The organism is Wolbachia endosymbiont (group B) of Horisme vitalbata (assembly GCF_964028625.1).
Lineage (GTDB): Bacteria > Pseudomonadota > Alphaproteobacteria > Rickettsiales > Anaplasmataceae > Wolbachia.
Map to the genome: position 1 here is coordinate 807,399 of NZ_OZ034797.1, position 57,671 is coordinate 865,069.

The 57,671-nt window shown below is 34.5% G+C and carries 41 protein-coding genes, 2 tRNA genes and 6 pseudogenes (1 of these 49 only partly in view); 28 read left to right on the forward strand and 21 right to left on the reverse strand.

Annotated features, from left to right (window positions below; all coding sequences use genetic code 11):
* From ABWU56_RS03950 to ABWU56_RS03965, 4 genes and pseudogenes are all read left to right on the forward strand, one after another.
* Positions 1–397, forward strand: partial view of a hypothetical protein gene (locus ABWU56_RS03950; RefSeq protein ID WP_353281089.1) — the 3' end only. It extends 1,802 nt beyond the left edge of the window; the window shows 397 of its 2,199 coding nt (coding positions 1,803–2,199); the start codon falls outside the window, past its left edge; the stop codon is at positions 395–397.
* A 649-nt stretch (positions 398–1,046) separates the two neighbouring features.
* Positions 1,047–2,990: an ankyrin repeat domain-containing protein gene (locus tag ABWU56_RS03955; RefSeq protein WP_264336127.1), complete on the forward strand. Its 1,944-nt coding sequence runs from the start codon at positions 1,047–1,049 to the stop codon at positions 2,988–2,990.
* A 356-nt stretch (positions 2,991–3,346) separates the two neighbouring features.
* On the forward strand, positions 3,347–4,654 hold the full coding sequence (locus tag ABWU56_RS03960; protein WP_019236482.1) for a hypothetical protein: 1,308 nt from the start codon (positions 3,347–3,349) through the stop codon (positions 4,652–4,654).
* A gap of 355 nt (positions 4,655–5,009) precedes the next feature.
* A pseudogene (locus tag ABWU56_RS03965) lies at positions 5,010–5,684 on the forward strand (IS982 family transposase); the annotation flags it as partial.
* A gap of 17 nt (positions 5,685–5,701) precedes the next feature.
* On the opposite strand, the gene ABWU56_RS03970 reads toward ABWU56_RS03965, so the two are convergent.
* From ABWU56_RS03970 to ABWU56_RS03980, 3 genes are all read right to left on the reverse strand, one after another.
* The gene (locus ABWU56_RS03970) at positions 5,702–6,157 is read right to left on the reverse strand and encodes a transposase (protein WP_353281959.1); all 456 of its coding nucleotides are present in this window, start codon (positions 6,155–6,157) and stop codon (positions 5,702–5,704) included.
* The gene (locus ABWU56_RS03975; protein WP_353281090.1) at positions 6,100–6,246 is read right to left on the reverse strand and encodes a hypothetical protein; all 147 of its coding nucleotides are present in this window, start codon (positions 6,244–6,246) and stop codon (positions 6,100–6,102) included. The genes ABWU56_RS03970 and ABWU56_RS03975 overlap by 58 nt, the downstream gene beginning before the upstream one ends.
* A gap of 42 nt (positions 6,247–6,288) precedes the next feature.
* A protein-coding gene (locus ABWU56_RS03980; RefSeq protein ID WP_353281091.1) for an IS5 family transposase occupies positions 6,289–7,052 on the reverse strand; the annotation gives its coding sequence in 2 pieces (ribosomal slippage) (positions 6,289–6,698 and positions 6,698–7,052; 765 coding nt in all).
* Between the two features lie 89 nt (positions 7,053–7,141).
* Here ABWU56_RS03980 and ABWU56_RS03985 point away from each other — a divergent pair.
* From ABWU56_RS03985 to ABWU56_RS03995, 3 genes are all read left to right on the forward strand, one after another.
* A complete protein-coding gene (locus ABWU56_RS03985; RefSeq protein ID WP_353281092.1) occupies positions 7,142–7,375 on the forward strand; it encodes a hypothetical protein in 234 nt (77 codons plus the stop codon).
* Positions 7,341–9,347 (forward strand): recombinase family protein, encoded by a 2,007-nt coding sequence (locus tag ABWU56_RS03990; protein ID WP_353281093.1) that lies wholly within the window; start codon positions 7,341–7,343, stop codon positions 9,345–9,347. Before ABWU56_RS03985 ends, ABWU56_RS03990 begins: the two co-directional genes overlap by 35 nt.
* Before the next feature lie 146 nt (positions 9,348–9,493).
* Positions 9,494–10,822 (forward strand): IS4-like element ISWosp7 family transposase, encoded by a 1,329-nt coding sequence (locus ABWU56_RS03995; protein WP_353281094.1) that lies wholly within the window; start codon positions 9,494–9,496, stop codon positions 10,820–10,822.
* 286 nt (positions 10,823–11,108) lie between these two features.
* Here ABWU56_RS03995 and ABWU56_RS04000 read toward each other — a convergent pair whose 3' ends face one another.
* Positions 11,109–11,270 carry a hypothetical protein gene (locus ABWU56_RS04000; RefSeq protein WP_264686405.1) on the reverse strand — a complete coding sequence of 54 codons (162 nt, stop codon included), beginning with the start codon at positions 11,268–11,270 and terminating at the stop codon, positions 11,109–11,111.
* A 171-nt stretch (positions 11,271–11,441) separates the two neighbouring features.
* Between ABWU56_RS04000 and ABWU56_RS04005 the strand changes: the two are divergent.
* From ABWU56_RS04005 to ABWU56_RS04015, 3 pseudogenes are all read left to right on the forward strand, one after another.
* Positions 11,442–11,852 (forward strand): annotated as a pseudogene (locus tag ABWU56_RS04005) (helix-turn-helix domain-containing protein); the annotation flags it as partial.
* 237 nt (positions 11,853–12,089) lie between these two features.
* Positions 12,090–13,399, forward strand: a pseudogene (locus tag ABWU56_RS04010) (IS110 family transposase).
* A gap of 28 nt (positions 13,400–13,427) precedes the next feature.
* Positions 13,428–13,883 (forward strand): annotated as a pseudogene (locus tag ABWU56_RS04015) (transposase family protein); the annotation flags it as partial.
* Between the two features lie 29 nt (positions 13,884–13,912).
* On the opposite strand, the gene ABWU56_RS04020 reads toward ABWU56_RS04015, so the two are convergent.
* From ABWU56_RS04020 to ABWU56_RS04040, 5 genes and pseudogenes are all read right to left on the reverse strand, one after another.
* Complete coding sequence (locus ABWU56_RS04020) at positions 13,913–14,872, reverse strand: IS5 family transposase (RefSeq protein ID WP_341815149.1); 960 nt, start codon at positions 14,870–14,872, stop codon at positions 13,913–13,915.
* 199 nt (positions 14,873–15,071) lie between these two features.
* Positions 15,072–15,586, reverse strand: a pseudogene (locus ABWU56_RS04025) (IS6 family transposase); the annotation flags it as partial.
* A gap of 82 nt (positions 15,587–15,668) precedes the next feature.
* Positions 15,669–17,057: a class II fumarate hydratase gene (gene fumC / locus ABWU56_RS04030; RefSeq protein WP_010401666.1), complete on the reverse strand. Its 1,389-nt coding sequence runs from the start codon at positions 17,055–17,057 to the stop codon at positions 15,669–15,671.
* 191 nt (positions 17,058–17,248) lie between these two features.
* Positions 17,249–18,655 carry an ankyrin repeat domain-containing protein gene (locus ABWU56_RS04035; protein WP_353281095.1) on the reverse strand — a complete coding sequence of 469 codons (1,407 nt, stop codon included), beginning with the start codon at positions 18,653–18,655 and terminating at the stop codon, positions 17,249–17,251.
* Positions 18,656–18,870: 215 nt separating this feature from the next.
* On the reverse strand, positions 18,871–21,789 hold the full coding sequence (locus ABWU56_RS04040) for a PD-(D/E)XK nuclease family protein (RefSeq protein WP_353281961.1): 2,919 nt from the start codon (positions 21,787–21,789) through the stop codon (positions 18,871–18,873).
* A 108-nt stretch (positions 21,790–21,897) separates the two neighbouring features.
* On the opposite strand from ABWU56_RS04040, the gene ABWU56_RS04045 reads away from it, so the two are divergent.
* The 6 genes from ABWU56_RS04045 (at position 21,898) to ABWU56_RS04070 (ending at position 30,613) form a co-directional block, all read left to right on the forward strand.
* Positions 21,898–24,975, forward strand: coding sequence for a phosphoribosylformylglycinamidine synthase subunit PurL (locus tag ABWU56_RS04045; protein ID WP_353281096.1), 3,078 nt, complete (start codon positions 21,898–21,900; stop codon positions 24,973–24,975).
* 77 nt (positions 24,976–25,052) lie between these two features.
* Positions 25,053–25,565: a membrane protein gene (locus tag ABWU56_RS04050; protein ID WP_010401691.1), complete on the forward strand. Its 513-nt coding sequence runs from the start codon at positions 25,053–25,055 to the stop codon at positions 25,563–25,565.
* Positions 25,566–25,827: 262 nt separating this feature from the next.
* Positions 25,828–25,905 (forward strand) — tRNA-Arg (locus tag ABWU56_RS04055).
* A gap of 82 nt (positions 25,906–25,987) precedes the next feature.
* Positions 25,988–27,106, forward strand: a complete 1,119-nt coding sequence (dnaJ, locus tag ABWU56_RS04060) for a molecular chaperone DnaJ (protein WP_012481762.1) — start codon at positions 25,988–25,990, stop codon at positions 27,104–27,106.
* Positions 27,107–27,275: 169 nt separating this feature from the next.
* The gene (locus ABWU56_RS04065) at positions 27,276–28,910 is read left to right on the forward strand and encodes a ribonuclease J (protein WP_353281097.1); all 1,635 of its coding nucleotides are present in this window, start codon (positions 27,276–27,278) and stop codon (positions 28,908–28,910) included.
* A 446-nt stretch (positions 28,911–29,356) separates the two neighbouring features.
* Entirely contained in the window at positions 29,357–30,613 is a 1,257-nt protein-coding gene (locus tag ABWU56_RS04070; protein ID WP_064085826.1) for a Tol-Pal system protein TolB, read from the forward strand.
* 38 nt (positions 30,614–30,651) lie between these two features.
* On the opposite strand, the gene gatC is transcribed toward ABWU56_RS04070, so the two are convergent.
* Together gatC and ABWU56_RS04080 are read right to left on the reverse strand one after the other, a co-directional pair.
* Entirely contained in the window at positions 30,652–31,005 is a 354-nt protein-coding gene (gatC, locus tag ABWU56_RS04075; RefSeq protein WP_010401704.1) for an Asp-tRNA(Asn)/Glu-tRNA(Gln) amidotransferase subunit GatC, read from the reverse strand.
* Positions 30,995–31,915 (reverse strand): ribose-phosphate diphosphokinase, encoded by a 921-nt coding sequence (locus tag ABWU56_RS04080; RefSeq protein ID WP_353281098.1) that lies wholly within the window; start codon positions 31,913–31,915, stop codon positions 30,995–30,997. The genes gatC and ABWU56_RS04080 overlap by 11 nt, the downstream gene beginning before the upstream one ends.
* Before the next feature lie 286 nt (positions 31,916–32,201).
* Between ABWU56_RS04080 and ABWU56_RS04085 the strand changes: the two genes are divergently transcribed.
* From ABWU56_RS04085 to ABWU56_RS04095, 3 genes are all read left to right on the forward strand, one after another.
* Positions 32,202–33,515, forward strand: a complete 1,314-nt coding sequence (locus ABWU56_RS04085) for an AAA family ATPase (RefSeq protein WP_353281099.1) — start codon at positions 32,202–32,204, stop codon at positions 33,513–33,515.
* A gap of 20 nt (positions 33,516–33,535) precedes the next feature.
* Positions 33,536–34,299, forward strand: a protein-coding gene (locus ABWU56_RS04090; RefSeq protein ID WP_353281091.1) for an IS5 family transposase whose coding sequence is annotated in 2 segments (ribosomal slippage) — positions 33,536–33,890 and positions 33,890–34,299 — 765 coding nt in all. Because the reading frame shifts where the segments join, the coding sequence is not laid out codon by codon here.
* Positions 34,300–34,405: 106 nt separating this feature from the next.
* On the forward strand, positions 34,406–35,332 hold the full coding sequence (locus tag ABWU56_RS04095) for a hypothetical protein (protein WP_353281100.1): 927 nt from the start codon (positions 34,406–34,408) through the stop codon (positions 35,330–35,332).
* A gap of 346 nt (positions 35,333–35,678) precedes the next feature.
* Here ABWU56_RS04095 and tkt read toward each other — a convergent pair whose 3' ends face one another.
* Positions 35,679–37,643 (reverse strand): transketolase, encoded by a 1,965-nt coding sequence (gene tkt, locus ABWU56_RS04100; RefSeq protein ID WP_264683375.1) that lies wholly within the window; start codon positions 37,641–37,643, stop codon positions 35,679–35,681.
* A gap of 113 nt (positions 37,644–37,756) precedes the next feature.
* Here tkt and rpsD point away from each other — a divergent pair, with 113 nt between their 5' ends.
* The 7 genes from rpsD (at position 37,757) to dnaQ (ending at position 41,990) form a co-directional block, all read left to right on the forward strand.
* Positions 37,757–38,371 carry a 30S ribosomal protein S4 gene (rpsD, locus tag ABWU56_RS04105; protein ID WP_006012690.1) on the forward strand — a complete coding sequence of 205 codons (615 nt, stop codon included), beginning with the start codon at positions 37,757–37,759 and terminating at the stop codon, positions 38,369–38,371.
* 10 nt (positions 38,372–38,381) lie between these two features.
* A tRNA-Leu gene (locus tag ABWU56_RS04110) sits at positions 38,382–38,468 on the forward strand.
* Positions 38,469–38,488: 20 nt separating this feature from the next.
* Positions 38,489–38,683 (forward strand): Fe-S cluster assembly protein IscX, encoded by a 195-nt coding sequence (iscX, locus tag ABWU56_RS04115; protein ID WP_007302643.1) that lies wholly within the window; start codon positions 38,489–38,491, stop codon positions 38,681–38,683.
* Positions 38,684–38,950: 267 nt separating this feature from the next.
* Positions 38,951–39,274, forward strand: a complete 324-nt coding sequence (locus ABWU56_RS04120; RefSeq protein WP_006012687.1) for a DUF721 domain-containing protein — start codon at positions 38,951–38,953, stop codon at positions 39,272–39,274.
* A 54-nt stretch (positions 39,275–39,328) separates the two neighbouring features.
* Complete coding sequence (gene rpmB / locus ABWU56_RS04125; RefSeq protein ID WP_007302640.1) at positions 39,329–39,643, forward strand: 50S ribosomal protein L28; 315 nt, start codon at positions 39,329–39,331, stop codon at positions 39,641–39,643.
* Positions 39,636–40,499 (forward strand): lipoyl synthase, encoded by an 864-nt coding sequence (gene lipA, locus ABWU56_RS04130; protein ID WP_149168839.1) that lies wholly within the window; start codon positions 39,636–39,638, stop codon positions 40,497–40,499. Before rpmB ends, lipA begins: the two co-directional genes overlap by 8 nt.
* An 831-nt stretch (positions 40,500–41,330) precedes the next feature.
* Positions 41,331–41,990, forward strand: a complete 660-nt coding sequence (dnaQ, locus tag ABWU56_RS04135; protein WP_372436136.1) for a DNA polymerase III subunit epsilon — start codon at positions 41,331–41,333, stop codon at positions 41,988–41,990.
* Positions 41,991–42,070: 80 nt separating this feature from the next.
* Here dnaQ and ABWU56_RS04140 read toward each other — a convergent pair whose 3' ends face one another.
* The 4 genes from ABWU56_RS04140 to ABWU56_RS04155 form a co-directional block, all read right to left on the reverse strand.
* A complete protein-coding gene (locus ABWU56_RS04140; RefSeq protein ID WP_353281101.1) occupies positions 42,071–42,898 on the reverse strand; it encodes a hypothetical protein in 828 nt (275 codons plus the stop codon).
* Positions 42,899–42,989: 91 nt separating this feature from the next.
* On the reverse strand, positions 42,990–44,138 hold the full coding sequence (locus ABWU56_RS04145) for a hypothetical protein (RefSeq protein ID WP_353281102.1): 1,149 nt from the start codon (positions 44,136–44,138) through the stop codon (positions 42,990–42,992).
* A gap of 203 nt (positions 44,139–44,341) precedes the next feature.
* Positions 44,342–45,517, reverse strand: coding sequence for a hypothetical protein (locus ABWU56_RS04150; protein ID WP_353281103.1), 1,176 nt, complete (start codon positions 45,515–45,517; stop codon positions 44,342–44,344).
* 88 nt (positions 45,518–45,605) lie between these two features.
* The gene (locus tag ABWU56_RS04155; RefSeq protein WP_353281104.1) at positions 45,606–47,579 is read right to left on the reverse strand and encodes a glycoside hydrolase TIM-barrel-like domain-containing protein; all 1,974 of its coding nucleotides are present in this window, start codon (positions 47,577–47,579) and stop codon (positions 45,606–45,608) included.
* A gap of 144 nt (positions 47,580–47,723) precedes the next feature.
* On the opposite strand from ABWU56_RS04155, the gene ABWU56_RS04160 reads away from it, so the two are divergent.
* A protein-coding gene (locus ABWU56_RS04160) for an IS5 family transposase (RefSeq protein WP_353281091.1) occupies positions 47,724–48,487 on the forward strand; the annotation gives its coding sequence in 2 pieces (ribosomal slippage) (positions 47,724–48,078 and positions 48,078–48,487; 765 coding nt in all).
* Between the two features lie 6 nt (positions 48,488–48,493).
* On the opposite strand, the gene ABWU56_RS04165 is transcribed toward ABWU56_RS04160, so the two are convergent.
* From ABWU56_RS04165 to ABWU56_RS04175, 3 genes are all read right to left on the reverse strand, one after another.
* The gene (locus ABWU56_RS04165) at positions 48,494–49,651 is read right to left on the reverse strand and encodes a hypothetical protein (protein ID WP_353281105.1); all 1,158 of its coding nucleotides are present in this window, start codon (positions 49,649–49,651) and stop codon (positions 48,494–48,496) included.
* A gap of 503 nt (positions 49,652–50,154) precedes the next feature.
* Positions 50,155–51,489, reverse strand: coding sequence for an AAA family ATPase (locus ABWU56_RS04170; protein ID WP_353281106.1), 1,335 nt, complete (start codon positions 51,487–51,489; stop codon positions 50,155–50,157).
* A 305-nt stretch (positions 51,490–51,794) separates the two neighbouring features.
* On the reverse strand, positions 51,795–52,853 hold the full coding sequence (locus tag ABWU56_RS04175; RefSeq protein ID WP_353281107.1) for an ankyrin repeat domain-containing protein: 1,059 nt from the start codon (positions 52,851–52,853) through the stop codon (positions 51,795–51,797).
* Between the two features lie 483 nt (positions 52,854–53,336).
* Here ABWU56_RS04175 and ABWU56_RS04180 point away from each other — a divergent pair.
* Positions 53,337–53,618, forward strand: a pseudogene (locus tag ABWU56_RS04180) (transposase); the annotation flags it as partial.
* A gap of 115 nt (positions 53,619–53,733) precedes the next feature.
* Here ABWU56_RS04180 and ABWU56_RS04185 read toward each other — a convergent pair.
* Positions 53,734–54,438 (reverse strand): ComF family protein, encoded by a 705-nt coding sequence (locus tag ABWU56_RS04185; RefSeq protein ID WP_353281108.1) that lies wholly within the window; start codon positions 54,436–54,438, stop codon positions 53,734–53,736.
* Between the two features lie 51 nt (positions 54,439–54,489).
* Positions 54,490–57,303, reverse strand: coding sequence for an excinuclease ABC subunit UvrA (gene uvrA, locus ABWU56_RS04190; RefSeq protein ID WP_353281109.1), 2,814 nt, complete (start codon positions 57,301–57,303; stop codon positions 54,490–54,492).
* Positions 57,304–57,671 lie beyond the last annotated feature (368 nt).

Genomic DNA, 57,671 nt, shown 5'->3' on the forward strand with positions numbered 1-57,671 from the left:
TATTACTGAATTTCAAATAGGTGGTGGAGAGAAGTTGGATGTTATGTTGGTTATAAATGCTACTGATCAAAAAAAAGAATACCCCCCAGTTGGAATAGAGCTAAAATTTGCTAAGAAAGGAGAATTGGATAAAAAAGAAAAAGATGCTAAGGACCAGTTGAAAAGATATAAAGAAGGTGAAGCGTATAAGGTAATTACTGATGCTGGCAAAGTGAAACTGATATATGCTGTTTTTAATAAAGGTGCAACAGATGAAGGTTCCCTTATAAAAATTGGTAATGAGTTTGTAGAGGTAGATGTAAGACATAGCTCTGTGGTTGCTTTTGGTCAACAGCCAGGTAGTCTCCAACAACCTTATGTTAAACAAGCAGGTCTATCTCGAGCAGTTAATCAGTGATCTAGTCTTAAGAAATAGTCATCTTAAGTAGGTTATGCTGTCGGGAAGTTTTGTGACAAAGTTATAGAAGGAAAACAAAATGATCCTGATACGAGTACATGGAGTGCTGTTAAAAGTTCGTTTTCCGATACATTTATTACTAAGCATAATATGAATTACATTTATAGTAATCAATCTCCAGTGAATTCCTTAGATAGCTAAGAGCTAAAAGTATGTATTGTGTAAATAGTTACCAAGGCTGGAAGGTTTTGAACTTTTTTTCACAACACTGATGTTCTTGCTAAAATATTTTTGAAAAAGTTAGTTGACTTATAAATAATTCTCTACTAATACTGGCATGTGTTTGTTTATTCTGCTGAAGTGGCTCCGCAGGTTACTGTATAAGCTTCAGCAGTTTCCGTGCTCCTTTAAAGCATCATGCTCTTATAGTAGTGATATCAAGTATAGGTCTTAACCATGTTGATTTATAGTAAAATTAGCTCAAATTTGGAGTCATAAGCAACTTTTAACCTCTCTATATACTCCATTGTTACTCACCATAAAAACTTAACAAAAGCTTAACGACGTGAGCAGTAAAAAGATTATGGTTATTGACTTAATGTTACATATCGCATACAATATATCATATATCTTAGCTTAAGGGGTAAGTATGAGTGAGTCTACTGGGATGGTAAAATCTATCATCAATCTACTAAAGCCAAAATCCAAATCAGAACTATATGATTTCGAATATGAGTCCATTATAGAACATCTATCATCTAAAGAGCATTTATTAAATGAGCTGATGAATGATATGTGGTACTCAGGAGACTTACCATCAGTCAGAAACTATAATGAACCATTATCTTTGATAGATAGCAAACTTGGATTAAGTGAACAAATTTGTGTTTGGTTTGCTCTGGACCATGATCTTACGCCAAGTCAAAAAATTTTAAACAAAAAGTTACTTAGTGCTCTAAAATGTTTAGCTTCTAACTGTGGTTCATTTGATAATACTGAGCCCCTTGAAGAATTTTTACATGATAATAAAAACAATAAAGATTTAAAAGTGATTCTTAACCTAAGAAGAGGAGAATCTCAATCAACAGTATTGCATGCGATTGCAGGAGCAAATATTGGTGGATTTCGTCGCATAGGAAATCAGGCTATAGATTTACTCTTAGAAGCAGGCGCAGATCCTAACATACAAGATAATAAAGGAAAAACACCATTATGCCTTGCTGCTGCCAAAGGTCATTACGATAATACAAACTCTCTCCTCTCAAAAGGAGCTAACCCTAATATAACAAGTAGAAAGGGTAAAACTCCACAACAAATAGCAACTAATAAACTCTGCTATAATATAGAAGAATTATTTTTAACTGATAAACAGAAAAAGATGAATAAGGAATTGTATGACTTACTTGCACTAGATTCAGACTGCACTAAAAATTTAAAGGAGTTTTTAAGTAAGCATAAAAGAGACTCAGACCTAAAAGTGGTGCTAAATATTCGGCACGGAATGGGTGAGTCAAAAGTGTTCTCATATGTTGAACGTTTTGCTTGGGACAATGAAGATCTTGCTCAAGAGTTAAGAAAAATATTTCTAGAAGCAGGAGCATTAGATTATGATAAAAATATTATTTATCGTCAGCAAAAGAAAGGACAGGTCAGCAAATTACTCGTTAATTTAACCTCAAATCAAAAGGAGAAGTTAAATAAGTTTTCTGATAAGATGTTTCAAGCTCAAAATATGGCTGAACTTGAAGAGATTGTAAACGATGCTATAAAGTCTGGTGTACGATTAAACTATTCTCTTTCACAAGATTTCTTTTCAGGTAATGAATACACTTTTACCGATTATGTGATGAAAAAAATCAGTGAGTTGGAAAAAAATCCTAAAGTTGCTAGTAATATAATATGTCAATTAGTATCAAAAGGGGCAGTGTTTGGTAATACAGTTGATGCTAACACACTGACACCAGAATTTAAAGAGCATAAAACTAACCTAAAAAAAGCTTATATAGATTATGTTAGCAATTCTCATAAGTTTATTGAAATCGCAAAAAATGCAACCAATAGCGAGCTAAAAGATGTAAGAGTAGACAACTCCGTTTTTTACTTAGAATATTCTAAAGATAGTAAAATAGACATTATAAAGATAACAGATGGGGTAAGGGATTTAGGTCTCACAGATGGGGATGTAAAGTGTGGAAGAAATATAGTAAGGATTGGTAATAGTGAAGTAGAAATTAAAACTGAAGATGGCATAAGGAATTATACAGATCTTACAGAAGGCAGCAGTATAGTATTAACTTTCTATACTAGTTTGGGAGAATTGGAAGTTAGATTATATCCTGATGAGAACAATAAAAAATTGATAAGAGTAGAAGTGAGCGATGAAGATCTATTTGAAGAAATAGCAAGTCATGAAGAAATAGGGCAAAATTGCTTATTGGGAGGTTTATCGGTTATTGAAGCTATAGATCAAGGTGTTTTTGCTAGATCTGGTGGATTAATGCATCCTGAAGTAATAAGCGAGTCTAACAACAAATGGACAGAACGTGAAGAGTTAAGAAGAGTTTCTGACTCTAGGGGAGAAATTGCTAGGTAAATTATGCAGCTAACCACTTTTGCATCTAGAGTGATTATGCTTTAGTATATAATCAAGTTCTGTAACACTGTTCTAACCCCAACTATGAATTAGATTGTAGGTAAATTATTGAAAATCACTACTTTTTTAGTTAAGTTTGATCAAATTTAAAAGTAGCGTATGCATCATGCAGCTAATACCAACACTCATTGTTGGGAACGCAAATGATAAATTTGTTTAACTTCTCAATTATAGGCAAAAACAGCTCTTTTTCATGTGTTTCATAACTAACGGAAATTGGTATTAGAAAAATTATACTTGCATTAGCTTTTATTCATGCTAATTATGTACATAATATATCTATAGATTGAGGGATTATGATATTAGAATATATTTTAGGAACTAAGCAAGTTCATGCAAATGGTGGATTAGCTACTGAAGAACAGCACATGGAACGTTTTGGTCAGCAAACTCTGGAGCCTAGTCCATCATTGTTAGATCAAGAACAAACTGATGACTGGCATGAGTCCGTTGTTGAAGACAACAATACTGTTGTTGAAAGTTCTTTTATTCCAGAGAACTCAATTTTAATGAATTTAGCAAATCTGTTAACTGAAAGCGAAAAAGTTTCGATTGATGAATTTCATGACAAGATGGAAAGTATAATGAAAGAGTTTCATGAAAATAGATACGAAAGTTCTGCAAAGGTCACTCTAGAAAAGATGGAACGTTTAATAGATGAACATTTGAAAAGAAAAATAAAGCTAAATTTACGCTGTGATCACTATGAACGTAGTGTGTCGAATTTTATATTTAAAAAAATAATTGACATTGCTAATGCTAGCAGTGTTATGCGTATAACTCCTACTACTATATCACGTTATAAGGACAATGGGGAAGAGGCAATAGATGAGTGGGAAGAGGCTTTAGAACCTTTATTCAATATTGTCAATAAGCTACTATTAGCAGGTGCAAAAATAGAGTCTGATTTTTACAATGATAGAATGATAGGTGAAACTATGTGGGGAAGTGATGAGCCTATTTTTACAGAGTGTAAAAAAATTAAGGACAAACTGAAAAGTATCGCATATGAAGGTTTAATAAATAAGAATGAACAAGTTCAAGATGATGATCTGCAAGTAGAAGTAGATAACAATCTTGTTCTTTTTAGGTGGCCAAAAAACAGTATTGTTGAAGTTGGAAAGGTTATGAATAGTAAGGTGAATGAAAACTTTAGTATAGAAAGTAGCATCCTACAGATTGGAGAGAGTATAGTAAGAGTTGAAAATATAGGAGGAAAAAGAAATTATACAGATGTCTTAGGAGATAGCATTGAAATGTCCTTTACCACTGAAGTAGGCGAGATTAGTATTCATCTGTATCCTAGTGATAGTAATATAATAAAAGTAAAGCTTGATGGAGAGAACCAGGAGAAGTTTAACAAATTAAAAGATAAATCAAGTCTAGGAGAAAGCTGCTTTTTAGGAGGAAAAAGTGTTCTACAAGCTGTTAACGATAAAGGTTTTGAAAGAAACGGTAGAATACTTATAGAGTCAGCTGAAACTATTAAACAATCAAATTTTGTAGTGAAAGAATCAGGTGTCCCATCTACTCTTATGAGGCCAATCGATAGTTTAGACCAGCTGCAAAAGGTGGGAGCTTCGAAAGAAATAGTAGTGTGTTAATGAAGTCAACTAAAATTAGTAAACAAAAGAAAGGTCTTGGAGGGTAAAAAAATTGATGTATCTTCAAAGTAAGATTTTCTTAGGTATAAACTATACTCTCAAGGTGAGAAGAAATAGTAGGGGGATAAGTGTTGACTTAATAATTTAGAGATTCTTCTAAAGAAATTATTTTTCTCTCTTGATGTTTATTCTTTTATAGGTATAGCCTTTTGTGTTTGATTGAATTGACTTTTGTGATACCTACAGAATTTCCTTTATCACCCCAACTATGGATTAAATAAAGAGATAAAAGTGCAGCTAAGAAGAGGAAAACAGGGTAAGCTCAAGTATTTTATCAATAATTAAGAGGTTACCCATGAAGAAAGATATTACAGAACTTTACTGTTGCGTCGAGGATTTTTGTCGCACAGTCGATGATAATTTTGCTAATATGCTCCTATCAAAAGGAAGAAAACCCACTAGAATAACGGACTTCGGAAATTCTCACCATAATTCTATTATATCATCAATCCCCTTGCAAAAGTTTCAAAGCTTTTTACCTACTTTATCTGCCACTTTATAAATCTGAGTTTTCTAAATTGCCAACATATGACCGATTTATCGCTCTTAAATCACGGGTTTTATGGATTACTTTTGCAATGGTTCTGCAAACAAGCAAAAATGACAGGTATTGCCTACATAGACACTTCTACAATCGCTGTTTGCCACAAAAAAAGAATCTCCAAGAACAAAGTTTTTGATGGTTTGGCAGAAATTAGTAAGAGCACATATGGTTGGTTTTTTGGCTTTAAATTGCACTTGGTAATTAATGAAATTGGAATCACTTACTCTAACCAAAGGTAACGTTGATGACAGAAAACCTGTGCCAACTCTCACTAAAAGACTGACCGGACTTTTGTTTGGAGATAAGGGCTATATAAAGAAAGAGCTCTTTGAGAAACTCTTTGATAGAGGCCTAAAACTCGTCACTAAAGTAAAAAAAGGTATGAAAAACGTACTCATTTCACTTAAAGAGAAGATTTTACTAAGAACCTGTCTTGAAAGGAGTTAATTGGCTAATTTAGTAAGCATAGAAGTAATCATATTAAATAAGATATTGTTTTTTGAAGTAAGAGGAGAATGTTCGTAATCCTTGCTCATGCGTCTAAAATTGGAAAGCCAGGCAAAGGTTCGTTCTACAATCCAACGTTTAGGAATAACTTGAAATCCTGTATCAACCAATTTCTTGGTAATCGTTAGCAAACATCCAGTTTCCAACAAACATCGATTTTGTAATTTACCTTTATACCCTTGATCAGCAAAAAACCTACGTAATGTTGGAGCTTTGCATTTAGCTTGAACAAAAAGATTGGTAGCACCATCACGGTCCTGAATGCTTGCGCTGTGTACTTCTGCAGTAATTACAAGACCTAGTGTATCTACAATAATATGACGTTTTCTACCCTTTATTTTTTTACCGGCATCATATCCTCTTGATCCCCTTTTTGAGTCGTTTTCACTGATTGACTGTCAATTATACCTACTGAAGGTGTTTCATTTTTGCCAACCATTTTTCTTACCTCTTTTACTAGCATGTCATGTATTTTTTTCAATTTTCCATTATTACGCCACCTGAGAACCTGTCTTGAAAGGAGTTAATTGGCTAATTTAGTAAGCATAGAAGTAATCATATTAAATAAGATATTGTTTTTTGAAGTAAGAGGAGAATGTTCGTAATCCTTGCTCATGCGTCTAAAATTGGAAAGCCAGGCAAAGGTTCGTTCTACAATCCAACGTTTAGGAATAACTTGAAATCCTGTATCAACCAATTTCTTGGTAATCGTTAGCAAACATCCAGTTTCCAACAAACATCGATTTTGTAATTTACCTTTATACCCTTGATCAGCAAAAAACCTACGTAATGTTGGAGCTTTGCATTTAGCTTGAACAAAAAGATTGGTAGCACCATCACGGTCCTGAATGCTTGCGCTGTGTACTTCTGCAGTAATTACAAGACCTAGTGTATCTACAATAATATGACGTTTTCTACCCTTTATTTTTTTACCGGCATCATATCCTCTTGATCCCCTTTTTGAGTCGTTTTCACTGATTGACTGTCAATTATACCTACTGAAGGTGTTTCATTTTTGCCAACCATTTTTCTTACCTCTTTTACTAGCATGTCATGTATTTTTTTCAATTTTCCATTATTACGCCACCTGAGAAAATAGTCATACACCGTTTTCCATGGAGGAAAATCTTTTGGTAGCATTCTCCACTGGCAACCACCCCTCATTATGTACCTTATTGCATTAATAATTGTTCTTATGTTATGTTTTCTTGGTCGTCCTATCGCTCCTTGTGCAACATAGGGCTCTAAAATTTCCCATTCCTTGTCACTTATATCACTTGGATACAACTTACCCTCCTATTTTTTGCTTACCTCATCATACTCTTTTCTTCATTACCTTTCAAGACAGGTTCTTAGATAATTGTAAGAGACAAATCATGCTACCAAAGCAAAAAACCGCCTCCGTAACATCGATTGACACTATAGGAATAGCTACTTGTATAGCAAACATGCTGTATGATTACTTAACAGCAGAACAACAATCAGTTAAAGTGGAGTATATTGACAATGACAAAGCACAAAATTCAGAACCACCATTTATTAAAACTGGCATATGTTTATTTAAGACAATCAACAATGGGACAGGTGAGGTTCAATCAGGAGAGTACTGAAAGGCAGTATAAATTAAAAGATAAAGCACTGCAAATGGGGTGGTCTCATCATGCAATAAGGGTATTAGACAGTGATTTAGGGGTTTCAGGAACCCAAACTCATAATCGAGAGGACTTTAAAATGTTAGTTGCTGACGTATCAATGGGAAAAGTAGGAGCAGTGTTTGTATTGGAAGCATCAAGATTATCTAGATCTTGCAGTGATTGGCATAGGTTGCTGGAATTATGTGCTTTAACTGATACATTAATTATCGATGAAGATGGTTGTTATAATCCCAGTGACTTCAATGACCAATTGCTACTAGGATTAAAAGGAACGATGTCAAAAGCGGAGTTGCACTTTATACGTGCTAGACTTTTGGGAGGTAAGATAAATAAGGCTAAGAAAGGAGAGCTTCGGATTCATATACCAGTAGGATTTTGTTATGATGATGAAGGCAATATAAGGTTTGACGATAATGAGCAAGTAAGAAGTGTAATTCAATTATTATTTAGGGTATTTAAAGAAAAGGGCAGCGCTTATGGAGTGGTTGATTATTTTAGTATAAACAAAATACAGTTTCCAAAGCGGGTATATGGTGGTAATTGGAAAGGGAAGCTGGTATGGGGAGATTTGAGATTCTCTAGGGTATATGAAGCATTAAGAAATCCTTCTTATGCTGGAGCTTATGTTTATGGCCGTTTTAGACATCAGAAAAGATTATTAAGTACTGGACAGGTCCAAAAAATAGCAGTTCGCTTACCAATGGAAGCATGGCATACAATGATAAAAGACCATCACGAAGGTTATATAACATGGGAAGAGTATATAGCAAATCAAAAGATTTTAGCAAATAATCGAACTAATCGAGAAGAGAATACGCTACCTACAGCAGTACGAGAAGGATTGGGATTATTGCAGGGGTTATTAATTTGTGGTTGTTGTGGTCGCCGCATGAATGTAAAGTATAAAGGAAAAAATGGTGTTGTTTATAGAGGACAGACGAGAGAGAAATGGGGAGCAGGCAAAAAAAATTGTTCTCCTATTCCTGGAAATCCTTTGGAGATAGCTATTGTAAAAAGAGTATTGGAGATCATGGAACCTGCACAAATTGAGATTGCCGTAAAAGCATTTGAAGAACTAGAACAACGAGGTCACATGTTAGATAGACAATGGCAAATGCAGATAAAAAGAGCAGATTATGAAGTGCAATTGGCACAAAGGCGTTATGAAGAAGTTGATCCATCAAATCGCCTAGTAGCTGCAACTCTGGAGAAACGTTGGAATGAAGCTCTAATAGCATTAGAAGAGGCACAGAGGCAATATGATGAATATAGTAAAAAAGATGTACTTATAGCTACAAAACAACAAAAGGAGCAAGTACTGGCACTAGCTCAAGATTTACCACACTTATGGAATGCAGAATCAACAAGTGCAAGAGATCGAAAGCGTATTTTGCGACTTTTAATTAAAGATATCACTGTTGAAAGATTACGTAATGAGCAAAAGGCAGTACTACATATACGTTGGCAAACGAATGCTACGGAGGACTTAGAAGTGCAATTACCACAAAAAATTTGTGATAGGTGGCGGCATTCGGAAGATATAATTGATCGAATAAGACAACTATCAACAACAATGACTGATGAGCAAATTGTTAATTTATTAAACCAAGAGGGACTTATAACAAATAAAGGTAATCCTTTTACTATAAGCGGTATACAAGGGATTCGATATAAACATAAGATTCCAGCACTATGTAATCAAAAATCTGAAGAAGAGTTATCAGTGAAACAAGTTGCAAAAAAATTTAACGTTAGTCATGACATAGTACGTTGTTGGATTAAACGTAAGTTTGTTGATGCACGACGTATTGGTCCAAAGTTCTGGATATCTATAAGTCTAGCACAAGAACTAGAGTTAAAAAAGTATATTGAAAATTCTTCTAAAATTACAACTGCAAGATTGAAATCACAACAACTAATTGAATGAGGTGTATTATGAAGCTATTGTGTTCACAGTTACAACCAACCATACGCGTCAAGTTAAGGAACTGTGGTAATAAACTTAGTGTAAGGAAGAGAAAAAAAAGATATAAGTTCTCTTAAATCTAACAAAGAAAACGGAGAACTTATACAATGAAAAGAATAGTTTGCATCTCAAAAAAGCTCAAAGAATTTTTTAATGAAAAAGCAGATAAAATCTCAGCTACAACAGGGTTCATAAAAAGAAAGAGGAAGCTAAAAGGCTCGTCGTTCATAAAAGCCATCGTTTTGGGTAATATAGGGGTTGATAATTGTAGTATAGAGACAGTGTGTCAATTATTGAATGAAGACTCGATAAATATAACAAAACAAGGTCTGGACTTTAGATTTACCAAGGAAGCAGTGGAATTTATGAAAAGAATGTATAATGAATCTTTAACGTTACTTAAAAATACCTTACAAGTTGATTGCAGAATCTTGAAGCACTTTGGAGGTGTTAAATTATTAGACAGCAGCTACATTAGCTTACCTAACAGTATGGAAGAAATGTATAAAGGTTATGGTACCAGCTACAGTGGTTATGAAAGCAATACTAAGTCTGGAATAAAGTTACAATTAGTTTTTGACTACCTAAACCAGACATTAGACCAGCTTAATATAACTGAGGGAATAAGGTCAGATCAGGGTTATAGAAGCCATTTAAGCAATATATCGAACAACGATTTACTAATATCTGATTTGGGTTATTTTGTGCCAAGTTCTTTTAAACAAATCAATGAAATAGGAGCTTATTTCATAAGTCGTTATAAATCCGATACTAACATATATGATATAGAGACAGGTCAAAAAATAGATTTACTAGAACATTTGGGAGATCGATCTTTTCTAGAACAGGAGGTATTGTTAGGAAAAGAGACAAGGGTTAAAGTAAGAATTATATTTAAAAAACTAACTGAAGAACAAGCTATGGCTAGAAGAAGAAAGGCTAATAGGTTAGCAAGATCACATGGATACACATCTTCTCAAAGGAACCAAAAGTTACTAAATTGGTCGATATTTATAACTAATGTTCCAAAAAGTAAGATTAATGCTGAGCAAATACTAGTAGTTTACCGAATAAGATGGCAAATTGAATTATTGTTCAAATTATATAAGAGTAATATAAGGCTTGATAAGCTGAGAGGAAAGCCATACAGAGTATTATGTGAGCTATATGCCAAATTGTGTGCAATTCTTATATTTCATGGAATAGTGGGTTGCACAGAACTGAAAAAAAATACGGAGCTTAGCTTAACAAAGGCATTTATTGAGCTAAAAAGACGGGTTAGAGAGTTATTTTTAGCACTAAATAATAAAATTAAAGGCTTAAATATTTTTCTCAAAAAGCTTACCATAACTTGGTCGCAGTTTTCATTAAAAGACAAGTACAGAAAAACTAGAGTATCCACCTTAACTTCTCTAAATTTGCTCACAATCTCTTAACTTGACGCGTATGGTTTATTTAACCATACGCGTCAAGTTAAGGAAAAGTGACATAATGAGGGAAGAAAATGGCAAAAAACTATTTTATATATTAAGTAGTTAAGTTAATAATTTACATTATTTTAGGCAAGAATTTCCTAAAAAATAAATGTAACAAATAAAATACCCTCTTTAAATGTTGCTATATTTGACAGTATTTCCTTAACTTGACGCGTATGGTTTATTTAACACTCCCGGGCCACTTGAAACTGATTTTTCTTTGCATTCCAGTTATGCAAGAAATCTATTATATAATATTATTATCACCCTCTTGATAGTTTGTTAGCTCCTCTCCTCCTGAGTTACTTGGTGCAATTATTTGATCAGATTCAGTTGATGGTTCATCAGATCCAAACAACCATGAAAAGAAATTACCAAAAAATGACCCTATTAAAGAAAAAGGCTTCATAAGTATACTAAACAAGTTACTAAAAAAAGAACTTTCTGTCTCTGTAGATTCTGGAGTAGAAGCAGCATAAGCTTGTACATCTGTTTCTTCTAAAGACCTGCTGCAAAAGGTGATTGAAAAAATGATGTGAGAGAGGTAGAAGAAGAATAAGCAGATCAAGTAAGGAAAAAAATGAGCTTTAGTTACTATAATATGAAAAAACACCCAAGAAACTTTCGTAATATAACAGGTTTAACTATAGAGGAGTTCGAAAAGGTGGTGGAAAAAGTGAGGTCTGAATGGGAAAAACTTGAAAAACAGAAAAAGTGTCATGGTAGAAGATCAAAACTACCAACTCTGGAAGATAAGTTGTTTTGCGTAATTTTGTACTATCGCACTTACATAACGCATAGATTTTTAGGATGCCTATTCAATGTACACAACGCAAATGTATGTAGGTTACTTAAGAGAATAGAGCCATTACTCGCCAAAAAAGTGACTATAACAAAAGATAGAAGTATGACATCAGAAAAAATACTAAAGATTCTGGCTGATGTTACAGAACAGCGCCGGACAGATAAAACCTGTCAAACCAAAAAGAAACTTCCTAGCTGAGTGTATAGCAAATTTTATGTATAATTTTGTAGAGAAGAGCTTTTTGCAGTTATAGCCGAACTGTGCAATGGTGACTTAAGTGCCCGTAGGACAGCGTGGCTTTGGAGGAACGGTCGAACCACTGATTGAGCCTTTTGGGCTACCTCGATTAGAAGAATGTATAACTCAACCGTCCCAAGCTTAAGCACTTCTCAATTATGGATTATTATATAATGGAGATTAAAAATGGCAAAGTTCAAAAGTAAATTAGAGATCTAATGCAGCAGGAATCGATGTTGGCTCGGCTGTACATTATGTATGTGTACCCGAAGGAAGCGATGAACAACGTATACAAAAATTTAGCTGCTTTACGTAAGATCTCTACAACATAACAAAATGGTTGAAAAAATGTAAAGTTAATACAGTAGCCATGGAGTCAACAGGAGTGTACTGGATTCCTTTGTTTCAAGTACTTGAATCACACGGATTTGAAGTAAAACTGGTAAACGCAAAACATGTTAAAAATGTACCTGGGAGAAAATCAGATGTGCAAATGGATTCAACAACTACACAGTTACGGGTTACTCCAAGGGTCATTTAGGCCAGATGATCAAATGTGTGTATTGCGTAGTTATGTTCGGCAACGTAAAAATTTAATTGAAAATGCTTCTACACATACTTTGCGTATGCAAAAAGCGCTAACACAAATGAATATTCAACTACATAAAGTTATAAGCGATACAACTGGTGTAACTGGAATGCAAATTATTAAAGCAATAATAGATGGTGAGAATAATCCTGAAAAATTGGCTGAACTAAGAGATGGACGAATAAAAAGTGATAAATCTGTTATTGCAAAAGCATTAGCAGGAAACTATAGAAAAGAACACCTATTTACATTAAAGCAAGAATTTGAGCTATATAATATTTATCAGGAAAAAGTAGCAGAATGTGACAGGAGCATTTAAGAATATTATAAAACATTTGAGACAAAGTCTGATGAGAGTAAAAAGTTAGGTGAAGAGAAAAATAAGCACAGAAAAAGTAAACCAAACTTTGCTTTGCATGAAGAATTATATCGAGTAACTGGTATAGATTTTACCAAAATTCCTGGATTGGATATACTAACTGTACAAACTATCATTTCGGAAGTTGGTATTAACTATAATAAATGGCGATCAGAAAAGCATTTTACTTCGTGGTTGGGGCTAAGCCCTGCTAATAAAATTACAGGGGAAAAAGTGTTTAGCACAAGAACACGTAAAGTCATTAATCGTGCCGCGAATGCATTTCGAATGGCTGCTCACTGTGTATCAAGAAGCAATAGCGGAATAGGTGCATATTGTAGAAGGTTAAAAAAACGACTAGGTGCACCAAAAGCGATTACTGCTACGGCAAGGAAATTAGCATGTATCTTTTATAGTATGTTGAAGTATGGACAAGAATATGTAGAAAGAGGAATAGATTATTATGAAACACGTTACAAAGAGAAAGTTGTAAAAAATTTAATCAAAAAGGCACAGGAATTCGGTTATATCTTAGTTCAACAGGAATAACTAATGGGAAGTTTCTTAGAAGCAAATACAGAGACCAGAAGATAGTAAAAAACGGAAGAAATCATATTCAGGAAAAAAAAGAACCAACACTATGAAAACTGAGATTATTATCGAAGAAGGAGGAAGAATTTTATCAGTGTCAAAGTCATACCGTGGTAGAATTAGTGATTTTCGCATAAGGAAACAAGAAAAATATTTACCACTTGATAGCATAAAACATGCCGATTCTGGATATCAAGGTTGGCAAAAATTGCAAAGCAATGTTATAATTCCATATAAAAAGTATCGTAAAAAGCCATTAACTCCAGAGCAGAAAGAGCATAATAGAAGATTAGCATCATTTAGAATGAGAGTAGAAAACAAGATACGAGAGATAAAGATATTTAAGATTATGTCGAATGTTTATCGCAATTTTCAGAAAAAATATAACCTGAGATTCAATATTATTGCTGGTATTGTAAATCTTAAGGGCTTTGTTGCATAGCACTGATAGGCATGTAAATCACAGTGAATTTACGCAGCTAATTTAAATTCAGCCATACCTATATCAGTAAATTTGTTCAATAAGTAGCACTTAATTAACAGCTCTTTTTCACGATTTACCTCTGATTTATTTTTCAAGCCAAACCCAAATATTTGCTTCAACCTATAGAAAAAGACTTCAATATAAGACCGTGCTCCATACTTAACTTTTTTCTTCCATTCATTAATACCATCTTCATAATTCTCATATGACCTAATTCTACTAATATACTTGTTTCTTTCTGATAAGTAGTCAGCTAAACAAATTTTAGTATCCTTCCTAGGGCGAATAATAGGCACAATATTGTATTTTCTGCATTCTTTATACACACTTTTTATATCATAAGCCGCATCTGCTCGAATAGAACAAATGTTATATTTATCACTGACTTCTTCTAACATATCGCAGACCGGCAAATAGTCTACAGCAACACCACTAGTGTAGTTCATGCTTATTGCTTTCTTATCATTTATGTTTAAAACAACATGTAATTTTCTTACTTGACCATAACCACTGTATTTTCTTTTTCGAATATTAAGCTTACTATGCCCACCGTTATTATTGTAGATACTAACTCTAGTGCTATCTACGGCAATTTCAACATTTTCCAGATCATCTTTATTGCTTCTATGGTCATCAATCTTCAAATTAAGCTTTTTAAATCTTCTGGAAGCTTGTGTATAGCTGATAATCTTAAGTTTTTTGCCTATTTGTACCATATAACCTTTTACAAAACCTACAGCTTGTCTCAAGCCAATTCTAAAAAGATGAACTATTATGTGTATTAAAATTACAACTTTATCACTATAAGTGTTATTGCCACCTGCAACTTTTGGACTATTTTCATACCAATTTTCTATGGCTTGATTAACAAAATGAAAAACATTTCCTCTTTTTTTGAGAAACTCGTTATATTCTCTTTGGTTACTTACTCTCATTTTTTGTGGCATAAGTTGTACTTGTTTGAAAAATGCCTATTTTACAACAAAATGCGTTAGTAGCCATATATTAAAAAGCTTTTCTTCTTACAATAACCTCAACCAACACTAGCTATGCAACAAAGCCAATCTTAAGCACGCCTTTTAGTTAACCTTCATTTTAGTCACCCTCCTTTCCTTCTTTTTATCGCTTGATTCGCAGCAGGTCTTTTGCGGAATGGAAGCTTTTAAACCCAAGCATTGGCTTTATTAGTTTTTTGATAAATCTATCAACAATATTATTTAGATATTTTATTTGAAGAACTGTAATCTTCAGAAATTTCTGCATTCAAATCATCAAGAGCAGCAGTATTACTGCCGCTTTTATCAATTACAATTTTCTCAGGAAGATAGTTACTCCTGAAGGCTTTACGAAAGAATGCAAGTGCTGCAGACTTGTCTCTACTAACACACAAGTCTACAGTATATAAATAAACCCATTTACCGTTTAATTTAATGTAAGTCTCTCCAACTACTACCAACCTGCTTCTTTCTTTTCCTTACTGCCTCATCTATCAGTGGTGATAACCCACCTTTGTAACGTAGCATTTTGCTCCCCTTATACTCATCATTTCTTCCAAATCTCGATAGCTCAAAGAGAATCGACATTTCATGTATACAGATAACATCCGCTGAAAAGCTAAATCCTTTGAAATATGGCAACAATTTTTGATTGATACGAAACATCTTTGCTTTTTTTTTAGACAATTATATCATTCTTCTTTCTACTTCCCTACAAATGCGACAGAACCCTAAAAAAGGTGGTAGTTTAACCTACCATCTCCTCTGGTTTCACTATCCTTTCAAACTCCTCCTCAGTGAGCAGTTGAAGTTTTGCTGCTGCTTCTTTTAGAGTGATATTTTCTTTATAAGCAAGCTTCGCTATTTTTGCTGCATTGTCATATCCTATATGCGTATTTAATATAGTAACTAGCATTAACGACTGATTTAGTAAATCCTTTATTCTTTCTTCGTTTGCTTTAATATCAACTACGCATTTCTCTGCAAAATTTAAACTTGTATCAGCTAAAAGTCTTATAGACTGCAAAACATTGTAAATTATCACCGGCTTAAACACGTTCAATTCAAAGTGACCATTTGAGCCACCAATTGTCACTGCAACATGATTTCCCATAACTTGAGCACATACCATAGTCACTGCTTCGCATTGAGTTGGATTCACCTTACCCGGCATGATTGAAGAGCCAGGCTCATTTTCTGGTAACATTATTTCTCCAATTCCACATCTTGGACCAGAACCAAGTAACCTTATATCATTTGCAATTTTCATCAAGCTTACTGCTACTGTATTGAGTGCTCCACTGAGCTCAACTAAAGCATCATTTGCTGCTAGTGCTTCAAACTTATTTTTTGCTGAAATAAATGGAAAATTAGTGATTTTTGCCACTTCTTTAGCAAAATCCTCAGCAAAACCCTTTTTAGTATTGATTCCCGTGCCAACTGCAGTGCCACCTTGTGCAAGTTCATATACATTGCTTAGAGTTGACTTTACTCTCTCTATTCCCTTTTTAATCTGAACTGCATAGCCAGAAAATTCCTGCCCAAGTGTTAGAGGAGTTGCATCTTGCAGATGAGTACGCCCTACTTTTATTATATCTTTAAATTCATGAACCTTATTATTTAGCGCTTTATATAATTCTTCAAGATTGGGAATAAGCAAGCGGTCTATTTGTTCTGCTACTGCTATATGCATTGCTGTTGGAAAAGTGTCATTTGATGACTGACCACAGTTTACATGATCATTTGGATGCACTGGAGATTTACTACCTAAATCACCGCCCAAAATTTCTATTGCACGATTGCTGATCACTTCATTCACATTCATATTGGTCTGCGTCCCAGACCCGGTTTGCCAAACAACAAGTGGAAATTGATTATTAAATTTACCGTCTATTATTTCCTTTGCAGCTGAGCAGATTGCATCCCCTACTCTATTATCTATGCTACCCTGCTTCATGTTAACACGTGCTGCTGCAAGTTTTACTATTGCTAGCGCTTTAATCAGGGGCTCTGGCATTTTCTCTGTACCAATTTTGAAATTTTCCAAAGAACGCTGAGTCTGCGCTCCCCAGTAATGTTCACTTGGTACTTTTACTTCTCCTAAGCTATCTGATTCTATTCTAACTTTTTTATCCATATTTCCTCATTCTAGTGTTTGACATTACCTACATATATGATTAGTTAAATCAAATTGTATTTCAGTGTCAAGTTGAGACATTTTTAGTGAAGACCTTAGAAAACTTTCAAGCCATATCTTTTGCTTCTATTATTTTTTTATTGTTATTAAGGCAATCATGCAACCTTAAGCAATAAACCTACTTTCACTCTCTATAAGGCTATTCTACTTAGAGCTTGAATAGTGAAAACATCTTTAAGCGCAGAAGCTATACCTGTGTTTGCTTTCTCTTTTTTTACTTCTACAACTGTATAACCAAAAATTGCACCTAACGCTAGACTAATGGTAGCTGATGCTGCACAAACTGCAATCGCTGCTCCCGCAGAACATGATATTGTCATACCTGCAACATAACCTATTGCACCACTCACGCCAATGCAGACGTATTTCTTCCGCAGTTCTTTTTGTATGTAACCTTTCAGATATTCTTTTACATCTAAATGCCCGTTTCTAGTAGCATAATTCAGAGCAGTGTTTTCATAGCCATCTTTCACATTAACATTTGCTTTTGCTGTTTCTATCAGGTACTGTACTACCTCTAAATAGCCACTTCCAGCAGCCCACATTAGAGCAGTTCTTCCATAGTGATCTGTTGAATTAATATCTTCTTTCTGTTTTTCTATCAGGTATCTTACTGTTTCTAATTGACCATTTTTGGCAGCTGAAAATAATCCTGCATGATTGTTAATCATTTGTGCAAATGATAATGTTTTTAGTTTAGGGGGTTGTAACTCTTGAGTATTAAAGTTTAATTGTGCTGGAACAATTTCTACTTCAAGCTCTACATGTTCTCTTGTGAAACGATCAAGTAGCCTTTTTACCTGATCAATTGTTTGAATTCTTACCTTATAATACCGCGATAAAGAATTGATTATTTCCCTGTTGTTAAGAAAAAATATCACTAATTCTATTTTACCTGTTAAATCTTTAGCATAGATTGAGTATTCTATATTTAATCTATCTTGTGAAATATTTCGTATTGTCTCACTCTCTGTCCAAATTCTTACCTGTTCATTAATTCTCTTACTTACAAGAAAATTATATAATTCACTATCTTCTTCCTTCATTTTATTGAGCTCATCCTTACAGTCATACCAATAAGATGATAACTCTGGTATACAAGTAGGAAGAGGCAAGCGAGGTATTGACATATCAAGATTAGCTATTAAATGATATCTAGTTAGAAGCTTTGCTATCTCCGTATGGCCATTTACAATAGCATATGTTAGGGCAGAGAATTGACCTTTACGTTTCACATTTAAATCAGCTCCATTTGCTATTAGAAGTTGTACTACCTCAAGATGACCATGGGCAGCAGCATGAATTAGAGCAGTTATGTTTCCCGGAGATTCTGCATTAACATTTGCTCCCTCTTCTATCAAGTATTGTAATATCTCTAGTTGACCATTGTCAGCAGCCCATATTAAAGCAGTTCTCCCATAATCATCATCTATTGTATTAATAATTGCTCCACCCTGTATAGCTTGCTGAACAAAATCTAGCTGTCCTTTTTTAGCAGCATCAATTAGCTGCGCATTTAGCTGTTTTTGTGATGGCATATACCCCTCCTAAAATAAATATACAATTTAAAGCTATTTTAGCCACTATTCAAGTTTTAATGGCTAAAATTGATTGAATCACTTTTTAGTGTTTTTTTATGGTTGTTTGAGTCTAGCAAAGATGAGTCTATATCACAATCTAGTAATTCTCCTACTGCACTTAGTAAACCAGCTGTACAACCAGCTATTTTGATCTGGATGAGAGGAGATATAATTTATAACCACTCCCCTATCCTTTCTAGTTGTTTGTAGATGTTAAATCTCAGGAATTTATCAAAATAAGGAGAGGCAATGAAGGGAGTAGTATCTATTAAATAATTAGATAAGAAATCTGGTAGAATATTCTGAAATTCATGCATTTTTTGTCTATAATCTTTCAAAGCAATAACCTTTATTTTATCATAATCAAGTTTCCAATAAGCAAGCTCCGAGACTTCTTTTTTTGTTGTGTATTCCACTGCTAAAGCTTGTAAAATTAATTGCGGGAAAAATCCTGACATAACTTCCTCATTGGAAGGTGGTGAACCAAGTTTATAGTCTATAATTGCTACTTGCCCACCTGGTAGATACTCAACTCTATCACATCTTGCTGTCAATAAAATTTCTTCTGTCATTCGAGTCTCTGACCAGCTCTTATTACACAATTGTCTGGTGTGTTCATTTGCAATCAAATTTTCTGGATCCAAGTAGTCAAGCACTGGGATGACACCCTTATTCTTAGTGGAAGTTGTACAGCATCCGCGCAGTTGTGTGTCACGCGCTGGAATATGAAATATCGGATAGGAAAAGCTCTTCTCCAACTCAACTTGATTGTTTCCAGTCCTATCAAACTCAACAAAAGATTGAATTATCCTCTGCAACCTTACCCACCACATATTTGAAAAGTGGAATCGATTAGACGAGAATATTTCTCGTGCAATACTCATCAGCGACTTTTCGTTGCGTAAATATCTTGCAAAAATATTGTGTACCATAGTGCCAAACTCCAATATCGATGGCTTAAAATTTAAGTCTTTCAACTGTCTAAGGTTCAGTATGTATTCAACATAAAATGAATAAGGGTTACGAATCAGTTTTTCTACCGCACTGCAAGACATCACTTGCATTTTTTCTTCTCTGACTTTGGCTTGAGGTTTTGGCATAGGCTGAGTACATGGAACAATGCACTCAGGTGTATTTAATATTCTTAGCCAATTGCGATAAGGATATTTTGGTTCTTGTAACAGAACCTCCAAACGGCGCAATAGAATTGATTTTCTATCACTCACTAGCCTCGTAATATAAACCTTGCCGGCACCAAATAAATTGCGCAAAGTATACAAAAAGCACCCTTGCTCTTCTTGCACAGAAGGAAGGTTAAATTTTTCTCTATTCAGTGCACTCAAAAACGGATTCTGAAAATTTGGTATATCATTAAATCCAGCAAGTATTACAACTTTATTTTGATATAAGCTAAATTTATCAAAGTTATTTTCTGGAGAAAAAAACTTCCTTTTTAAAAATAATATCAGGATTTGACTATATAACTCTAAGGAACACTCAATTGCTATACCGTCACATGCATTTAAGAAATCACGAGTAAAATTACCTATTTCACCATTTAGCTCTAGAAAATTCACATTAGAAAGCACATTAACACACTGTAAATGTGCTGCTGCTATATCAGAAATAGGATAATTTATAAGATTAAGTAAAAGATTAAATATAGTTTCTAATCTACTGATAATAATTAATATATCTTCTTTATATCTTAGCTTTTTACAAGTACTAATAGCGTTGATAATATCCTTAAGACCATTTATATCAAAGCTACGCAATACTTCTATCTCAAACTCAGATAAAATACGAGTGTACTCTTCTTGAGCGTAACCAAAAGTCACTAGCCTATGTTTAAGAAGAGAAAGCAATGCCACACCGTTCCATTTTGAGTTCAAAATCTCAATACTATAAAGCAGAAGCGTCACATAAGAATAGTTTTTCGATATGGGGCACACCATACGAACTGCAAGTAATTTATCAAAAACAACCAAAGAAACGTTTTCATAACCTTCATTCTCCATAATTAGTGACGTCACCTGTGCTTCTTCCTCTCTGGAATCACAAGTGATGACTTCAATATTGCCAATATATCCATTACTAACTTTACTTAGATCGGCAGTTGTATCAAAGACATAATCTAGTTCAGGACTGCCTGTCATCCCAGCCCTCTGATTTTTAGTGTACGAACATTGTAATTTGCAGGTAATTTGAGTAGTAGATGATGTCATTCCAGTGCTTGACACTGGAATCCAGTTTCTATTGTACAGCCACCTGGTGCACTCATTTAAAGTTAAGTTTTCTGGATCCGAGTGTCTGGGCACTGGAATGACATCAGAACACGCTTCTGGCAGAAAACTTACATCCTCTCTGCCTATACTTAAATAATCGAGCAGATCTTTCAGGCAATATTGATAATGTTTTTTATCAAGTGATTGCCAATCTTTCTCTTTAATTTTCAAATTCAGATTAGGTAAAATTATCTTTCCAAATGGCAGGTCGTATACAGCTTTAATCAACAACTTATAAATCTCCTCCTTTCCAATTCCAATAAAGATCATATGCTGATCTTTCTTCAGGGAGGCTATCATATTGTTTATGTAGTCACTCTTATGCTTTAGTATATCTACTACTCCTAAATTTTTTAAAGTGTTACTCCAAGTTTTGATAAGTAAGTTTATGAAATTCTCCATTTTCTTCGAATGCTCATCAAGCTGATAACAATCCGCTATTTGGGTATATTGAAGTAATGACGGCAAACTGTAAACTAGATCGATTGGAAAACTATCATTGTGTTTTTTATTCCACTCCAATATAAATTGAATGAGTAGCAGCGTTCTCTTTGTCGGGTTAATAACTTTAACTCTATCAAGATTTAATATTAAATCTTCTTCATCAATGTTTTCTAGTGAAACTATCTCTGGCAAAATTATAGTTCTGTAATTCTTGAATGCACTCAGCAATGCTATCACATCCCTCTTGCAGGGAAGTATGATCTTTATCTCGGGAATTTTTTCTCTTTCATATTCAGAAAATATGTGCTGAACCAGAACATCAAAAAGGGACTCATTCACATTAACAGTAAAAACTCTTCCCACTAACAGTAACAATTAATACAACACTTTTATTGTATAGAAATTATTTAAAATATAAATGTGCTCGCAGTTTCTTATGCTATGATATATTAAAGTCTTTCACAATATTACATGGCAAACATCAGAATAGAAGTTTTTAATAAATGTGAACAAGTTGGCCGCAGAAGGGTAGTTAATGTTTACTTGATTTACATAAGCAAAGAATTACCATCAAAATTACATGAAGAAATTTGTGGGCTATTTTATAATAAAGTCATACAAGACTGCCGTTATTATTCCTACAATGAAAACCTTCAATATAACTTCATAGAATCACAAGAAAAGTGGGGCTTGGAGATAAGCTTTTTACCTGGCATGACCGATAACGTAGGAAACACGGCAAAACAAATTGTTAGAGAATATCTAATGAGCAAAGGCCACATTGATGAAAGTGTTTCTATCAAGGCAAGAAGTTCAAAATTGATTCTAAGTCAAGGAGGTTTTCCAACCGAAGATGACATAAAACAGGAATTCAATCCTATTACTGAATATTGCAAACTTGTCTATAAAGAAAACGGCAATTGCCATTGGAAGTATTACAGTAAACCAAATACCCCACCTGTTGTCATTACAGCGCGTGACCAGGAAAAAAAAGAATGGATTCCAGTGTCAAGCACTGGGATGACACCAGGTAATAATGGAGCAAAATCTGTCAAACTCAATGTAAGTGACCAAGAGCTTGAAAAAATCAGCAGAGATGGAATCGATGGTAATGGCACTTTAGGGCTCTCGCTGGCAGCAATGAAAGCTATAAAGGATTACTTTAAAAAACTCGGTAGAAATCCATATGATATTGAACTTGAGTCTCTGGCACAGACTTGGTCTGAACATTGTAAACACAATATTTTTTGCTCCCCTATTGATGAAATAAAAGATGGTCTATATGCTCATTATATTAAGCGTGCAACGCGTGAGATAAATTCTAACATATGCGTGTCAGTTTTCTCCGACAACGCAGGAGGAATAATTTTTGATGACGATTACTTGATTGTAGATAAAGTTGAAACTCACAATAGTCCTTCAGCTCTCGATCCGTTCGGTGGAGCAATGACTGGAGTGCTTGGAGTTAATCGAGATATAGTCGGTTTTGGCAAAGGTGCAGAACCTATCATGAATACTTATTACTTTTGCTTTGCCAAAGAATCAAAAGGCAAACTTTATAGAGATAAAGAGCGTACTGATAAAATCTTACCACCAAAATATATAATGAAAGAAGTGATTCACGGTGTTAATGTTGCTGGTAATTGCTCCGGTATTCCAACGCAACTTGGATCGGTATACTTTGACGATAGATTCTGTGGAAAGCCATTAGTTTTTGTTGGAAGCATCGGAATTATTCCACGGAATATAAATAATGCACCTTCACACATAAAAGAACCCAAAAACGGTGATAAAATCGTAATTATTGGTGGAAGAGTTGGAAGGGACGGAATTCACGGTGCAACTTTTTCTTCAGAGGCATTGTCGGGAAACAGCCCTTCAACAATTGTGCAAATTGGTGATCCTATAACACAAAAAAAATTATCCAACGCCGTCGTAAAAGCAAGAGATCTTGGTCTTTATAATGCAATAACGGATAATGGAGCAGGCGGTCTATCATCGTCCATTGGTGAAATGGGAAAAGACGGATTTGAAGTTGATTTGAGCAAGGTTCTCCTTAAAAACGATGGTATGGCTCCGTGGGAAATATGGATATCAGAATCACAAGAGAGAATGACCTTAGCAGTGCCAGAAGAAAATCTTCCTGCGTTTAAGCAAATCATGAAAACACATGATGTGGAGGTCTGTGTAATTGGAGAATTCAACAAAAGTGGCAAAGCCGTTGTTAAATGTCCCCCAGGGGCAGTAATAATGGACATCGAAACTGAATTTCTGCATGATGGTAATCCTAAAATGCATTTACAGACAAAGCCATGGTCTGGAAAATCTAACCCATACGCTGTCATTCCAGAATTCTCTCCTGTTATCCCAGTGCTTGACACTGGAATCCAGCAGGCTTTGTCTGCAAATAAATCTAAAACTTTATGTAAAAATACGTGCGATGGCAGAGTTGAGCTTGAGATAGATTCCAGTGTCAAGCACTGGAATGACACCTTTGCACTAAAAGAAATGCTAAGCAGACCAAACATACGCAGCAAAGAGTTTATAGTGGTGCAATATGACCATGAGGTTCAAGGATCGTCAATACTGAAACCACTGCAAGGCAAGGGAAGAGTGTGCAGTGAAGCTGTTGTCTCGAGGCCAGTCCTTTCTTCAAACAAAGGTGTTGTAAAATCGCAGGGATTTGGCTCAAGTTATGGAGAAATTGACACTTATCACATGGCAGCATGTGCGATTGACACTGCAATACGCAACTACGTAGCTGCAGGAGGAAATATAAATCATCTAGCGTTGCTCGACAATTTTTGCTGGTGCGATGCTTATAATCCAGAAAGATTGTGGCAACTAAAGAGATCTGCAGAGGCTTGTTACAACTTTGCAACTGCATTTAAAACGCCATTCATATCCGGAAAAGACAGTATGTTCAATGACTTCAAGGGATATGACGAAAATGGCGAGAAAGTGATGATATCTGCACCACCTTCACTACTCATTTCAGCAATTGGAGTTATAGACAATATTGAAAATGCGGTATCGCTTGATGTGAAAATGCCAGGGGACTTGATATATGTGCTTGGTACAACCCACGATGAGCTTGGTAGATCTGAATATCAGTTATATAGTGGAATAGATAATAACAACGTGCCAAAAGTTAATGCAAAGAGCGCTAGGAAGTTGTATGAACGTTACAACCAGGCAATAAAAGATGGCATAATTGTCTCTGCAATTGCACCAAACTTAGGCGGCTTAATTATTGCTTTGGCAAAATCGCTAATTGCAGGAGACCTTGGTGCTGAAATTGATCTTTCACTAGTACCAATAGGAAAAACACAAAATACAGACATAATAAACAAGATAATAATGTTTTCTGAATCGCAAAGTAGAATATTAGTAACCATTGCCCCGCAAAATCAGCGGAAGTTTGAAGAATTGTTTAAAGGTATAGTTTTTTCATGTATTGGAAAAGTGACAGAGGAGAAAGCTCTCAATATAAAGGATATTATAAGAATAGATTTGAAAGACTTAGGTACTAGTTTAAATAACTTTTGATTACGCTAGACAAATTTTTCATTATGTGTAATGTCTGATTAAAATAAATGCATATTATTAAATTTGGGTAGGTGATTATGTCCATTTTATCAATACTCTTGCTTATCAGTCTTTCTTTACTTAACACTTCAAATAAATTAATGATATGTGCTGCCTTATTTGTGGGAGCTACTTTAGTTGTAAACTCAATGGTTGAGTTTTATGGTAGAAGCAAAGCTACTTACAGCTTAATAGTGTGTACAGTGATATGCTGTCTTTTTAAATTGCAAAATTTTAGTTTTATGATACTGGTTCTATATACTGCAATTTTAATCTCTCTTCTCTCAAGCATAGTTGTTTTTGAAGAATTAAAGTCGAAATTGAATTTTCATATGGCAAATTTCATCACTTTAATTATAGCATCGGTCATTGATAGTACGATTATTTGTGTTGGACTACTATACAAAATTTCTGCAGGTAAATGCTTATCAATATATATTAAAGATTTAATTTTCAAGTTTTCCTATGCATCGATATTGAGTATCTGCTTGTTTGTAGGAATGTATTTATTCTCCTTGGCAAGCAAGAAGTATTTTAAGGTTTCTGCATAACCCGTCTTCTGATATAGCCAAAATAGTTTAGATTTAACTATAACCGTCATTCCGCTATTTGTTAGCAGCTTGGCAGTATAATGTGAAAAGCTCTTATTCGGATAGCGGTTCTAAAATCACAGTAATTGGAAACTGTTAACTTAAGTTATCCTTTAAGAGAGCTAGTACAATTTCTTACAGGTTTCATACATGATAAGAGTTTTATTTTTAGCTAAACCAATTGAAATAAGCTATAAAATCTGTTAAAGTCAGCTTTGTGCAAGCACCCTTAGCTCAGTTGGATTAGAGCATTTGACTACGGATCAAAAGGTCGGGCGTTCAAGTCGCTCAGGGTGCACCATATTTTATAGGAAATAGAGGTCATACTTGAAATTCATATATGTAATACCTATCTTTAAAGGTAAAATACTGAGCTATTATATATGAACAAAAAAGACTACTATGATCTGCTAGAAGTGAGCAGAAATGCTAGTACTGACGAGATAAAAAAAGCATATAAAAAACTAGCATTAAAATATCATCCTGACAGAAATCCTGGTAATAAGGAAGCAGAGGAAAAATTTAAAGAAGTAACAGCTGCATATGAAGTTCTATCTGACTCTGAAAAAAGAGCAGGTTATGATCGTTATGGTCACGATGGTGCTTCCGGTGGATTTGATTTCAGCCAAGCTGGAGGGGATTTTAGCGATATATTTAACGATTTTTTTGGTGGAGGATTCGGCGGCAGTACAAGTAGGTCAAGAACAAAAAGAAGTACAACAGGAGTATCTGGAGCAGATCTGCGCTACGACCTTAAAATTACCTTGGAAGATGCATTTAAAGGAATACAAGCACCTATACATTATGTGACAAATATAAAATGTAATACATGCCAAGGCACAGGTAGCGAAGGAGCAATCAAACCAGTTCAGTGCAACACATGCCAGGGAAGCGGTAGAATTAGAACTCAACAGGGCTTTTTTACCATTGAAAGAACGTGTACTACATGCTATGGGGAAGGAGAAATAATACAAAATAAATGTAAGAAATGCGGTGGAAGTGGACGTAAAAGAGATGAAGTAAATATCTCCGTTTCAATTCCAAAAGGCATAGAAGAAGGAGCTAAAGTAAGGGTCAGTGGTAAAGGAGAAGCTGGAGCAAGAGGTGGAAAAAGCGGAGATTTATACGTATGTGTGAAAATAGCTACTCATCAGATCTTCACTCGCAATAGAGCAGATTTACACTGTAAAGTGCCTATAAGAATGACACTAGCAGTACTTGGTGGTGAAATCGATATTCAATCAATTGATGGAGCTAAAATAAAAGTAAAGGTCCCTGAAGGCACTCAAACTGGTACCAAACTACGTTGTAGGGAAAAGGGTATGCCATATATGAACTCACATGCTCGTGGTGATTTATACGTACAGGTAATAGTTGAGACTTTAAATCCAAAGAATTTAACCCAAAAGCAGATTGAGCTATTAAAAGCGCTTGAGGAAGAGGAACATGAAAGTGTAGAGCAGAAATCTGAAGGATTCTTTGGAAAAGTAAAAAAAAAATGAGAAATTTGCTAAATGATATAAAGAGGTAGCTGTATACACTTAATTCTTTTTACCAATTTGAAAGCCTTCTCTTTTAGTGAAAAGATTTTTTTAAGTTATGCAAAAGTGATAAATTCCTTTATTTAAGGTCGAAGTTTTGCTATCCTCGCATTTTAATAATTTAAAATTAATGAACATAAACAAAAATGAGTTTTTATTTCTTCCTCTTGGAGGAGTAGGAAGAATTGGGATGAACGTTAGCCTATATCATTATCAAGGCAAGTGGATTATGATCGACCTTGGTATCGGTTTTGCAGATGAAACTATGCCAGGTGTTGAGCTGCTCATCGCTGATGTAGATTTTATTGCTCAAAGAAAAAAAGATTTGCTTGGAATAATAATTACACATGCACATGAGGATCACTGTGGTGCAGTGCCTCATCTGTGGGAAGAGTTAGAATGTCCCATATATACAACAAAGTTTACGGTTAACTTTCTCAAAGAAAAATTGAAAGAATTTCGATTGGAAGGTGTGGTACCTGTGAAAGAGGTAGACATAAATGGCAGCATAAATTTGGGTCCTTTTACCGTTGAGTTTATAAATGTAACTCACTCAATTCCTGAGGCAAATTCAATATTAATTAGCACTGAAGCAGGTAGTGCACTTCATACTGGGGACTGGAAATTTGATCCAAAACCTGTTGTTGGATTAATTTCTAATATAGAGCGTTTAAAAGAAATTGGCGATAAAGGTGATCTACTTGCAGCAATTTGTGATTCAACAAACATACTGAGCAAACACGACCCTGAATCAGAAAGTGAAATTTATGATAATATTTACAATATAATAAAGCGGTCTAAAAAATTGGTTGCTGTCTCGCTATTTGCCTCGAATGTGGCGCGAATTGAAACAATAAGCCAAGCTGCAAAAGCACTAAATAGAAAAGTGGTTTTACTTGGCAGATCTTTATGGAGAATAGTGAAAGTTGCGCAGGATAGTGGTTATTTAACTGATTCTCCTGAGTTTCTAGAAGCAAAGGAGGCAGTAAATTTTCCAAGGGAAAAGCTGGTGCTACTTTGCACAGGTTGTCAAGGTGAGCCACTGGCAGCTACCGCAAGACTTGCCGCTAAGAGTCATCAAGCATTTAAAATGCAGCAAGATGATACTATGATCTTTTCATCAAAAATCATTCCTGGCAATGAAACTCGTGCACATAACATGCTCAATGCCTTTATTGAGATGGGAGTGGAAGTTATTACTGAAAAAACAGAGAATGTTCATGCTTCCGGACATCCAGTAAAAGCAGAGCTAAGGGAAATGTATTCTTTGATAAAACCTAAGATAGCTATTCCAGTTCATGGTGAGTATATTCATACGGATGCACATGTAAAGTTCGCTAAAGAGTGCGGTGTGAAAAAAGCAATAATGATTGCACCAGGTGATATTGTTAATTTGGAGAATGGAGAAAAAGTTAGTTCAATTGATGTTGACTACTTTGGTATTGATGGTACGTTGCTACGCCATCCAGAATGCAGCGTTATAAAGATGCGTGAGAGAATGAGAGATGCTGGGGTTATTGTAGTAACAGCAATTGTGAATAAGAAAAACAAATTGCTCGCTAAGCCAAAAGTATTTGCACCTGGTGTTTTCGAAGCGCAAGAAGATGCAGCCATTATGCAAAAGATCATAGAGAAGGTTGAGTCAGCATTTAGTCCACAACCGATAAAAAAAATAAGAAATAAGATTGAAAGTTCAATATTTAGTATCTTAAAGGAATATTTACTAAAAAGACCTATAATTGAAGTCCAAATAGAACAGGTATAGAAATATACCTCTTTTTATTAACCATTATTTGAGTAAGAAGTTAACAATGTATTCTTTGATGTTATTTCAGCATGCAATACTGGAATCCGTAAAAAAAAATCAGTGTCAGATGACACAACTATACAAACATTGTGATTTGAATCTACCAGAAGGGTGCCATCTCAACGCCCAGGCAAACATTGTAGTTTTAGAGCAATCTCCACCAGTAGAGTGTCATCCCAGTGCTCTGACACTGGAATCCAGTTTTTCATGCAACCTTGTCAAAGACGTTTATTTTAGAATAAAACAGCTACTTCTATGCTTGCCACCTCAGTGCACTTACTTGCAGTCAAATTTCTGGATTCCAGTGTCAAGTACTGCAGAAATTGATTTACTCTACTGTCATGCAGTTTAACTTCAAAAGTAAGCTATTTGCTGAGATGACAGGAGGTAATGCAAGAAATCTAATGAAGCTATTCGTTCAATTGGTGTTATTTATTTCGTTATTTATTCCTTATTCCACAAAAGCTGTTTTATATGTTGATATAAAAAAAAGCAATATTGGTAATATTGATCTTGTTGTATCTAAATGTGCATGCAAGACAGAAGTGGAAAGTGAGCTAAGTGAAAGCATCACAAAAGTAATTGAAACAAATCTATCTAATTGTGGCTTATTTAATGTGAAACGTAACACGAAAGTTGAGTCTTGGAAAAGCGATACTGTGGTCACAGTAAGTTTAAGTGAAGTATCAAACAGAAATTTAGAGCTATCTTTTCGTTTATCTGACAGCTTTACAAACAGAGAATTACTTACTCAGTCAGTTGTTTTTCTAGCAAAAGACTGGAGGAAAATTAGTCATCTTGTTTCAGATGTGATACATGATAGATTAATTGGTGAGAAAGGGCATTTCAATACAAAAATTACATATATCGCTGAAGAAAAAGATAGCAATTACAAATCCGTCCGTAAAATTGCTGTGATGAATCAAGATGGAAGTAATATAAAGTACTTAACAAATGGTGAGAAATTTGTGTCAACACCAAGATTTTCACCAAATGGAAAGGGTATTGTTTATATCTCATACACAAATGGTAAAAGTTATATAATATTAAAAAATTTAAAAGATAACACTGAATCAATAATCAGCGCATTTGAAGGAGTTATTTCTGCACCAAGATTTTCTCCTGATGGTAAATCTCTTTTTATTTCCCACTCATTGAGTGGTGAAACAAATATATTATCTCTAGACTTAAGCAGTAAACGAACAAAAAAAATTACTAAAGGTTCAGCTATAAGTACTTCTCCCTCTTTGTCTCCAGATCAAAAGTACATGGTTTTTAGTTCTGATATAAGTGGAAGTCAGCAACTATATATCATAGATTTCACTAAAAAAAGCAAAAAACCCAAGAGAATTAGTTTTGGAAATGGAAGATATGCTACACCTGTTTGGTCGCCAAAAGGAGATCTGATAGCTTTTACAAAAATTCAGTCAGGAAAATTTTACATAGGAGTTATGAAGCCAGATGGCAAAGAAGAGCGCTTGCTTTCAGAGGGACATAAAATTGAATCTCCGGCATGGCTACCAAATGGCAGAGAAATTATCTTTACTAACGCAGAATCACCAAGCAACTCTAAATTATATTTAGTAGATTTAGTAAAGAAAAATCAAAAAATGGTTTTTACTCCAACGAATGCTTCTTTACCAGATTGGTCTTATTTTTGAAAGTAGATCTATAAAATCGGTATAAATCTTGCTTTATCTTAATCGTTTATAACCTTCGGTACTACGAAATACCCATGCTCCGATTTTGTATTGGATAATATTTCTTCTTTAATGTTTTGAGAATTTATAATATCATCGCGTACATGGACATCCTTATCTATAGTTCCATAACGCATAGGAGAAACACCTTCAGTATTAACTTTCAACAAAGTATCATGTATCCAATCCAGCATTGTCAGTTCTTTTGAGTAGTATTGAATCTCATCATCGGATAACTTAATCCTCACAAGCTGTGCAGTTTTAAGCATTTCTTCTTTAGTAATTGTTATTTTTCTCTTATTTGCAAATTCTATTAACGAAGTGATAACATCTTCTGTTGATCTAGCTGGCACTTTTACCTCCTTGCATAAAGCAAATTAAAATATTTGCAATTGAAACAACCTCTATCTTATCATTTTTTTCAAATTTGTGAAATACGGTGTCCGTAATTACTAATTTATCCAGAGAAGAGGAAGAGATTTTCTCAACTGCATTTCCTGAAAGTATTCCATGTGTAATGCACGAAACTACAGACTTTGCTCCTCGGTTTTTTAAAGCAAGAGCTGCATTACATAATGTTCCGCCAGAGTCAACTATATCATCAACAATGACGCAATTTTTGTTTGCAACTTCTCCGATTACATTCATTACCTCAGATGTACCTGCTTTTTCTCTATATTTATCTACTACAACAATATCATTATCCAACTTGTGTTTTTCCTCTAAAATCTTTGCAAAAGCACGAGCTCTGCCAATTGCTCCAACATCAGGCGCAACTATTGCCAAGTTTTCCTTGTATATAGAGTTAACAAATACTTCAAAACAGCTTAGATTAGTAACTGGTATATCAAAAAAACCTTCAATTTGACTTGAATGCAAATCAATAGCAGCAACACTGTTTGCACCAGCTGTTTGAATAAGATTTGCAGTTAATTTAGCACTTAAAGCAGATTGCATATTATTGTTTTTAATAACCCTATCCTGCCTACTGTATCCGTAATAAGGAATAATAGCTGTTATTCTCTTGGCTCCAGATCTCTTTGCTGCATCAATTGTAAGCAGAAGCTCCATAAGGTTATCATTTACAGGGGAAGAAAGAGATTGCACTACGTATACTTCTTGATCACGTAGATCATTTGCTACTTCTACATTTACCTCACCATCGGCAAATCTTGATACCTGATTGGGGAATAGCTGAGCATTTAGCCCACTTGCTATTGAATCTCCTAATTGTTTACTAGCGCTACCTATTATTACCTTCATATATATCAATTAAGTTTTGAAAATTATACAGAAACCATGGAATGATTAAAACTTTATTCTTGCTGCCAAGTAGATCATAGAAACGGAAAAGTTACTCGAAACATTTCACCAGTTTCCTTATCATGCAACTTGTTCTCACAAAGGTACGTACTGTTTTTCTACTTAAAAATAAAGTAAATTTTTTATGATACTGAGCATCTTCTATAATTTTTCATTTAATTTATTAAAAATTTGACAATTATTAAAATATAGACTAAAATATTTATATATTTAATGGAGAAACGAAATGAATTTTAATGAACTTGTTAAAAACGGCTGTCTAAAATTGGACTTTAAAAGAATAACCGTAAGTGAATTAGTAAGCTTTTTAGAGATTAATTCTAATATTACAAAGCTTAGTTTAAAAAGCTGTTATATTGGTGATGAAGGAGCAAAAGCTTTAGCTAATGGTAATCTTGCAAACCGTACTCAACTTGATTTAAGTTCGAACAGTATTGGTGATGAAGGAGCAAAAGCTTTAGCTAATGGTAATCTTGCAAACCTTACTCAACTTGATTTAAGTTGGAACAAAATTGATGATGAAGGAGCAAAAGCTTTAGCTAATGGTAATCTTGCAAACCTTACTCAACTTGATTTAAGTTCGAACAGTATTGGTGATGAAGGAGCAAAAGCTTTAGCTAATGGTAATCTTGCAAACCTTACTCAACTTAATTTAAGTTCGAACAGTATTGGTGATGAAGGAGCAAAAGCTTTAGCTAATGGTAATCTTACAAACCTTACTTCACTTGATGTAACTTTGAACAAAATTGATGATAAAGGAGAAAAAGCTTTAGCTGGTCTTAAAAAAGTTGATGTTAAAGGTATAGAAAATTTTAGAATAATAGATAGTTTGACAAATAGATTCACACAAAGTAACTCTTCAATAGAAATTTTTGATCCAGCTAAATCGGAAAATAAAACAACACTTGATGATATTATAATTTCAAAAAGCTTGAGAAAGGAGCTAAACAAGATTTGTGGTTTTATATCAGAAGTAAAGAGGGCATTACTTCAAAAAATAGGTTGCAAACCACAAAAAGGCTATATTTTTTATGGTCCACCTGGAAATGGTAAAACCAGCATTGCCCGTGCAATTGCATATCAAGCTAAAGCAAAGTTTATTAGTGTTTCTGCGCCTGAGTTTATGAAATCGTATATTGGTGAAGGTGAAAAGTACGTAAGAGAAATTTTTAAAAAGGCAAGAGCAAATGCTCCTTGTATAATTTTTATAGATGAAATTGATTGTATTGCTAAAGAACGTGGCAAAGGTGGTAATTCTACTGCTGCTCAATCATCCGAAAGGCTTGTGAGTCAGCTTTTAGCCGAGCTTGATGGTTTCAACCCACTAGAAGGTGTAACAGTGATTGCTGCAACTAATTTTAAAGATGTTTTAGACACAGCGCTTACTAGGTCAGGTCGTCTCTCTAAGGATATTGAAATTCCTCTGCCTGAAAAGCGCCAGCGTAAGGAGATATTGGACTTTTATATAAAAAAATTAAAAAATAGTGGATGCTTAGAACCTGTCTTGAAAGGTAATGAAGAAAAGAGTATGATGAGGTAAGCAAAAAATAGGAGGGTAAGTTGTATCCAAGTGATATAAGTGACAAGGAATGGGAAATTTTAGAGCCCTATGTTGCACAAGGAGCGATAGGACGACCAAGAAAACATAACATAAGAACAATTATTAATGCAATAAGGTACATAATGAGGGGTGGTTGCCAGTGGAGAATGCTACCAAAAGATTTTCCTCCATGGAAAACGGTGTATGACTATTTTCTCAGGTGGCGTAATAATGGAAAATTGAAAAAAATACATGACATGCTAGTAAAAGAGGTAAGAAAAATGGTTGGCAAAAATGAAACACCTTCAGTAGGTATAATTGACAGTCAATCAGTGAAAACGACTCAAAAAGGGGATCAAGAGGATATGATGCCGGTAAAAAAATAAAGGGTAGAAAACGTCATATTATTGTAGATACACTAGGTCTTGTAATTACTGCAGAAGTACACAGCGCAAGCATTCAGGACCGTGATGGTGCTACCAATCTTTTTGTTCAAGCTAAATGCAAAGCTCCAACATTACGTAGGTTTTTTGCTGATCAAGGGTATAAAGGTAAATTACAAAATCGATGTTTGTTGGAAACTGGATGTTTGCTAACGATTACCAAGAAATTGGTTGATACAGGATTTCAAGTTATTCCTAAACGTTGGATTGTAGAACGAACCTTTGCCTGGCTTTCCAATTTTAGACGCATGAGCAAGGATTACGAACATTCTCCTCTTACTTCAAAAAACAATATCTTATTTAATATGATTACTTCTATGCTTACTAAATTAGCCAATTAACTCCTTTCAAGACAGGTTCTTAGAAGGTACAATAGACACTACAAAGCTTGCAAATGAAACTGATGGTTTCTCGGGAGCTGACTTAGAATATTTAACGTATGAAACAGTGGAAAATGTTGTACTTAATTCTAAAGATGAAGAAAAAGTCATTATTGACACAAGTAACTTCATTAACACAATTAAGGGTCTTAAGAAGAAGAAACCTCAAGAGCCTGAAAGTAAGCAAGTTAATGGTGGTCTAGAATCACTTAATAGTTCTCTTTATAATGCAGATAATGTAGAAAGTCACAGCTCTGCAAATAGTAGTTCAAATGTTGTCGAGACTGAGCATACTCAACAGTTGGCTAAAATAATTACGGAACTTAGTACTATAAAAACTAAAATTAATGATCTAGAGGAAGAACGTGAGGAAAAACTTGAAGAATTTGACTCTAGGAGGAGTGACTTAGAACGGGATCTAGGTTGTTTAAGGCAAAACTTAACTAAAATAACTGAATGTGCTGAAGAACACACTCAATTAAAGGATAATCTAAAGACTATCACTAAAAAATATACTCAATTAGAGAGTATGGTAACAACCGAACTCAAGAAACATGAAAGCACATTAGAGAATCATGTTGAAAATCTACTAAAGGATAATCTAAAGACTATCACTGAAAAATATACTCAATTAGAGAGTATGGTAACAACCGAACCCAAGAAACATGAAAGCACATTAGAGAATCGTGTTAAAGATCTACAAAAACAATTTGAAGGTAAAAATAAAGAGCTAAATAGTAAATATGAAAAATTCTTAGGAGCAAGCAACAATAGTAAAAGGCAAGGTAGTTATGCCTCCATTTCTTTTGTATTATCTGGAGCATCTGCTGTTGGTGCAAGTTTGACAATGTTTCATTTAGCAATGTGTCTTTCACTTGCTGTAGCCGCATTAATTTTTCTTGCAGCAGGATGTTACTGTTTGTATAAGGCAAATACAACACTTAGTAATGTTGAAATTGATCAAACTCAAACTATACTGAGTTTAACTGCTTAAATGTTTTTTAAGGTTTTAAATCTGTACCTGTTTGGCAAGTTAAAAAGTCCTTGCTGGTGCTGTAGCTTAAATTGAAGAAAATGGCGGAAGTGTAGAGTGAGGTAGTTTTTGATCAAAAATTTAAGATATTTTTAAAAAAATTACCTTTCTTGACGTATATGAAGACTCCCAAATTTTTTATAGGTTTGACTTCACCTGATTTACAAATAGAAATTGGTTGAGTGTTTGCCATTTATTCTTATAAACAGCATTTTGCTTTTTTTAGCACGTAGTAATTCTTGAATTCTATGATATTATTTTTGTAACATTGTTATATATATCATAATAACGGCACTTGCTGAGTTCATTAAGTAATTTTATGGGCAGTGGAATGATAAAAAGCGTTTTCACAAACACATTTTACTACATAATCAGCGCTAATATTAAAATGCTTATAAAGAGCTTCATAAGGTGCTGATTCTCCAAAATTTTTCATGCCAATAAATATACCGTTTGAACCTATATATTTATGCCAACCCACTTCACTTCCAGCTTCAATTGCAACTTTGATGCTGTCATTATTTAATACTACCCCTTTATATTCATCACTTTGCTCGTCAAAAAGCCTCCAACACGGCATAGAAATGACCCTTGTACCTACACCTTTTTCCTGTAATTTTTCTCTTGCCTCAACTGCAATTTCAACTTCAGATCCGGTAGCAAATATCGTCACTTCTAGCTTCCCTGAATATTCGCATAGTATATATGCACCAAATTTTGATAGGTTGACCAATTGGTCAGTATAAGAGTGCATGTAATTAATATTTTGCCTTGAAAGCGCAAATAGTGCAGGTGACTCTTTTTTTTCAAGTGCAATGCTAATGCACTCCAAAGTTTCAATTGCATCTGCTGGCCTAAAAACATACAGATTTGGTATAGCTCTCAAAGAAGCTAAATGCTCTATTGGCTGGTGAGTTGGACCATCCTCCCCTACTCCAATCGAGTCATGAGTCATTACATATATAACCTGCTGTTTCATCAAAGCTGAAAGACGTATAGCAGGGCGGCAGTAATCGGAAAATACTAAAAAAGTTCCACCATAAGGAATAATTCCACCATGAAGAGCCATACCATTCATACAAGCTGCCATAGCGTGCTCTCTCACTCCATAGTGGACATAAGAGCCACTATAATTATTACTATCTATTGGCTGCATGTGCTTATATTTAGTACAATTTGAACCGGTAAGATCAGCAGAGCCACCAATTAGTTCTGGCATAGACTCAGTTAATAGTTTCATTACTCTGCCAAAAGAAGATCGAGTAGCTTCGTTTGGCATTAGCTCACATATTTGTTTCTTCAGGTTAGCCAAATCACTCTCGATATTATTCGGCAAACGTTTCTCAAGTCTTCTTTGTAGTTCTTTATTGATCAAGGATGTATAGTTTTGCTTTGCCCTCTTAACTGTTTCTATCCAAGCGTTTCTCACATCTTCTGGTACATGAAATGGTTCATAGTCCCAATTTAATTTTTCTCTCATCTGTTTTACATCTTCCTCTGTAAAGGCACCACTATGAGCAGAAGATGTGCCAGCACGACTCGAAAATTTTCCGATAATAGTTTTGCAACAGATTAGTGTAGGTTTATCAGACTTTTGCGCCTGCTCTATTGCAAGGGATATAGCATCAAAGTCATGCCCATCGATTTTGTCAACATTCCATCCATACGCTGAAAAACGCTTTTCTACATCATCAGAGCAAGAGAGGCTAGTAGAGCCGTCTATAGAGATGTCATTGTCGTCAAAAAGTGCTATCAGCTTATTTAATTTAAGATGCCCAGCAAGGGACGCTGCTTCATGGCTTATACCTTCCATAAGACAACCATCTCCTAGCATTACATAAGTGTAGTGACTGATTTCAAACTGCTTTTCAAGAATCGATTCAGCAAGTGCCATGCCAACAGCAGTGGCAAATCCCTGACCAAGAGGGCCTGTTGTTGCTTCTATACCAGAAGTTAAGCCAAATTCTGGGTGACCTGGAGTTTTTGATGTAAGTTGCCTGAAGTTTTTTAGTTCATCTATACTAATGTAGCCTGTCAGATATAATATAGAGTATTGCAACATTGAACCGTGACCATTTGATAGGACGAAACGATCTCTACTGATCCATTGAGAATCATCAGGGTTATGGTTTAGATATTTAGCAAATAATACAGTGGCAACATCTGCCATGCCAAGTGGCATACCTGGATGTCCAGAATTTGCTTTTTGTACTGCATCAATTGATAAAAAGCGGACAGCATTTGCCATGGATTTTAGTAGTAGATGATTCATGTATTAATAGGAAAACTTAAAAGTGAAGTATACTACATCATAGTGGCAAAAACAAGTTGACACTTAATGTTAAAATCATTAATAATTTATAGTTAGATTGTGAGAATTTTTGTATGACAACTGTTATCAATAGAAAGTATAGAATCAGTCGCAGGCTTGGTGTAAACTTATGGGGTAGAGCAAAAGATTCGGTCAATAAAAGAAAATACCCTCCAGGTCAGCATGGTATTCTTGGATTTAAGAAGTTATCTGATTTTGGTAAGCAGTTTGCTGCACATAAAAAATTTAAGTTCTACTATGCAATTTCAAGTAAGCAGCTTAGACGTACATTTTTAGATGCCTACAAAAGAAAGGGTTATACGGCTGATAATTTTATTGGTGCCTTGGAATCAAGGTTAAGTTCTGTTTTATATCACTCTGGTTTTGTGCCAACAATTTACTCGGCAAAACAGCTTATATCTCATAAACATGTTACAGTTAATGATAAGGTGGTTAACATATCAAGTTATAGAGTGAAGCCTGGTGATATAGTAAAAATAAGGGAAAGAGCAGCAAAAATTCCTATATTAATAGAGGCTGAACAAAAACAAGAACGTAAGGCTCCAGATTATTTAGAGGCAGACAGCAAAGCACTTTCAGTGAAGTATTTGAGAGCGCCTCAATATTCCGAAGTCCCCTATTCAGCAGACATGGAAGTCAATTTAGTAGTAGAATTTTACTCTAGATAAACAACATAAGGCCCGTGTGGCGGAATCGGTAGACGCAGCGGACTTAAAATCCGTGGGTTTTGCGACCTTGGGAGTTCAAGTCTCCCCATGGGCACCAGTTTAATTTATTAAAAAAGTATGAAATGGCTTGATATAGAAGATATTGCAGAAGCTCTAGAAGAGAAATTTCCAAATGAAGATATAATTAGTATTAGATTCACTGAACTTAAAAGAAAAGTCTTGGATTTAGAAGAGTTTGATGATGATGAAAAGTATTGTAATGAAAAAATATTAGAGGCCATTCAAGCAGCTTGGATTGCAGAAAGATCTTAAAAAACAGATAGCTATAAGAAAATTACGGCATACAGTAAAAAGATAATTTTCTTGGAAATACTATACTTTACTCGAATTTTAATTAGCTTCATAATAATTTAACAAATTAAAATTAAAAATGATTACAAGGTAGGAAACACAAAATTCTGGCAAATGCTAGATATACAAATACTGCTTTTTATGTGTGAGGCCGAGGATCATGAAAACAATAAGTTAGTTTTTTGTATAAGAAAGTTGTAATATAATTTAATTTTAAGCACTGGAAAGATGTTTAAATATAGCGGGCCAAAGAAATTAAAATCTATAATAGAAAACTATGCATTAAAATGCATGAAAAATAAGATCAGCAAAAATGAAATACGTCTTATTTTAAACTGGAAAAGTATAGTTGGAGAGGAATTAGCAGAATGTACAAAACCACAAAAGATCTCATACGCACAAAACGTAAATTCTGGTGTTCTGCATCTGTTAGTAACAAATGGCAGTAAAGCATTAGAAATGCAGCATATGGTTTCTCTTGTAATAGAAAAAATTACAGTGTTTTTTGGCTATAAAGCAGTATACGGTATAAAAATCAAGCAAGGGAGTTGACTATTTAACTATATAAGGTTAACCTAGTTACATAGGATAAATTGGTATATTGAAGTGAGTAGAATTTGTGAATTAACAAATAGAAAAAAGTCTTTTGGTAATAAGGTATCGCACTCAAATCGTAAAACAAAGCGTACCTTTCTCTTAAATTTACATAAGGTTACATTAACGAGTAATATATTAGAAAAAAAGTTTAGCTTTCGTATAGCGACAAGAACTTTAAGAACTATAGATTACAAAGGTGATCTTGATGCTTTCTTGCTCAACACAAAAACAATTAAACTAAGTAAAGAAGCGCAAAAGATAAAAAGAAGATTAAAGAAAGTTTTAGCAAAACAAGAGGTAGAGCTAGCTGTTTCAGATGCATAGTAAGCCTACATGGCTCAGAGCAAAAGCTCCAGCTGGTAAAGTATTCAATGAAACCTTAAACACTGTTAAGCTACATAACTTACATACAGTATGCGAAGAAGCTGCGTGTCCAAATATTGGTGAATGTTGGAATAAACGTCATGCTACTGTGATGATTCTCGGTTCTGTTTGTACTCGTGCTTGTGCGTTTTGCAACGTTGCAACTGGCATTCCTGATAAGCTCGATCCTCACGAACCAGAAAATTTAGCAAAAGCAATAAAAAAGTTAAATTTAAAGCACGTTGTCATTACCTCTGTTGACCGTGACGATTTACCAGATGGTGGTGCAAATCAGTTTATAAGGTGTATAGAAGAAATTAGAAAGATAACTTCGGAAACAACAATAGAGATCCTCACTCCTGATTTTTTAAATAAGAAAGGAGCGTTTGAAGCAATAGCTATTGCATCACCTGATGTTTATAACCACAACATCGAAACAGTACCAAGGCTGTATGCAAAAATAAGACCAAGAGCTCGTTATTTTCATTCACTATATTTGCTAAAGATGGTGAAACAGATTAATTCTAAACTTTTCACGAAGTCAGGGCTTATGGTTGGTCTTGGAGAAACAAAAGAAGAAATCTTTCAGGTTATGGATGATTTACGTAGCGCCGAAGTTGATTTCATTACAATTGGTCAATATCTGCAACCAACTCCAAAGCATGCAAAAATTGATAGATATGTTACTCCAGAAGAGTTTGAGCATTATAAATATATTGCTTATTCTAAAGGCTTCTTGGTAGTTGCATCAAGTCCATTAACCCGTTCATCATATCACGCTGAAGAAGATTTTAACAGGCTCAAGTCCTGTAATTGACATCTCGATTTTATTGTCCCAAATTTGGGACAATAAGTCAGGAAAGCTTAGTGTGTTGCCCTGGGCTTAACTTTTTACTTAGCTGATCACAAAAAGTATGAATTTTACAGCACCTAAACCAGCTGTTTAAGATCTTATATAAGCAATTGACAGCTACTGAGATGCCAGCTAAAATATTTACATAGTATATTAACATAGGGTAAGGTGAACTTTAGTGACTATGTACATGACAAAATTTTAACAATATCAGATATAAGTGCTAAGATTGATGTAAGAGATCTAGTAAACTTTCTAAAGAATAAAAAAGATATTAACGAGCTTAATTTAATAAATGTAGAGATTGATAGTAAAGATGTAAAAGAGTTAGGTAAACTTACACATCTTACTTCGCTTACTCTAAGGAACAATAAACTTGGTTTTGAAGGTGCAGGATATATAGGTAAAAGCAATCTAAAAAACCTTACTTTACTTGAAATAAGTAATAACAATATTGGAGACATAGGTTTTGCATTTTTGATTGGCAGCAAACGTCTCCCAAATCTTACTTTATTAAATGTAGAAAACAACAACATTGTTGGAGTGTGGCGCCACCACTATGGAGGAGATATAGCACTCAAAAATCTCACCTCACTTTATGTAGAAGGTAACGGTAAAAAATTCTTAAATGATAAAGAAGTTATCCTTGATAGTATAAAAAAAAGCTCAATAACCGAAGCGCCTGGACACTCTAGAGTAAAAGATGGTGAAGGTGCTACAAAAAAATTAGTAGCTAAAAGAAAAAAAACGATACAAGCTACCAATAGTCAGTCAGATCCTAGTAGTAGGTTAAGTATAGAACTTTCCAAACAAGATGGGCTGCGTGAAATAGTACTTGACACTGAAACTACAGGTCTTGATGTCAATAGCCATCGAATTATCGAAATAGGGTGTGTAGAACTAATTAATCATATTCCAACAGGCAAAGTATTCCATCGATACATCAACCCAGAAAGGAGCATAGACAAAGGTGCATTTAAAGTTCACGGTATCAGCGAAGAATTTCTAAAGGATAAGCCATTATTTTCAGAGATTGCATCTGAATTTCTTAATTTTATATCTAGCGATACTTTGGTAATTCACAATGCTGGATTTGACATTAAATTTTTGAACATGGAACTTGGTAAACTGAATGCCAAATTAATCTCTTCAGACAGAGTGTTAGATACATTACCGCTTGCAAGAAAGAAATTTGGACCACCGGCTTCTTTAAGTGCATTGTGTGAGCGTTTTGGTATATCACTAGAGAGTAGGGAGTTACATGGAGCGCTAATTGACGCTGAGTTGCTAGCAAAAGTATATGTTGAGCGATTACAAACTCCTTTGGATCGATGTCAGCATGCAGTACGTAACTTATCTCTTAGAGGACACTTGCCAAGTAATGAAGAAGTTAGTGAGCAGTTAGATGAGATTAACGTATCTGTTCATGAGGGAGTAGTAGATAGAAGATTGTAAAAACGCCTTTTGCTTTCAGTAGCGAAATTATTCTCTCAATGAATGTGTTTTCTAGCTTTAAAAATGCGAATCTCAATATCTTATCTTGAATTACTTAACTGTTGGTTCAAGTTTAAGTTCTTATCATGGTATGTATTTACATCTTTTAACACTTTAAGTGGTTCACCTAGAATATGTTCCACTTTTGTCTCAAATTTAAATCCCAAATTTCCAAAAAATTCTTGAAAATACTCAATAGTAATGTCACACAAACTTCTACCACTTGCTTTATAATTTTTCAGCTCTTTCGGAATATTAATAAGCACTTTACCATCCTCATATGTTACATTTCGACCCTTACATTTTAGTTTAAATTCTACTGAGCTGTAAAAACCTGGTGTTTTGATATCATTAACAAGATCACTGCTGCGTACCTTTATACAATCCATGCTAAAATTGAGTTTTAGACAATTGGAGTCACGGCAATCCATACTATAAGTTATTATTATATTAGAATCTAACACAAGCAAGCCAAATGGAGAAAGAGCCTTTAATATATGAAGAAACAGAAAATGATTATACCCTTCTTGATGATAGTTAGTTATCAATTCTTCCATGATAGAGTCACTCGGAACTTCTGCACCAGCATATTCAAATATTTTTATGAAAATTTGCTTAAGAAATGGACTATAGTTCTTTCTTCCATTCTCATCTTCTAAAATGAGATCTTTATGTTTTGAATATAGCTTCTCAATAAGCTCATTAGGCACTTCTTTCTCATTAATAGTAAGGTTGTGTGATCTACCAAGGTCAATATATGTATTATAACCAAAGCTCCAACAACCTGACTTTACTGGTATAGATTTTAAATCAGCATATTTGAGCTTTTTTACTTTAGCTTTCAGTGCATTAACTATTTTTTTTGACATATTATTCCCTCTATCACATAGATTAATACTAGTATTATATTTTATTGACTGTCAATTATTTAGAACCTTTGCTTTAAAGGACTTTCTATCTTTAACAACTGTTATGCAAGCGCATTGCTACCCTGTCTACTTCTGCTCCTTCCAGCTTGTTATCTACTCGTTCATGGTATAGATCTTTTCCCTTCGTCCAGGATAGGTCACCATTTATTGTACAAACGTAATTGCCATTGTTTTTTTCGAAAAAAAATAGCCCTAGTTTGCTTTCGTCTTGACCGATCAATCCATTACGGACTACTTCCACGGTATAAAATTGACCTAAATTTAAACCTATTTCACGATACCTAGAATAATGAAAGACTAGCGGATCATATAGTTCTCTTATCTTACCATTTCTTAGATCAACTATTTTGCGCTCTATCTTATCTAATTCCTCTATAACACTCTTCCCTTTTTTCTTCGCTTCATCATCTAACAGCTGTTTCTCTCCCAATTCTTTATAAATAGCAAAAAACCGTGATTTTTCTTCTTTCGCAAGATTAGATAAACGCCCTGCTAACTCATAGCACATTTTTTCTTGACTCAGTATTTCGCTTTTATATTTAGATAAAATATTAATCGCTATACGTGAACAACTTACTGCGATCAGGTCATTATTTAAATCCGTTTTAATAATTTTGCCGGTCTCTTGATTAACATGTGCAGTAACTTGCCCTAATAAAATTCCCTCAGGGATTGTTATATCCTTCCCTATATGAGAGTTAATGGCTTTTAAAGAATCAAAATCTATATATATCCCACCTTCGTGTCCTGTAAACTGCTTTAAGAGTGCCAGAGCAACTAATCTAAAAGTATCTATTTCAACAGCAAAGTATGTTCTTTGTTCATCTGTCATGTTATACATATCTCTAAAGAAATCTTTGATACTAGTATCTTTACCATCTATCTTCCATCCTTGATCTATTTCGCTCCAGTTATACTGATGCAAGTCTATAACATGTACTCCTTCAATTCCTTTCAGTTCACATTTTAAATCATCTATTTGATTTTCTTTGAATCCAGGACCGTTGATAATCAAATATATATCCCTCTCTTCTTTATTTATTAATTTATGATTTTTTATTATATCTAAGTAATTAAAGTCACTGTTTTTACCATCTGGTAAAGATGCACCATATACTCTTGGTACCCAAGTTAGTATTATTGGCGCTTCATTTGATAATTTTTTTACATTACCGATCATTATTTTACCTCAACACATTAATATACTCATATTATAATGAAATTTTAGCGGCGTACAAATAAAATCTCCTAGGGGCTTAAACATTCTCGTTTCTATATGTAGGTGACTGTTTCGAAGAAAATTATTTTTCAGCTAATATTTTAACTACTTTACTGAATTTTCTAGCACCGAATCGACGATACTAGAAAGTTCTTTAATAACTGTTATGTAAGCGATAGATTTTTCATTGCTACCTGATCTACTTCTGTTTCTTCTAGATTTTCATCCACCTGCTGATTGTATAAAAAATCACCCTTCGTCCAGGATAAATCACTATTTTCTAGAACCACAGAATAGTTACCATTGTTCTCTCTAAAAACAAATGACTTCATTTTACTTTTTTCTTGACCAGCCAGTCCTTTCTCAACTAGCATTTGAATGTGTACGTGACCTAAGTTAAAACCTGTTGAAGAACAACCATGATATGTTGAATTAAGATATCTAAAATTTTCTGTTCTCATATCATACAACGCTTTTATTCCTCTCTTTTCAAGATCATTTAAGTATTTGTTTGCCACTTCTTTTATTATTTCTTTCATCTCTTCATCAAGAATATCCATTATTTCTATTTCGTCCTCTGCAATTTCTTCCTGTTCTCTCGACTTCTCAAACTCTTGATCCAATTGTTCATCCAATAACAATGGTAATCGTTGTTTTATATCACTGCACATTTCTTTTTGGCTTAATATTTTATCCTTATACTCAGATAAAACACCAGCTGCTACGCTTGAATCACTTATCGCAATTAAGTCATTATTTGATAATGTAAGAAAGATTTTTCCACTATTGTTAACCGCTACACGAACCCACCCCAACAATATCCCCTCAGGAATTGTTATATCCTTCCCTATATGAGTGTCAATGGCTTTTAAAGAATCAAAGTCTATATATATTGCACCTTTTTCTCCTGTCATTTTTTCTGAAAGAGCAAGAGCAATCAATCTAAAAGTATCTATTTCAATAGCAAAATATATTCTTTGTTCCTCCGACATATTATACATATTTTTGAAGAAGTCTTTTATACTAATATCTTTGCCGTCTATTTTCCATCCTTCATCTATCTCACTCCAGTCATATTGGTGTAAGTCTACAACATGCACTCCTTTAATTTCTTTCAGTTCACGCTTTAAATTATCTATTTGGCTTTGCTTAAACCCTGGGCCGTTGATAATCAGATATATATCCCTCTCCTCTTCATTCTTTAGTTTATGATTCTTGATTATATCTAAGTAATTCAATCTACTATTTTTACCATCTGGTAAAGATGCACCATGTACTCTTGGCACCCAAGTTAGTATTATTGGCGCTTTGTTTGATAATTCATTTATACTATTAGTCATAATTTTACCTCATTATATTGCTATGTTAATATTATAGTGGATTTTTTAATAAAATACAAGTAGACATTAAGACTTCACTTACGCTCTCTCAGTTTACAATTTTTGTTTCCGTATTATCTAATGAATCACCGTAAGTGACTGCCTTAAGATAAAACTTTCTCCCTTTTTGCACTTCAAAAGAAATTATTGAATAATCAAGTAGAATAAATTTTTCACCTGAGGTGTGTTCATATTTCTTAGTACCCTCTTGGCCTCTAATTAGGTCGATAAGCTGATATTTATTCTTACCTATGAGCTTTGCTCTTTCGAATTTTATTACCTCTTTTCCAACCAGCGCTAACACAGTTGGACTCATGACGTCTATCTTACCAAAACGCAGTACTACTGTAATTCCCTCATCGGTAAATTCGATTACATATCCGTAAGTAGATTGTATATTTGCGCTCGCGATGGGCTTATAATTTTTATCATCATACGAAATAAAAAGCGTTGCTCCTTTCCAACCTTCCTCTTCACTAATTAAAGTAAAACTTGCGATATTATCTTTAATATACCGTAAATCTATCATTTCTACGATAGATTTACTGATGTGAGAAGGAGGGTATTCTTTAAGCATAAGTGATCTTGTTGAAGGAAAAGAGAGCTTGTATATAGAGGGATCATAACCAACTCCCATTACTTGAATGGACATGCTTTCAAACTTTGTTTTTATAATTCTCATCGTATGTCTTTTCTCGCCATCTGAAATTGCTATGACATCACTTGGTAAAAGCCATGCATATTTTATCGGGAGCTTAAAGTTGTATACATTTCTCTCTTGCCACGAAGAATAAAGTAAAACTTCAGCTATATTTTGCGCCTCCCCTTCCTCCATAATGAGAGGTATTTCAACTGTTGCAGCATTGCCCTGCTTTGGCAGTTCAGCATATTTCACATCAATTGGATAGCCAAAATTGCGGTTAAAATAGACAACATTGACTTTACTATTTAAATCTAGCTGACTAATATTAACAAGTTTTGCAACGTTATTGGTAACCATCTCGCCAATTGGTATTTCAGTTTTCACTCCCCTGCCCTTTTGAATAAATTTCAGTTTTGAGTTCTGTTCAACCACATCAAAAAAATAGCACCTTCGCAGCATTTTAATAATTGAGCGTACGGGTTGCTGATCATTTATTACATACCCAGATAGTAATCCTTTAACATCACTTGTATCAAACTGATCGCCTTTGAGACCTACCTTTTGCAACAGATCAGACAAAACATCGGAAACATTAAGTTGTGAAATTTTTCCCTGAATCCAGTGCCCGGTCTGCCAGTTATGGCAGTCAGCCCACATGTCACATAAATTGGGGAAATAAGGAAATGGCCTTGCATCCCACGCCCAGAGGAACATTTTCTCCACCATTTCTGAGCTTTGCCACTTTTTTAATGTTCCTTCGATTGCAGTTTTCTGCGAAAGAAAGCTCACCTCTCCGTTTGAGTATCGTGGATATTTACTCTCTATACTACCTTTATCAACAAACACATTGGGCTCATTAGTGCAGCCGTTCATACTGGGAAATCCATATTCGGTAAACCATATTTTCTTCATTTTTGGTTGCCATTTTGTTTTACTACCACCTGGATTTACATGAACTTCACTCCACCATTTCTCGATATTTTTCCACGCATATTCGCTGTCATTATACTTTATTTTCTCAGGATCACTTTTTGAGTAATCGTAAAAATAATCATACCCTACCCCACTGCTCCAACCACCCGTTACATCTTTTGCGGAATAGCCAAAAGGAGGTTCTGGGCCATCGGTGAGTGGAAAGTAAGCATCTATGCCAATAACATCGATGAACTGTGAAGACCATAGTTCATCCATATTATACCAACCATCATATGAATGATACTCACTCCAATCGGCAGCGTAAGTTACGTTTACTTCTTTTCCAAGCTGAAATTTTACTTGCTTTGCAACTTTAACTAGCTCTGCTACTGCAGGATAGTTACCCTCTACATCTTTTACTCTGGTAAGCTGAGCAAACTCAGAACCAATAATAAACCCTTCCACTTTAGTTTGTTTGGCAATGCTCGTGTAATGCTCTATGAATTTGCTATACTGATTCTCAAAAAAATCACTTATATCCTGAGAACCTGTCTTGAAAGGTAATGAAGAAAAGAGTATGATGAGGTAAGCAAAAAATAGGAGGGTAAGTTGTATCCAAGTGATATAAGTGACAAGGAATGGGAAATTTTAGAGCCCTATGTTGCACAAGGAGCGATAGGACGACCAAGAAAACATAACATAAGAACAATTATTAATGCAATAAGGTACATAATGAGGGGTGGTTGCCAGTGGAGAATGCTACCAAAAGATTTTCCTCCATGGAAAACGGTGTATGACTATTTTCTCAGGTGGCGTAATAATGGAAAATTGAAAAAAATACATGACATGCTAGTAAAAGAGGTAAGAAAAATGGTTGGCAAAAATGAAACACCTTCAGTAGGTATAATTGACAGTCAATCAGTGAAAACGACTCAAAAAGGGGATCAAGAGGATATGATGCCGGTAAAAAAATAAAGGGTAGAAAACGTCATATTATTGTAGATACACTAGGTCTTGTAATTACTGCAGAAGTACACAGCGCAAGCATTCAGGACCGTGATGGTGCTACCAATCTTTTTGTTCAAGCTAAATGCAAAGCTCCAACATTACGTAGGTTTTTTGCTGATCAAGGGTATAAAGGTAAATTACAAAATCGATGTTTGTTGGAAACTGGATGTTTGCTAACGATTACCAAGAAATTGGTTGATACAGGATTTCAAGTTATTCCTAAACGTTGGATTGTAGAACGAACCTTTGCCTGGCTTTCCAATTTTAGACGCATGAGCAAGGATTACGAACATTCTCCTCTTACTTCAAAAAACAATATCTTATTTAATATGATTACTTCTATGCTTACTAAATTAGCCAATTAACTCCTTTCAAGACAGGTTCTGAGGAGTACCGCTCAATTTTCCTCGCCACTCTTTGTTTTTTGTGTCAAGCAAGAGCATTGGATAGAGCATCACCTTATAACCTCTGCTATGCAGCTCTTCTATATATCTTATTAGTGCTGCATCGCTAACTGTACCACCATATCTTGGATTTCCATGATTATCTTTTGAAATGAGCTGGGCATTATCCCTGGTTATATTTCCCACTTGCCAATCATCAGGCACTATAGCAGAATCGTCTTGAAATTCAACTGCAGGATATATTTTACAATCTTTGATATTCAAACTGCTTGCAAACCAATTAACCACTACCGATGCCCATTCAACATTTGGTAAACTTTCCTTCAATTGGTCCAAAGAAAGCATAGCATCGCTCTTTTTTGTGTGATTATTGTGATTTACTCTTTGTACCGGTCCATAGGGAATATATTGACTACTGCTTATTTTTTCTCGTGCAATTTTCTTCTGTATTTTCGTATCATACACAAACTCCCCTGAACCTGGTATGATATTGATATTTTTAATGTTTTCTGCTACTGAGAATCCACTGAGCTTCAGTGCAGTTTGCACTTCAAATGTAAACACCGGAACACGATTACTATAGTCTGCCAAAGGGAAATTTTTGATGACTATGTAAGATATTCCTCTATAAGCTGGTACATTCTTCTCACCTTCGATTGATAACATAGGGTTTTGGTCTTCTCTGCCGTGGTAAAAAGTATAATCTATTTCATCAAAACTAAGCGATTTTATATCCGCCCAGATTCTATTTAATTTTTCTACTTTCCCCTTGCAAATTGCAATTGCGAGTGTTGCATAGTAGTTATATGTAATATTTATACCTCTTCCTGTTTTATTTTGAGTGGTTATCGCCTCCTCTTTTATTGGCTGTGACCAAATAATGTTTCCAGCAATGCGAGCAGTGCCATAGATAATTGGAATTGCTTTGCCATAAGTTGAGGTTTGAACTTGCAGATTTTTCAGCCTCGCCCCATGCGTTATCTTTTGCTCGGCATCAAGACCAAATATTACATTATCAAGCTGTGCACCAAGCAGAGCACCGAGTTCTGATCCAGCAATCTGGCCAATTGGCCCAAAAATACTGCCCGCTTTACTTAAAATTGATGATAAAATTATTGTAGACATAATATTCTCCTTTTTAATAGATTGTTTTGAATTTTTGAAAGAAGATCCCAGACTGGGATAAAATTGGGACCTACTATATAGTAGTGTCATGCGACTGGTATCCAGGAAAAAAAGGATGTAATCCGAGTAGCCCTTTTCCTGTCATCCGAGTAGCTGACACTGGGATCCATTGTTCTTTATTTCTGAATTCCAGCGTCACGCGCTGGAATGACATTAAATGATTTTTCTTTGAATTTGAGTTATGCAAGCAGCCCCTTTGTTGTCATGCAAGTAGCCCCTTCGATGTCACCCGAGTAGCCCTCTTCCTGTCATCCCAGTACTGGGATCCAGCCTTTCTTACCAACAAAAAACTTGGCATAACTTGCGTGCTCAAAAAATTCCTGGATTCCAGTACTGGAATGACACCCTTTTAGAAGTTCCTTCTGGATAAAAACTATTGTCAAGCACTGGAATGACATGATTCGACTTGCATGGCGTCATCCCAGACTGTGTAGTAATTCTCTTTATTCCTCGATTTGCCACTTACTTCCTCGAGAAGATACATCACTCAATGAAGAGCTTACTGATGAACTTCTAGATAAGCTTCCAGATGATAGCCTTGTATCCTTGTTTTTAGTTTTTCCGTTACTATGTTTCTCATTCTTCTTATCTTCAATGTTATGTTCCTTCTTAAATCTTTCACATAAAGTGAAAATAGGAGTGCTTTTGCCTTTACTTTTCTCCTCTCGTATATACTTGGCTAAACCAATCAGATTTGCTGGTGAAAAACCATTAGTACTCTTTACAATAGTTTCAATATTTAGAGGGCTTAATTCTTTGAGATATTCTTTTAGTATTCCCCTACGTGTACTTTCTTTATCCAGCCCAGGAACCTCAATACACTCCAAACGACCACCCCTAGTAAACGCAGTATCTAAATGATCCTTATGATTAGTTGCAGCAATCACCGTTATATTTTTTGAGGATAAAAACTCTTTATCCAATTTAGTGAGTAAATAAGTTAAAGGCCCTGCATCCTCATTAACAGTTCGCTTTTTGCCAATGCCGTCAATCTCATCTATAAAAATCATACAAGGACTGTTTGTCTCTGCTTTCTCAAAAACTTGATCTATATTCCTTTGACTAGACAAGCAAGATGCAGAAACAGATATAAACGCAAACAGAGATTTAGTTTGATTTGCAATTGCCTTACTAATACTAGTCTTACCAGTTCCTGGCGGACCGTACAAGAGATATCCTCTGCCTTGTAAAGCATAAATCCCTTTCAATTTTTCTTTTATGTCATTTGGTAATATAATATCACTAAATGTTGTATTCCACCCTCTTTCTTCATCTTTTGCGTAAAATTCCATATTCAGCTTTGCTTCTACTTCATTTTTTGTTGCAGGACTATTAATTAACCTTGCAGAAAGATCACTAACCTCTTTTTTTAACCCATTCACTTCATCTTTCGTTACAAAATTCTCTGAAATTCTATGAACTTTTTCTTCTAGATCACTAAACCCGTATTTATTTTCTTTATCCTTTCCATCTTCTAATTCTTCTTTAATTGGAGTTAGCTTATTTTCTTCTTTCCTTAACCCTTTATTCGGCTCTTCGACTTCAGCTTTCGAGTTTTCTTGAGATTTTTTATTTTGTTTAATCATTTTATATGAAAACACAATTACTACTGCAGAAAGCGCAAATAAAATAAAAATAACAGGGGGAGCTATATTTAAAGCTGCAACTGAAGATAAAAATGCAACGTAAGGAGCTACAGCAAAAACTCCAGATGTAATTAATGTAAGGGAAGCAATAGCACCAGCTATAAAAAAAGTTATATTAGCTCTATTAGACATATTTTAGCTTATAAACAGTTAATTTATAAATAATACATTTAAAGAGTACAAGCTTTTCATAGTAAAGCAAGACTAACTTAAGGCATCCTTAATCAATCTATGATCGAGGTATTATGCAGTATTAAGATATAAGATGGTATGTTGTATTTTTAATTCAGTGTTCTTTTTCTATCATTCCAGGGTACTGGAATGATAGATGCTATGATAAGAAATTCAATAACTTAAAGTAGGTAATTAAAGCCTCTAATTAAGATCTAAATCTATAGTTATTATAAGCAACACTAAAGAAGTGCGGAAGTAAAAATTTACGAAAGAGCATTATGTATACATATGCTTTGTAGATTCACATTTTGCCACTCTCCTGTTAAGCTTTGCCGCTCTTCCATTATGTTTTGTCGCTCTTTTATTTCTTTTATTTCGTTATCGAATTTTGACATTAGATATTTAGCATAACCAGATGTTAATGATGTTGATGCAGATACAGCTATTGCTGCCGTAACAGATGTTAATGTAATTTCCATTGTCTCGGTTATAAAAAGCGTCGATGTTACAAAATTCCCTAACATGGCAACTAAGCCACCAACAACTACACTACCTTGAACTACTTTATTTTTTAAAAACCCTTTTATACTCTCTACCATATCTTCTTGGTGATTTATAATGGCATAATACAAAGGAGTTTTCTGCAAACTATCTTTTTCATAAACATCTGCACCTCTGTCTAGTAGAGCATCTACTATCTCTAAATAGCCATTTTTAGCAGCATAATGCAAAGGAGTACTACCATTTCTATCTTTTACATGAACACTTGCGCCTTCAGCTAACAGAGCATCTACTACCTCTATATGGTTACTTAAAGTAGCATAATGCAAAGGAGTACTACCACTTCTGTCTTTTACATTCACATCAGCACCTGTTTTTAGTAGAACATTTACTACATCTATGAATTTATATATAGTAGCATAATGCAAAGGAGTACTACCACTTCTGTCTTTTACATTCACATCAGCACCTTTTTTTAGTAGAGCATTTACTACACCTACACATCGACTATAAACGGCATGATGCAAAGCAGTCTCTCTATTTTCACCTTCTACATGAACATCCGCATGCCTATCTAATAAAACATTCACTAAATCCTTACAGCCAGCTGCTGCAGCTGCAATTAATAATGTAAATTCGGCATCAGGATCACTTTGGATGAATGTATGATTTATACTAAAATTTTTATTTTCCCACTCTTGATACGCTATTGTATCTTCCCTTCGCAATACCTCTTTTATTTTATTAATTACGTTATCTTTATTTACACTTGCATCTTTATCAATTGCACTTAATATCTTTTTCAGATTTTCAAAATCCATCTTTACCTCCTATAACTTTACGTTGCAGTTACTACACAATTACAAACAAAAGTAAACACATTTTTAGGAATTATTTAAAAAAAGAAACCATTGAAAAAGTCATTGATTTGCAATAAATAACTGATCCATTTAATTGAAAGAAATATGTGATGTAACTATAGTCATTATAAACAACAATAGAAAAAACACGGAAGTAAAAAATTTATATTGATCTTATCATATTTATTATTAGCATAATTATAAACATGGGAAAGCAAATACACGTCAACTTATCTAAAAAAAATAGTGAGAGGGTCTTATCTGGCGCAAAATGGATGGCCAACCTTAGTGAAAATTATTTTGCATCATTGAATAATAACAGCATTAAACCAGCCAGCTCTATAAGAAAACTAATAGAGGCTTTTTTACTTGTTCCAATTATTACATCCAGTGCTATTACACTAGCATGTACCTATTTTTTTCTGAATGCAGTGAGTATTCAAAAATATGATTGCAGCTTTGAATAAGGGAAAAATTATGGCGCCTATGATTTTTGAAGGCTATTGCGATACAGACGTTTTTAATAGCTAGTTCAAGCTTTTTGCTGGGTGATTTTGGATAATGCAACTTTTCATAGAAAATAAGTGACTTTGTTAAAAGTGTCGGTGCTGAAGTTATATATCTGCCTCCATATTCTCCTGATTTTAATCAAACCATTGGTTTGTTATAAAAAATTTAGCCAGAAAGAATATTCAGCTATTCGAACTATTAGAAAAAGAGCTATAATTATAGACTCCGTATACACTATAACTAGACTTTTTTTTAAGAGGAATGATACAGAAGTTAGTACTAAGACACTAAACAGTTTTCAAAAATGAAAATTATACCTTAAAGCTGATTTTCATACAGTTCTTGCAAGCGATAGCACTCTCACTTCTCTTGCACCAGAGTTTAAAATTTCCTGAGAGCAAGACCTTGCGGTTGCGCCAGTTGTTACTACATCATCAACCAATATCACGATTTTGTTTTTGATAATTTCGCTGTTACTTACTTTAAAAGTATTTTTCAAATTTTTTTCACGCTGTTTAAGTGAAAGACCAGCTTGAGGTTTGGTGTGACGAATACGTTTTATTGCAAATGGTGTATAAGATAAATTAGATAACTTACTTAATTCCTTCGCGAGCAATGCTGCTTGATTATATTTACGTTTAAATAAGCGTATTTTATGTAGCGGTATGGGAACTATGACCTCTGCATTTTGAAACATGTCTTTGTTAGCTTTGTACATCCACTTTGCATAGACTTTCACATAATTTAAATTATCAAAAAATTTAAAATTTATAATCATATTTTTGCTATGTTCATCATAAGCAAAAACTGATCTTAATACTTTAAATGGTGAAGGGTTACTGATGCATTTACCACATGTATCAATGTTATCTGGAATTACTACACCACAAACATTACAGTAATGCTTAGTTAAAAAATTGATTTTTTTATTGCATTCACTACATAAATCATAACTTTTATCAATTATACGTTCACAACTTACGCATACGTTTGGAAATATGAGATATGTAGCTTTTTTTAATAAGAGAAGATTCATGAATTAAATATGTTAGGTATACCTTTTAAAATGCTCCTCATAACCTAATTATTAAGAAATAGTCGATACTTGATCCAATAAATATGTTTTAAGATACTTGCCTGTAACGCTTTTTGGAGTCTGTGCAACTTTTTCTGGAGTTCCTACAGCAACCACTTCGCCACCTTTTACTCCACCCTCTGGACCAATATCTATTATGTAATCAGCAGTTTTTATAACATGTAAATTGTGCTCAATAACTATAACAGTATTTCCTAAATCAACTAGCCTATGGAGTATTTTCAGTAAATTATTTACATCTTCAAAATGTAACCCAGTTGTTGGCTCATCGAGAATATACAATGTTTTCCCGGTAAATCGCTTTGATAGTTCCTTAGACAGCTTTATTCGTTGTGCTTCACCCCCGGACAACGTTGTTGACGACTGTCCAAGCGTTATATAGCCAAGCCCTACTTCCTGTAAAGAAATCAACTTTTCCTTTATCATTGGAAGATTTTCAAAAAAGTCACATGCTTGATCTATTGTCATATCAAGCACATCAGAAATTGATTTTCCCTTGTAAGTAACTTCCAATGTTTCTCGGTTATACCTCTGTCCTCTACATTGCTCACATTTCACATAAACGTCCGGTAGGAAATGCATCTCGATCTTTAAATGCCCATCACCTTTACAAGCTTCACATCTTCCTCCCTTGGTATTAAATGAAAATCGGCCTATATTGTAACCTCGTGCCTTCGACTCTGGGAGACCTGCAAACCAATTTCTGATGTGAGTAAACATACCAACATATGTTGCTGGATTTGATGCTGGGGTCCTACCAATTGGCGATTGATCAACTTCTATAATTTTATCTATATACTCAAGGCCTTCTATTTTGTCGCATTGACCATGCCTTGCAGATGAATGATTTATCTTGTGTGCTGAGTATTTATATAATGTTTCTATCACTAAACTTGATTTCCCTCCTCCTGATATTCCAGTAACACAAATAAAATTCCCTATAGGAAATTCAACATTTATATTTTTTAAGTTGTTCTCACAAGCATTAATTACCTTTATGAACTGAGTTGTTTGCTTTCTTCTTTTTGAAATTGAAATTTCCTTCTTTCCACTTAAATACTGTCCTGTTATGCTTTCTGAATTTTTTTGTACCTGATCTGGTGTTCCTTCTGCAACGATTTTTCCTCCATTCACGCCAGCTCCAGGACCAATATCAATCACATAATCAGCAGCCATTATTGTGTCTTCATCATGTTCAACAACAATCACAGTATTACCCATGTCTCTCAGATTTTTAAGTGTGGTAATTAATCGATCATTATCACATTGATGAAGGCCAATTGAAGGCTCATCAAGCACGTATAGCACTCCTGTTAAACCAGAGCCAATTTGCGAAGCAAGCCTGATCCTCTGGCTTTCACCACCAGAGAGAGTGCTAGATTCACGGTCAAGTGTAAGGTAATTTAGCCCTACATTCTTTAAAAATGTCAGCCTTTTGATTATTTCGTTTAATATTTTATTTGAAATTTGCCTTTGTTGTTCTGTAAGTTTGTCTGATAAATTTCCAAACCACTTAAGGGATTCATCGATGCTGAGCCTTGATATTTCACCTATATGTTTTTCGTCAATTTTCACTGTAAGTGCTTCTTTTCTCAATCTATAGCCAGCACATTCTTTGCAGTCAGTAACAGAACAATACCTATCAATAAGTGATGCATCGTAATCCATCTGGCGTTCTAGGATACTGACCAAACCTTGAAATTTCATTTCTCTAGAGCCAAAAAGTATTAAATCCTTCACTTTTTGGTCTATATTCTTCCACTGAACATCAAGGCTAAATTTGCAATTTTCAGCCAGTGATAGAATTGCATTTTTTAGCAATCCATAGTTTGTATGCACTTGACGGAACATTGATCCAATTGGCTTTAAAGCACCTTCAGATATCGAGAGCGTTTCGTCTGGCACTATTAGCTTTGCATCAACACTTAGTTTTTTACCGAGCCCACTGCATGAACTGCATGCACCGTAGGGGCTGTTAAAAGAAAACAATCTTGGCTCTATTTCTTCAAGAGTAAAGCCAGACTCAGGACATGCAAAATTCTCTGAGAAAGTTAAAGTTTGACCATTTTTATACTCGGAATTGTGGTTATCAGGTAAGTTCACTATTTCTGCATACATTAAGCCATGGCCCAGCCTCAATGCTGATTCTATACTGCCTGGTAGTCGATTTCCTATATCATCTGACATGGAAATTCTATCTGCAATAACAAAAATATCATGTTTCTTGTTTTTGTCGAGTTTAGGCAAGTCATCTATATTGTATGTTTCACCATCTATTTTTAGTCTCACGTAACCCTGCTTTTTAATTTCCAATATCTCTTTGAAGTGCTCTCCTTTTCTGCCACGCACAATAGGAGCAAGTATATATATTTTAGTTTCTAAAGGTAATGCTATAATAGTATCTACAATTTGAGATACAGCCTGTTTCGTTATTGGCAACCCAGTTACAGGCGAATAAGGTATTCCCACTCGTGCATATATCAAACGTACATAATCGTAAATTTCAGTAACGGTTCCAACAGTTGATCTTGGATTTTTTGAGATCGACTTTTGATTAATTGATATTGCAGGAGAGAGGCCTGTGATTGACTCAACATCTGGTTTATCTTGAATATTAAGAAATTGACGTGCATAAGCCGATAGACTTTCGACGTATCGGCGTTGGCCTTCTGCATAAATCGTATCGAATGCAAGGCTAGACTTACCAGAACCACTTAGTCCAGTTATAACAACTAACTTATTTTTTGGTATATTGACATCAATACCCTGCAAATTATGCTCTCTTGCACCTTTAACTCTGATCATACTTCATGTACCTTTGACCATTACAGCCTCAAAATACATAAACTCACAACAACTTGCTACTAATTTTTTCAACTGTTATGGAAAACGAAGTAGCATAACTAGTGCAAAACATTTTGCCACACAACTATATGAACATCTGTTTTCGCCAAGTTAGTTCGTACAACAAATGGTGTCATAAAAGTATGTTTTCTACAATCTCATCAAAAACATGCTTACCAATTTTTGGAAACAGGAAATTTTATTTTATATAAAATATAGAATTTTGATAAATTTAACTTTTTTGTGAGATTATGCAGTGATAAAAATAAATTGAGAGGGAAAGGTTATGGCAATAGAGAAGGAGAAGTTTTTTGAAATAATAAATGAGG

Excerpts from the sequence above, each read along its gene's own strand:
- ABWU56_RS03955 (WP_264336127.1), top strand. The coding sequence starts at position 1,047 with ATGAGTGAGTCTACTGGGATGGTAAAATCTATCATCAATCTACTAAAG.
- ABWU56_RS03960 (WP_019236482.1), top strand. The coding sequence starts at position 3,347 with ATGATATTAGAATATATTTTAGGAACTAAGCAAGTTCATGCAAATGGT.
- ABWU56_RS03985 (WP_353281092.1), top strand. The coding sequence starts at position 7,142 with ATGCTACCAAAGCAAAAAACCGCCTCCGTAACATCGATTGACACTATA.
- ABWU56_RS03990 (WP_353281093.1), top strand. The coding sequence starts at position 7,341 with ATGGGACAGGTGAGGTTCAATCAGGAGAGTACTGAAAGGCAGTATAAA.
- ABWU56_RS03995 (WP_353281094.1), top strand. The coding sequence starts at position 9,494 with ATGAAAAGAATAGTTTGCATCTCAAAAAAGCTCAAAGAATTTTTTAAT.
- ABWU56_RS04000 (WP_264686405.1), bottom strand. The coding sequence starts at position 11,270 with ATGAAGCCTTTTTCTTTAATAGGGTCATTTTTTGGTAATTTCTTTTCA.
- ABWU56_RS04020 (WP_341815149.1), bottom strand. The coding sequence starts at position 14,872 with ATGCCACAAAAAATGAGAGTAAGTAACCAAAGAGAATATAACGAGTTT.
- fumC (WP_010401666.1), bottom strand. The coding sequence starts at position 17,057 with ATGGATAAAAAAGTTAGAATAGAATCAGATAGCTTAGGAGAAGTAAAA.
- ABWU56_RS04035 (WP_353281095.1), bottom strand. The coding sequence starts at position 18,655 with ATGCCATCACAAAAACAGCTAAATGCGCAGCTAATTGATGCTGCTAAA.
- ABWU56_RS04045 (WP_353281096.1), top strand. The coding sequence starts at position 21,898 with ATGGCAAACATCAGAATAGAAGTTTTTAATAAATGTGAACAAGTTGGC.
- ABWU56_RS04050 (WP_010401691.1), top strand. The coding sequence starts at position 25,053 with ATGTCCATTTTATCAATACTCTTGCTTATCAGTCTTTCTTTACTTAAC.
- dnaJ (WP_012481762.1), top strand. The coding sequence starts at position 25,988 with ATGAACAAAAAAGACTACTATGATCTGCTAGAAGTGAGCAGAAATGCT.
- ABWU56_RS04065 (WP_353281097.1), top strand. The coding sequence starts at position 27,276 with ATGAACATAAACAAAAATGAGTTTTTATTTCTTCCTCTTGGAGGAGTA.
- ABWU56_RS04070 (WP_064085826.1), top strand. The coding sequence starts at position 29,357 with ATGAAGCTATTCGTTCAATTGGTGTTATTTATTTCGTTATTTATTCCT.
- ABWU56_RS04080 (WP_353281098.1), bottom strand. The coding sequence starts at position 31,915 with ATGAAGGTAATAATAGGTAGCGCTAGTAAACAATTAGGAGATTCAATA.
- ABWU56_RS04085 (WP_353281099.1), top strand. The coding sequence starts at position 32,202 with ATGAATTTTAATGAACTTGTTAAAAACGGCTGTCTAAAATTGGACTTT.
- tkt (WP_264683375.1), bottom strand. The coding sequence starts at position 37,643 with ATGAATCATCTACTACTAAAATCCATGGCAAATGCTGTCCGCTTTTTA.
- rpsD (WP_006012690.1), top strand. The coding sequence starts at position 37,757 with ATGACAACTGTTATCAATAGAAAGTATAGAATCAGTCGCAGGCTTGGT.
- iscX (WP_007302643.1), top strand. The coding sequence starts at position 38,489 with ATGAAATGGCTTGATATAGAAGATATTGCAGAAGCTCTAGAAGAGAAA.
- ABWU56_RS04120 (WP_006012687.1), top strand. The coding sequence starts at position 38,951 with ATGTTTAAATATAGCGGGCCAAAGAAATTAAAATCTATAATAGAAAAC.
- lipA (WP_149168839.1), top strand. The coding sequence starts at position 39,636 with ATGCATAGTAAGCCTACATGGCTCAGAGCAAAAGCTCCAGCTGGTAAA.
- ABWU56_RS04140 (WP_353281101.1), bottom strand. The coding sequence starts at position 42,898 with ATGTCAAAAAAAATAGTTAATGCACTGAAAGCTAAAGTAAAAAAGCTC.
- ABWU56_RS04145 (WP_353281102.1), bottom strand. The coding sequence starts at position 44,138 with ATGATCGGTAATGTAAAAAAATTATCAAATGAAGCGCCAATAATACTA.
- ABWU56_RS04150 (WP_353281103.1), bottom strand. The coding sequence starts at position 45,517 with ATGACTAATAGTATAAATGAATTATCAAACAAAGCGCCAATAATACTA.
- ABWU56_RS04165 (WP_353281105.1), bottom strand. The coding sequence starts at position 49,651 with ATGTCTACAATAATTTTATCATCAATTTTAAGTAAAGCGGGCAGTATT.
- ABWU56_RS04170 (WP_353281106.1), bottom strand. The coding sequence starts at position 51,489 with ATGTCTAATAGAGCTAATATAACTTTTTTTATAGCTGGTGCTATTGCT.
- ABWU56_RS04175 (WP_353281107.1), bottom strand. The coding sequence starts at position 52,853 with ATGGATTTTGAAAATCTGAAAAAGATATTAAGTGCAATTGATAAAGAT.
- ABWU56_RS04185 (WP_353281108.1), bottom strand. The coding sequence starts at position 54,438 with ATGAATCTTCTCTTATTAAAAAAAGCTACATATCTCATATTTCCAAAC.
- uvrA (WP_353281109.1), bottom strand. The coding sequence starts at position 57,303 with ATGATCAGAGTTAAAGGTGCAAGAGAGCATAATTTGCAGGGTATTGAT.